Source organism: Prevotella illustrans, from assembly GCF_017426725.1.
Taxonomy (GTDB): domain Bacteria; phylum Bacteroidota; class Bacteroidia; order Bacteroidales; family Bacteroidaceae; genus Prevotella; species Prevotella illustrans.
Genome location: NZ_JAERMS010000021.1, coordinates 1 through 44,850, shown reverse-complemented (window position 1 = coordinate 44,850; position 44,850 = coordinate 1). Strand labels below are relative to the sequence as shown.

Here is a 44,850-nt window from a genome sequence, read left to right as displayed (position 1 = left end):
CAAAATACGTCAAATCAAATGATTTGATGAAACTTTGTATGCGTTTTCACAAAAAATATTCAGGACACTATTGACAAAAATGTTATCTTTGCAAATATCAACAAAATACAATCCATTCATATTATAAAAATGAGTAAGATATATCGTAACATCACCGAACTCATCGGTCATACACCGCTGGTAGAACTGGGCAAATATTCAGCCCGAAAGGGGCTGGACGATTCGATTATCGCAAAGGTAGAGTTTTTCAATCCGGGCGGCAGCGTGAAAGACCGCATAGCCCTGGCCATGCTTGAGGACGCCGAACGGCGCGGACTCATTAAGCCGGGGACCACCATCATCGAACCTACAAGTGGCAATACGGGCGTGGGACTGGCACTGGCAGCCGCCGTAAAGGGCTACAAGCTGATTCTGACCATGCCCGAAACCATGAGCGTGGAACGCCGAAACTTAGTGAAGGCCTACGGCGCGCAGGTGAAACTGACCGACGGACAGGCTGGCATGACAGGTGCTATCAGAGCGGCCGAGGCTCTCCATGAGGCCATTCCCGGCTCGTTCATCCCCGAACAGTTTGAGAACCCCGCCAACCCGCAGCGCCATTACGAGACCACGGGCGTGGAGATATGGGACGACACCGACGGGCGGGTAGACATCTTCGTGGCCGGCGTAGGCACGGGGGGTACCGTGTCGGGCATTGGACGCCGTCTGAAAGAGAAGAATCCGCAGGTAAAGATCGTGGCCGTCGAGCCGTCGGAGTCACCTGTATTGCAGGGTGGCACAGCCGGACCACACAAGATACAGGGCATTGGCGCGGGCTTCGTGCCCGCCATCTATGACAAGAACATCGTCGATGAGGTGATCGGGGTGGGCAATGACGACGCCATCCGCACCAGTCGTGAGCTGGCGCAGACCGAGGGATTGCTTGTCGGAATCTCATCGGGCGCGGCCGTATTCGCCGCCACCCAGCTGGCTCATCGGTCCGAGAACCGAGGCAAGAAGATCGTAACTCTCCTGCCCGACACGGGCGAACGGTATCTCAGCACCGTGCTCTACGCCTTTGATGAATATCCTTTGTAGAGACAGACGGCAGATGTTCCTTGCCCCACACGCAGACACTCGACCCCGGCTTACGCGCTTGTAAGTCGGGGTCGAGTGTCTATATTCGAAAATAGAGTGCTTATGTCGTCCAAAGGAAGGTGCGGATGAGCCAATAGCTCAGGATGCCGGCCACGTAACCGACGAAGGCGATCCAGCTGATACGCTTCATATACCACCCGAAAGTAATCTTCTCGAGGCCCATCACGACGACGCCGGCGGCACTGCCGATGATCAACATGCTGCCACCTACACCGGCACAGTAGGCCAAAAGCTGCCAGAAAATGCCATCGACGGCCATGTCGCCCGTCGGAGCCACAGGATACATTCCCATGCAACCGGCCACCAACGGCACGTTGTCGACAATGCTTGACAGCACGCCGATAATGCCCGTAACGGCATAATGGTTACCATCGAACGCTACATTGAGCGACTGTCCCAACTGCGTCAGTACGCCAATGGTTTCCAAACAAGCCACAGCCATCAGGATTCCAAGGAAGAACAAGATGGTACTCATGTCGATACGACGCAGCAAATTGGTAACACGCTTCATCGTTCCTTCGCTGTCTTTCCCGAGATGCAGGTCGCGATAGAACACTTCGGTAGCCGTCCAAAGAACACCAAGCACCAAAAGAATGCCTACAAACGGCGGCAAATGGGTAATACTTTTGAAAATAGGAACGAAGACGAGGCCACCTACACCTAATATAAAGATGACTTTGCGCTGACGATCATTGAAATCCAACGTCTCGGAATCGGCATTATGACTACTTTCTGAGGCCAATACCAATTCGCCTTTCAACATGTATTGCATAATAAAAGCCGGTATAACCATCGACACGATTGAAGGTATGAACACTTCCTCAATAACGCCCGCAGCCGTAATCACGCCCTTGTTCCACAGCATGATGGTGGTAACGTCGCCTATCGGTGAGAAAGCGCCGCCCGAATTGGCCGCAATGATAACAAGCGAAGCATAGATAATGCGGTCTTTATGGTCTTGAACGAGCTTTCGAAGAATCATAATCATTACGATACTGGTCGTCAGGTTATCCAGAATAGCGGACAAAATGAAGGTCATAAAGGCGATGCGCCACAGCAAAGTACGCTTGTTTTTCGTCTTCATCACTTTGCGAACAAAGTTGAAACCGCCGTTCTGGTCTACGATTTCCACAATAGTCATGGCACCCATAAGGAAGAACAGCGTGGTACTGGTGCTGCCTAAATGCTTCTCTATGACATCACTCACGGCCTGAGCCACTTGGTCTCCCAAAGCGGAAGAGATGTAACTGCCCGGATCCAGCATGAATAAAGTCCAGCAAAAAACAAACATCAGCAGGGCTACCGCAGCCTTGTTTACCTTTGTCACACTCTCTAAAGCAATGAAAAGATAACCAATTACAAACACTGTAATAATAGCAATTGTTAACGAACTCATTACTACTTTTTGATTAGATTATTATAAATATTTTATTTAAAACACAATGATTTGCAAAGATAAGCCATTTTTTAAAATAACAAAATAAATTCTTTGATAATTCATCGCTTTCCGTTATCTTTGCAACTATGAATTCTTTAGAAGCGAACGACATCGAACTCCAAGAGAACATCATCATTGCGGACGCTGAATATATCGATAATGTGGCCTTCGACCTCATCGTTAACTTTGAACGAATGTTGGGACGAAAGATTCCGAAGGCTGACATGGCGCAATGGGCAATCAACATTGGACTCGACGGAGGCATGAAACCGGGGCGGCAAACGACCGGTGTTATTCTTATTCACGACAAGAATACAGAGCAACTCAACAACTTTCTTCCTTCCGATTTACAAGCGGAACTCAACAACCAAGCGTTCTATGACGAATCGTTTGGTGAGTTTACGTTTACGGCTTATCCCACGGAAGCGATGGTAACCAAGCAAGATTTCTTGACCGACATGGCCCGAACGATTTACAACCACAAAGACGTGAAGCGCGTCATGCTGGTTCCCGACACAGAGAACGAGCAGTTTTTCAACAGCCTGAAGCGCGTGTTAAACGGCGCAGACGACGACAAACACATTACTTTATTTACCATGCAGCCCACTTTGGGCGGTCATTTCCGACAGGAAATATTGGGCTATTCGCTCACCAACGCCATGGGGGTAAAGGCCGATGAGTTCAGAGACTAATCCCCATCGGGCTGCTTTTACGAAATTTCCACGATTTTTAATCAACTTATCCCTACATACCAATTCATTTAAACCAAGAACAAAGCATGAGCAAAGTATTAATGATTGGCGCCGGTGGCGTAGCCACGGTCGCTGCTTTCAAGATTGTTCAGAATGCAGACGTATTCACCGAGTTTATGATTGCGTCACGCCGCAAGGCCAAATGTGACCAACTTGTAAAGTCAATTCATGACAAAGGATATAACTACGACATCAAAACAGCCCAGGTCGACGCCGATGACGTGGAGCAACTGAAGGCTCTTTTCAATGACTTCAAGCCCGAGTTGGTGATTAATTTGGCCCTTCCCTATCAGGACTTGACCATCATGGACGCCTGTCTGGCATGCGGATGCAACTATCTGGACACAGCAAACTATGAGCCTAAGGACGAAGCACACTTCGAATACAGCTGGCAGTGGGCTTACAAAGAGAAGTTTGAGCAGGCCGGTCTGACCGCGATTCTCGGCTGCGGCTTTGATCCGGGCGTGTCGCAGGCCTATACCGCATACGCTGCCAAGCATCACTTTGACGAGATTCATTATCTCGACATCGTCGACTGCAACGCGGGCAACCATCATAAGGCCTTTGCCACCAACTTCAATCCTGAGATAAACATTCGCGAAATCACGCAAAAGGGACTTTATTACGAAGACGGCAAATGGCTTGAAACGGAGCCGCTGGCCGTTCACAAGACCCTCAGCTACCCCAATATTGGCGGTCGTGAGAGCTATTTGATGCACCATGAGGAGTTGGAAAGCCTCGTTAAGAACTTCCCAACCATCAAACGGGCTCGCTTCTGGATGACTTTCGGACAGCAATACCTCACTTATCTGGACTGCATCGAGAACCTCGGCATGAGCCGTATCGACGAAATCGAGTACGAAGCGCCGCTGGCCGACAATCCGGAACAAAAGGTAAAGGTGAAGATCGTGCCCCTGCAATTCCTCAAAGCCGTGCTTCCCAACCCACAAGACCTGGGCCAGAACTACGACGGCGAGACCAGTATAGGCTGTCGCATCCGTGGTTTGAAAGACGGAAAGGAGCACACCTATTATATATATAACAACTGCAAGCATCAGGATGCCTACAATGAGACTGGCATGCAGGGCGTCAGTTACACCACCGGTGTTCCGGCAATGGCCGGCGCGATGATGTTCCTCAAGGGCCTCTGGCGCAAACCCGGAGTATGGAATGTCGAGGACTTCGATCCGGATCCATTCCTACAGGTATTGAACGAACAAGGTTTGCCTTGGCATGAAGTCTTCGATGGCGACCTCGAATTATAATTTTAACCCCGTATTTACTAACAAATACTGATGCGACTCCATGAAATCATCAGGCCCGCTTGCCCCAAACGAGCGGTTGGAGCATAACACATGGCAAAAGAAGAAAACAACGTTCAGAGCGAAAAGCTCAAGGCCCTGCAGATGGCCATGTCGAAAATAGAAAAGGATTTCGGCAAAGGTTCCATCATGCGCATGGGCGATGAACATATCGAAAATGTAGAAATCATCCCGACAGGCAGCATTGGTCTCGACGCGGCGTTAGGCGTTGGCGGCTATCCCAAAGGACGTATCATCGAAATCTATGGTCCGGAGAGCTCCGGTAAGACAACGCTCGCCATCCACGCCATAGCCGAAGCCCAGAAAGCGGGCGGCATTGCGGCTTTCATCGACGCCGAACACGCTTTCGACCGCTTCTATGCGGCCAAGCTGGGTGTCGACGTTGACAACCTCTGGATTAGCCAACCCGACAACGGCGAACAGGCTTTGCAAATCGCAGACCAGCTGATTAGCTCAAGCGCCATCGACATTCTGGTCATCGACTCCGTAGCAGCCCTGACCCCGAAAGCCGAAATCGAAGGCGACATGGGCGACAACCGTGTCGGCCTTCAGGCTCGTCTGATGAGCCAGGCACTGCGCAAACTCACTGCCACTATCGCCAAAACCAACACTACCTGCATCTTCATCAACCAGCTGCGTGAGAAGATTGGCGTCATGTTTGGCAACCCCGAGACCACGACGGGTGGCAACGCGCTGAAGTTTTACGCCAGCGTGCGACTTGACATCCGCCGTGTCACCAGTATTAAGGACGGCGATCAGGTCATAGGCAATCAGGTTCGTGTGAAGGTTGTCAAGAACAAAGTGGCGCCACCGTTCCGTAAAGCCGAGTTCGAAATCACCTTTGGCGAAGGCATTAGCAAGATTGGCGAGATCGTAGACTTAGGCGTTGAATACGGCATTGTGCAGAAGAGCGGAAGCTGGTTTAGCTACAACAGCAGCAAACTGGCACAGGGTCGCGACGCCACCAAGAACCTGCTGCGAGACAATCCCGAGCTTTGCGAAGAGCTGGAAGGCTTCATCAAAAAGGCCATTGCCGACAAGCTGGCCCAATAAACCGAGTTTTATATTTTACAGAAAAGCCTGACAATCTGCTTGATCGTCAGGCTTTTTTATGTCTAAACAGCATCATTCAATGGCAAAATCCTTACAAATAAGGATTGTTTGATTTCTTTTTTCTCTTTACTTTTGCATCATCCTATAAGAGAATAGGATTTTTCAAATTCACAATACCCAACCACATAAGATTGATATGAATAAAAAAAAGATGATGGCTACGGCTTTAGCGTTAGCCGTAGCCATTCCATCTTTGGCTGACGAGGCCATAGATGACACGTCGAAAGTACGCGAGATTGATGAGGTTATCGTTATCTCACAACCCAAAGAGCAATTCCTTCTTCGTCACCAACCGCTCAGCAGCAACATTTACGCGGCCGAACAGATGATGAATCTTGGCGTTCGCGACCTTCGTGAGCTGTCCTCTTTCGTCCCCAACTTTACCATGCCCAACTATGGTTCGCGCTACACCTCATCCATGTATATACGTGGCATAGGTTCACGCGTCAACTCACCGGCCGTCGGTATTTATGTAGATGGCGCGCCCTTGATGAGCAAGAGCGCTTTCAACTTCCACCATTTCGACGTGGCACGCGTCGATGTGCTGCGCGGTCCACAAGGTACGCTCTACGGAATGAACACCGAGGGCGGACTGATTCGTATCTACACCAAGGACCCGATGAACTACCAAGGAACGGATGTCAGGCTTGGAATAGGCTCACACGGCTACCAACTTTTTGAGGCTTCTACCTATCAGAAACTCAACAGCAAGTCAGGCCTTATGTTGGGAGGCTTCTACAGCGGACAACACGGCTTCTTCAGAAACGATTTCAGCGGCCGGCGGGCCGACAAATATAAAGAAGGCGGTGGCAAAGTACGCCTCGTATGGCGGCCCGACACACAGTGGAACATCAGCCTGAGCGGCAATTATGAATACATCGACCAGAACGGTTTTCCCTACGGACAAATGGATTGGGAGCACAACACCACGGCCAATCCCTCGACAAACGACCAAGCCAAGTATCGCCGAAACCTTGTCAATAGCGCGCTCAGCGTCAACTTCAAGGGCAACCGCTTCGATTTCAATTCCATCACGAGCTACCAATATTTAAAAGATTTCATGCGAATGGATATCGACTACATGCCCGCCGACTTCATGCGACTGGAAGAAAAGCAGTTGCAGAACGCCTTCACGCAAGAACTTGTCATGAAAAGTAATCGCAACCACTTCTGGCAGTGGACGCTGGGCGGCTTCTTCTCGGCCCAATGGCTTAAAACCGACGCGCCCATCTACTTCGGTTCGGACATGGACAAGTTTATGAGCGGCAACATCCGCAACGCCATGTATAACGCGATGGTGCGCTCGATGAGCGCACGATTCATGCGTCCCGGCGTCACCGTCGAGCAGGCACAGCAACAGGCCCGGGACCTGATCGAGCGCATGGGAGGCGTCAAGGTAGACGTAAAACTGGGCACGGTGCCCGGGCTTTTCCGCACGCCAACCTATAATTTAGCCCTCTTCCACGAGTCGAGCCTGAACCTTACCGACCGCCTCAAGGTCACCCTTGGCCTGCGCTATGACTACAGCCACCTGTCGATAGACTATCTGACGAGCGCCAAAATGACTTCCATGGCCAATGTCATGGGCCGACAGGCTACCGTCAATATCATGTCGACCCTGCAAAACAAGGCACATAACGACTTCAACCAGCTGCTTCCCAAATTAGGCGTGAGCTACGACATCGACCGCATGGGCAGTAATGTCTACGCCGTAGTGAGCAAGGGCTATCGGGCCGGCGGCTATAACATCCAGATGTTCTCGGACATTCTCTCCACCGAACTGCAGAAAAACAGCTCACAGCGCGGCGACTACACCGTAGAACACGACGCCAAGGCTTATAAAGACATTGAGAACACCATCGCCTACAACCCCGAAACCAGCTGGAACTATGAGGTGGGCGCCCATCTGAACCTCTTCGACCATAAGATACAGTTCGACCTGGCAGCCTTCTACATGCAGATGCGCAACCAGCAAATATCCGTCATGGCGGGCAACTATGGCTTCGGCCGCATGATGACCAACGCCGGCAAAAGCAGCAGTTGCGGCATTGAGGCCGGCCTGCGTGGCCAAGCCTTCAACAATCGTCTATCATGGACGGTCAACTACGGTTTCACCCGCGCCGTATTCAAAGAATATATCGACAGCGTAAGCGCTAACGGCAGCATGAAAGCGGTCGACTACAAGAACAAGAAGGTGCCCTTCATCCCGGCACACACGCTCTCTGCCTCGGCCGACTATCACATTCCGGTCAACGGCACGCTCAAAGCCATTGTCCTTGGCGCCAACGTCAGCGCGCAGGGTAAAATCTATTGGAACGAAGCCAACACCTACAGCCAGGCCTTCTACGCCTTGGCAGGCGCGCATGCCATGGCCGACTTCGGCCGGTTCACGATCGACTTGTGGGGCCGCAACCTCACCAATACGAAATACAACACCTTTGCCATGAGCAGCGCCGCTACGGGTAAGACATATTACTTCGGGCAATTGGGCAACCCATTCCAATGCGGAATTGACTTGCGGGTGCACTTTTAATTGGTCGTTGACAAGTTGACGGATGGCTATCCGCCCACCATCAACTTGTCAACTATCTTTACAAAAGCCTCAAAATGGTGACGTTATTCTGAAATAAAAATATCTTTGGACGAAATTCGCCAATTTTGAGCCACTTTGCGAAGTAGCTGATAATCAGCACGTTTCGCGACACAGCGATTAAAAAGACCGCAAATCCACCCTGAAAGCATAGCTTTTAGGTCGGGATTTGCGGTCTTTTTCGTCTCAAAAGCAATCCTTTAAACCGATAAAAGCTATCCTTTCAGCACTCAAAAGCATAGCTTTTACCTCATCAACGCTATGCTTTTACATCCCCAAAAGCCCCATACCCACTCCCAAAGACTTGTTTTCGCCCCTTCGTAACGCTAAATTGACGATTTTATCCGGTCGTTTTTTCGGGCAAAAAAAATTACAAACCGGCGAAAGAAGCCGGGCAATCACGCCAAAACAATTAAAAAAGTAAAAAACCGACGACGCACAATGATAAAAGGCAAAGGCTTTTGAATTATTTTATTACTTTTGCAGTCGAAAACAATTATTCATTAAATATATGGACGATTATCACGCGGAAACGTTTTATTTCTTACGTGAGGATTAGCACAGTATGAAGACTAATCCCCACCATTAACCCATCATGGAGATTAGCTATAATGAGAACATACTGGAACATTAATGAAAAATTGAGCCTGCTGAAGGAGTGGCAGTCCAACTGTTGGATTCAAGTGACCTGTCCGACGGACGAAGACCAAGAGTTTCTTGAGAAGAAATTTCAGATTCCCGACTATTTCATGAGCGACATCAGCGATACCGATGAGCGTGCCCGTTATGAGTACGACGACGGTTGGATGCTCATTATTCTCCGTATTCCCTATGTCAAGGAGATTCGCTCACGCACACCCTACACCACCGTGCCGCTGGGTATCATTCACAAACGCGACGTGACTATCACCGTTTGCTACTATGAAACCAACATGATGCTCGACTTCGTGAGCTACCAACAGAAGCGCGGCGTAGGCTTCACCGACTACGTGGACCTCATCTTCCGCCTCTTTCTGTCGTCGGCCGTGTGGTATCTGAAGCGTCTGAAGCAGATCAACACGCTCATAGAGAAAGCCAAACACAATCTGGATCAGGGCGTCAACAACGAGAGTCTCATCGGACTGAGCCGCTTACAGGACTCGCTCACCTATTTCATCACCTCTATTCGTGGTAATGAAAACCTATTGCAGAAGCTGAAATTCAAGCTACAGGTGGATGAGCTTGACGCCGATCTCATCGAAGACGTCAACATCGAGATGACGCAGGCACGAGAAACGACCAACATCTATTCCGATATTCTGGAGTCGACGATGGACACCTACTCCAGCATCATCAACAACAACATGAACACCGTGATGCGCACGCTCACCTCGGTGAGCATCATCATGATGTTTCCAACACTCATCGCCAGCCTCTTCGGCATGAATCTTATCAATGGCATGGAAGCCAGCAAATGGGGATTTGCCATCGCCATCATCATCTCCGTGGTGGTCAGCGGCCTAAGTTGGTTCATTTTGCGACACAAACGATTGCTCTGAAACGGTATGGCGTGAACACTTTCGGGCGCTTACGCTTTCCTTTCATGCCACATACTGCCCAAGCAACTCAACTCTCTACTTACCAACGACTTTCCAAAGCCTAATAAAAACAAAAAAAATAGATTTATATTAGGTTTTTACAATTATTTTATATAAGTTTGCAATCAATAAGTTAGCTGTTGATTCTTCTATGAATCATGGAATAACCGAATCATAAACTTAAATTGGTTAAATGATGGACTCTCAAGAAAATACCCTGAATCAGGGAACCCCGGAGGAGAATGTAGTATCTGAAAACACGGCGAAAGAAGTTGAAGAACCCCTTTCACACAAAGTCTACAAGTCAAAGTCTGAGATCATCGAGCGCTTGAAGGAAATCGTAAGCGGCGACGAAAATCCACAGAAAGACGAGATTGACTACCTGAAAACTTCATTCTACAAAATTCATATCGCAGAGCGCGAAGCCAAACAGAAAGAATATCTGGATGCCGGTGGCAATCCCGAGCAATACATAGTGACTCCCGACGAACAGGAAGAAGTGTTCAAGGCCGAAATGAGTCTTATCAAAGAAAAACGCCAAAAGCTGTTCCTCCAACAAGAAGAGGAAAAACAGGAGAATCTGAAGAAGAAACTTGAGATTATCGAGGCAATCAAATCAATGGCTACTTCGCCCGAAGAGGCCAATAAGTCGTACTCCAAATTCAAGGAGCTGCAGCAACAGTGGAAAGAGATCAAAGCTGTACCGGCCGACAAGGCCAATGAGCTTTGGCGCAACTATCAGCTCTACGTGGAACAATTCTACGACCTATTGAAGCTCAATAGCGAAGCCCGCGAATACGACTTCAAGAAAAACCTGGATCTTAAGACAGGCCTTTGCGAAGCGGCTGAAAAGCTCGATCAGGAAAAGGACGTCATCAGCGCTTTCCATCAGTTGCAGGAACTCCATCAGCAATATCGTGAAATCGGTCCTGTAGTCAAAGACTTGCGCGAACAGATCTGGGCTCGTTTCAAGGCCGCTTCTACCATTATCAACAAGAAACACCAGCAGCATTTCGAACAATTACGTGCCCAGGAAGAAGAAAACCTGACGCGTAAGACAGCCCTCTGTGAACAAGCGGAAGCCATTGCGGGCGAAGATAATAAAAACGCCGCCGACTGGGAAAAGCATACCAAGGCCATCATTGCCATTCAGGCAGAGTGGAAAACCATCGGTTTCGCGCCCCAAAAGATGAACGTAAAGATATTCGAACGCTTCCGTGCGGCCTGCGACAACTTCTTCGGCAAGAAAGCCCAATACTTCAAACAGCTCAAAGAGGCGTTTGCGGAGAATGCCCGTAAGAAAGAGGCGTTGGTGGAAAAAGCCCGTGCTTTGCAGGACAGCACCGAATGGAAGTCGACCAGTGATAAACTGATCGCGCTGCAAAAAGAGTGGAAAACCATCGGCATGGTACCTAAGAAACGAGGTGACCAGCTGTGGAACGATTTCCTTACGGCTTGCAATAAGTTCTTCGAAGCGCGCAATGCGGCCAATGCCGGCACACGCGGTGAGGAACACGCCAACCTCGATAAGAAGCGCGACATCATTTCACAGCTCAAGGCGCTGGCTGAAGAAAAAGCCGAAAATATTCAGGAAAAGGTACAAACGCTCGTCGACTCCTATAATCAGGTGGGACACGTGCCTTATAGAGAGAAAGACAAACTTTATAAGGAATATCACGACGTGCTCGATAAGCTCTATAAAGAGCTCAACATCACCATTGCCCAAAAGCGTCTTGACACTTTCAAGAGTAACCTGAAGAACGTTGTCAAGCGTGGTGAAGACGCCCTCGACAATGAGCGTGGCCGGCTGATGCGCCGCTATGAAGGATTGAAACAGGAAATCATCACCTATGAGAACAACTTGGGATTCCTCAATGCTTCCAGCAAAAAGGGCAACAGCCTGATTGACGAGATGAACCGAAAGGTGCAGAAACTCAAAGACGACATGGAGCTCGTGAAGCAGAAGATTAAGGCTATCGATGCCGAGAATCAGAACCAAGACTGATTATTTTCCACTCTCCGCCGCAGCCGACCGGCAATATCGGGGATTAACGGGCGAAGGGCCTTGTTCGCAACGAACAAGGCCCTTCGCTTATTTTTCAAAGTGTTGATAGTCCTTCACGCTCTTCCAACTACCTCCCCACTTGAATCCGTACTTGCGAAACAGCTTATAGGCCGGATCGTCTGTCGTAATCTTGTAGGGAAAATTCCGCGTGCGGTCACAATATTTACGTGCGTTTGCCGGCTGAACAATCTCCTTTCCATTTTTCAACCGGCGGTAGTAAGGATTGTAGAAAGGATTCAGATCAACGGCCATTCCCCGGGCATGGGCCGACAGTTTAGCATGCCCTTTCACCTTTCGATAACAAAAACAGCTGCTGTTATTGGCCCGCATCGCCCGCTCATCATCAGCTCCGTAATCGTCAATGAGCCGCATTCGTTCGATAGGATAACGCAGTTCATACAGCTGTTTGAAGATTGTTAACAGCTCGTTGGCGATCGTTGCATTGCAAACAAGCTCTCCTTCGTGTTTTTTCCCATCGAAACCATAATGCCAAAGACGCAGATAGCGCAATTCCGACCGTTTCACTAAGCATTCCGCGGGATAAGAACAGCCTCGCATCCGGGCAAACACCGTATCGGGAATAGGCATGGACAGAAAGCCGTTAGCTTCTTTCCGACTTTCTTTTTTCCGCTCTTGGGCACCGAGCGACAGCACAACAGCTATCGCCAAGACGCTGATTACAATGAGTTTCTTCATGTCTTTACAAAGTTAAGCATTAAATACCGATTCTTCTCAAAAACACGTAAAGAATCCATTTTTACACCTTTTTTCTATAGATGAAAGCAAGATTTCGACAAAATTTATATTTCTATCAGTAGGGGTATTGCCGCAAAGCGGCGTCTTTAAATTAAAATATATGCGAATATAATGGATACGATTAATCACACAAACTTCCCAGCGCTACTCCTTGATAGCCTACAACAACATCGACAGAACAACGCGTTCTGCATTGAAGATACATATTTCACGTATCAGCAATTAGCCGACAAAGTGGCTGCTATTCGCCAATCGCTTCAGCGAATCAACGATATATACATCGGATTGGTAGCCAACAATGACCTGGCCACATACGCGGCAATTCTCGCAATCTGGATGGAAGGCAAATGTTACGTGCCACTCCATCCGCTCCAACCGATAGCCCGATGCGTTAATATCATCGAGCAGGTGGGCATAAAAGTCGTTCTCGACTCCGGCACAGACACTCGCTACCATAATCAATATGTCATTCATACGGGAGAATCACTCCCTTCTGCTTCAAATCTTCATACAATACAAGAATTCAACAGTCGGACACCGGCTTATATTCTATTCACGTCGGGCAGCACCGGAATGCCGAAAGGCGTGCCCGTAAGCTACGGCAACGTGAGCGCGTTCATCCAATCGGTCGAAGCCTTGGGTATTCATCACCGGGCCGACGACCGCTGTCTTCAGATGTTCGACCTCACATTCGACCTGTCGGTAGGTTGCTATCTGCTACCCCTCTTGGCCGGTGCCTGCGTCTATACGATGCGCTTGGGCTGTATCAAATGGGAAGAGTCATTCCGCCTACTCGATGAATACGCGCTGACAATCACCTTCATGGTGCCTTCTGTCATCCATTATCTGAAGCCTTACCTACAGGAGATCGAGGCTCCTCAGCTACGCTATTCACTGTTTGCCGGCGAAGCCCTGACGACCGACGACACTCTTCCGTGGCAACAGGCCGTGCCCCAGGCTGAAATCTGGAATGTGTACGGCCCTACCGAAAACACGATTTACTGCACGGGCTACCGACTTCCCCAGCAACAGGTGAAACAGCACAATAACATCATCAGCATAGGCCAAACCATGAAATGGTCGGACACGATGATCGTAGATGAGGCCCGACAGCCCGTAAATGAAGGAACTATCGGCGAGCTCTGCTTGTCGGGCGAACAGCTGACACCCGGCTATTGGCAGGATAACGAGAAGAACCAAGCCGCTTTCTTCAACCACGAAGGACGCCGCTGGTATCTCACCGGTGACCTCTGCATGGCCGACCGGGACGGCGATATCATGTATCTCGGCCGCAAGGATTCACAAGTCAAGATTCAAGGCTACCGCATCGAGCTGAGTGAGATTGAAAGCGTGACCCGCCGTTTTTACAACCGGCAGACGGCTGTAGTGGCCGTAGTAACCGGTCAGCAGGGCCGGGAAACCATCAGCATGGCCATTGAGCGAGAAGACGATCACAGCTGTCTGGAGCTGGAAGCGTATCTGAAGACCTATCTGCCGTCCTATATGATACCATCCAAGATTGTCTTCATGCCGACATTTCCACAAAATATGAGTAATAAGATTGACCGTAAGAGAATTAAAGAACTTATAAAATAAAAATACAGCAATGGAAAGAAAAGAAATATTAACTGCCCTGAATGGCATTTTCTCCGTCGTTTTAAATAAGGAAAACCTGCAACTCGACGAATCGATGTCGACCGATGATATTGACAACTGGGACTCTCTGACCAACATGACGATTATCAGCGAAATCGAACGGCTGTGGGGAGTCCACTTCAAATTGCGCGACATTATCCGCATGAAGAATATCGGCGATATGATAGATACGATTCTGGCCAAAAGTCAGCAGTAATACATTCCGCTCAGTTCACACTTTCACATGGAATTTTTATCAATCCCGTTTGTGGTGATGATGTTCATCACATTCGTTCTTTACTACGCTACCGACAGGCGGCGTTACCAGCATGCGTTGTTGCTGATGGCCAGTTGCGTCTTCATTGGCTATTATCATTGGATTTATCTATTAGTAGCCGCAGCCATAACGGTCTTCACCTTTCTCATCGGAAAGCGCATTCACGCCACCGTCAACACGCCACGGGCCACCCGTTGGCTGTGGTTGGGCATTGGCGGACTTGTAGGCTTTTGGCTGATAGCCCGCTATTGGTCGCCCTTGTTTCCATTGGGCATTTCGTTCTACACGTTTCAGGCCATCTCTTATCTCATCGAAATCTACTGGGAAGAGGATCCGGAAGACGATTTCATCGATTTTTCGCTCTACATGCTGCTCTTCATGAAGTTTCTCTCGGGCCCCATTGAACGTGCCGAAAACCTGCTGCCACAACTCAAGAAAGCGCATGTTTTCGACTACGAGCAGATAGTCGGCGGGCTGAAAACGGTGGCTTGGGGCTGCTTTCTCAAGCTCGTCATCGCCGACCGCATAGGTCCGGCACTCGACATCGTGCTCGACAACGTGCATGGAGCCACCGGTATGCAACTGCTCGTGGCCACCCTGCTCTACCCCATCCAGCTTTACGCCGACTTCGCGGGCTACACCTGCATGGCACTGGGGCTGGGACGCATGCTCGGTTTCAAGCTGCAGCCCAACTTCGACCGGCCTTTTACCGCCACGTCGACCGGCGAACTATGGCGTCGGTGGCACATGAGCCTTTCGTTTTGGGTGCGCGACTACATCTTCATGCCGCTCAGCGCATCGCTGCGGTCGTGGAAACGCTGGGGCGTCTATGCCTCATTGCTCATCACCTTCGTAGCCATCGGCGTCTGGCACGGGGCCGGCTGGACCTTCGCCGTTTACGGACTGTTCCAAGGGCTGGTCATCATCGGCGAGACAGTGCTGGGCAATCGCCGCGAGAAACTATACGCCCACTTGGGCCGACACGCGGGGAAAACGCTGATGATAGTGCGCACCTACCTGCTCTTTGCCCTGTCACTGCTCTTCTTCAGGCTGACAAGTGTCGGCGACGTGTTCTATACCTACGCCCATCTGTTCGACGGCATGCAGACATCGGCCAAGGAGCTGCGTCTCGGACTATCCGATCAAGAGTGGATAGTTGTCGGCATCGCCGCCGTACTGATGTTCGTCCTGGAATGGCTCCACAGCCGTTACCGCCTCGGCGAGCGCAGCAGTCGCCTGTCCGCCCCTCTGCGCTGGACAATCTATGTTGTCATCGTGGGCGTCATCTTCTGGTACGGGGCGTTCGGTGTAGAAAACTTTATTTACATTCAGTTTTAAGATATGAAATCTCAAAAGCCACTTCACATATTCTATCTCAAGTGTCTGGCACTCAGCCTTCCCTTCCTTCTTCTTGTAGCTATCTACTGCTATGAAGATCCGTTCATGGTCATCCGCTCCTACGACGATTATGACCATTGCCACGTGGAACTAAGCGAAGGCGACATCGGATGGAAGAAAATCAAAATGTTTCGCAAGACGCGACACTACGACTCGTTCATCATGGGAGCCTCGTGCACCAAGGCTTACAACTGCGACGACTGGAACCGCTACATCAACGCCCGCCCGTTCCGCTTCTTCGGCAACAGCGAAGGTCTTGGCGACGTGTGCCTCAAGCTGCAGGCCCTCGACAAACTGCCGGGCCAGCAGGTGAAAAACTTGCTCCTCGTAACCGAACGTTCTTTCTACGAAAAGGCCCACCCGCAGCCCGGCGTAATGCACATTATGCCGCCCGACGTGACCGGTAAGAGCTTTTTCAGCTATCAGGCCGCCTACCTACAGGGCTTTCTTTTTCCCAAATTCCTGCTGCCCTACTTGAAATTCAAGTTCACGAATCACTACGACAAGTCCATGGCCAACGTGATAGAAGACGAAGGCCGAAGCCACACTCGCTACACCAACGACGCCACGCTGGAACAGGAAGACGACATCAGACGCATGGGCGAAGACTATTGGAAGCAACCCCACTGGCGCAAGGCCATCGCCAAACCGCAAACCGTACATCCACACGCCCCAGTCATCGGACCCGAACAACTCACCCGGCTGACTGAAATACGCGACTTCTGCCGACGACATAACACCCGCCTCAAGCTAATTGTTGGTCCGACTTTCGAACTTGAGCAGCTCAATAGTCGCGACCTGCAGGCACTGCGCACGCTCTTCGGCGACTCGGTGGTCTACGATTTTTCCGCCAACCTGCCGCTCCACGACTACCACGGCTTTTACGATCCCATACATTATCGTCGCTGCGTGGGGCAGAAAATACTGCAACAGGTTTACAAGTAGCTTGCCCGGCAGCCGGTTCACAGCCCGGACAACCTACATTTTATCAAGTTTTCCCATGAAGAAATAACCTCTCTCACTGTGCAATATAGGTAAAGACAGATTATTATTATTATTATTATTTTTATTTTTTATTTTCATTTTTTGCAAATATCGAAACAAAGAAGTATATTTGCATCGTCACCCCATGACGTAATTTATGAAACATCAGAAAACTTATGAAGCGGACGATCAAATGATCAGCATCATTCGCGACAATAGCAATATCCTTCAAAGTTTAGGAAGCTTCGGTATAAACCTGGGCTTTGGCAACAAAACTGTGGCCGAAGTATGCGAAAGTCAGAACGTTGATACCTATACTTTCCTTACCATTGTCAACTTCACCATCAACGGATATTACAACAGTCACGACTCCGACCGTATTTCGGTCAGCACGCTCCTGAAATATCTGAAGGCCTCGCACGCCTATTACATCGACTTCCAACTGCCTTTCATTCGCAAGGAACTCAAGGACGCGCTCGACGAACACGACAATCTGGCACAGCTCATCCTGCAACTATATGACGAATATTCACAGGATATCGTCAAGCACATGCGCTACGAAGAGAAGACGGTGTTCCCCTATGTTGAGCAACTGCTGCAGGGAAAGGTACCCGACAACTTCGACATCAGCACCTTCTCCAAGCATCACGATCAGGTGGAAGACAAACTGAGGGAACTCAAGAATATCATCATCAAGTATCTGCCTTCCGACGAACTGCGCAACAACCTGCTCACGGCCACGCTCTATGGTATATATAATAATGAGGAATGGCTGAGTCAGCATGCCATGGTGGAAGAGCAAATCTTCATCCCCACCATCCGACTACTGGAGAAACGACTCACCCAAAAGGACGTGACGCTGAACATTAAGAAAATGATTGGCACGAAGGGCGAAACCGAAGAACAGCTCAGCGACCGTGAAAAGGAAATTCTGGTGTGCCTGGTACAGGGCATGAGCAATAAGGAAATTGCGAACAATCTCTACATTTCGCTCAACACGGTGATTACTCACCGCCGCAACATCGCCCGAAAGTTGCAGATTCATTCCGTGGCGGGCCTCACTATCTACGCGATTGTCAATAAGTTGGTAGACATTTCGCTACTCCACTTATAAACAAAATGTGGCCACGCTTCCTGCCCTTTTGTCGCGCCGAGTAGATGGCATACATTTTGCGTTCTTAGGATTTAACATATCTAATAGGATAACGTTAATCAACAAAACGCAATGATATGAAGACAATTATCAACAACGATAACAAGCAAGGGCGTGTAGAGGCGTTCGAAGGCGACATAGCCTTGGGTAAATTGGAATATGAAATAGAAAACGGCAAACTGCGCATCCTGCACACCTATACTTTCAAGGGTAATGAAGGCAAAGGCGTAGGCAAGGCACTTGTAGAAGCAGCCATAGCCGAGGCTCGAAAGCAACAAATGCGGGTGGAGCCTGTCTGCTCGTTTGCGAAAGTCTATTTTGACAGACATCCCGACCTACAACACTTAGTTGCAAATTCATTAGAATAACAAAGACATTCGTTTACAAAATAATTTGATTATGAAAGATTTAAAAGGTACAAAGACAGAGAAGAATCTCCAAATTGCATTCGCCGGTGAGAGCCAGGCACGTAACAAATATTCTTTCTACGCTTCCAAGGCGAGGAAAGACGGTTATGAACAGATTGCGGCATTGTTTGAAGAAACGGCACAAAACGAGAAAGAACACGCGAAATTATGGTTCAAATACCTGCACGGTGGTGAAATTGCCGATACCATGACCAATCTGCAAGACGCCGCCGACGGCGAAAACTACGAATGGACCGATATGTATGCCAACATGGCCAAGGAGGCACGCGAGGAAGGCTTTACCGAGATCGCTGCCAGGTTTGAATTGGTAGCTGCCATCGAGAAGCACCATGAGGAGCGTTACCTGAAGCTGTTACAGAATATCAAGGACGGTATCGTGTTCAGCCGCGATGGTGACCGTATATGGAAGTGTCGCAACTGCGGTCATATCGTTATCGGCCCGAAGGCCCCTAAGGTTTGCCCAACCTGCAAACACCCACAAAGCTTCTTCGAAATTGACGCTCAGAACTATTAATAACCATTTATAGGTATTGCCACTTTGTTGGCTATTCCCTAACTTTGCATCATCAATATTCACATTAATAAATAAAAAACAACAAGATGAAGATTGAAAAAATCCACGCAAGAGAGATTCTTGATTCAAGAGGTAATCCCACAGTTGAAGTTGAAGTAACACTCGAAAACGGCGTCATGGGTCGTGCCAGTGTTCCATCCGGCGCTTCTACCGGCGAGAACGAGGCCCTCGAACTCCGTGACGGCGATAAGGGTCGTTTCCTCGGCAAGGGTGTTCTGAAGGCAGTCGAGAATGTAAACAGCGTCATTGCCCCCGCCTTGAAAGGCTTCTGCGTGCTGGAACAGCGCAAGATTGACTACAAGATGTTGGAACTCGATGGTACGCCGACCAAAAGCAAGCTCGGTGCCAACGCCATCTTGGGTGTGAGCTTGGCCGTTGCGCAGACAGCTGCCAAAGCACTCAACATTCCTCTCTATCGCTATATCGGCGGCACCAACACATACGTATTGCCCGTTCCGATGATGAACATCATCAACGGCGGTGCCCACAGCGACGCCCCCATCGCTTTTCAGGAATTCATGATTCGCCCCGTAGGAGCTCCCTCAGAGAAGGAAGCTATCCGCATGGGTGCCGAGGTGTTCCACGCATTGGCCAAGAACCTGAAGAAGCGCGGACTCTCTACGGCCGTAGGTGATGAAGGTGGTTTTGCTCCTAAGTTCGACGGTATCGAGGACGCTCTCGACTCTATTATTCAGGCTATTAAGGATGCAGGTTACGAGCCTGGCAAGGACGTCAAGATTGCTATGGACTGCGCGGCCTCTGAGTTTGCGGTTCAGGAGAACGGCGAATGGTTCTACGACTATCGTCAATTGAAGAACGGCATGCCGAAGGATCCTAACGGCAAGAAGCTGACGGCCGACGAGCAGATTGCTTACCTCGAAGAACTCATCACCAAATATCCTATTGACTCGATTGAGGATGGTCTCGACGAGAATGACTGGGACAACTGGGTGAAGCTGACCGCCAAGATCGGCGATCGCTGCCAGCTGGTAGGTGACGACCTTTTCGTTACCAACGTGAAGTTCTTGGAGAAGGGAATCAAGATGGGAGCAGCCAACAGTATTCTCATCAAGGTCAACCAAATTGGCTCTCTCACCGAGACATTGGAGGCCATCGAGATGGCTCACCGTCATGGTTACACCACCGTGACCAGCCACCGTTCAGGCGAAACCGAGGACACAACGATTGCCGATATCGCCGTGGCTACCAACTCCGGACAGATCAAGACAGGTTCTATGAGCCGTACCGACCGCATGGCCAAGTACAACCAGCTCATCCGCATTGAGGAAGAACTCTGCTGCTCTGCCCAATATGGCTACAAGAAATTGAAATAAGCCACTATTCATAACTATTTTATAATCCGAAAAAGCCGGGCTTACGAATGGGTAATCCCGGCTTTTCTTAATATCAGCATTCAATTATGACACACGGACACGACGTCCTTCACATGATGGAAGGACAAACATACGCAACCAAAGAGAGTCTGGTAGAAGCCATCATCAGGCAGTTTGGAGCCGAAGAGCGCTTCCGCACCTGCCACGCAGAAGGCATGACGGCCACCGAACTCGTGGATTTTCTTGAGGCACACGGCAAGTTCATGCCTGCCGGCGACGCTTTCACGGCCGACATGAGCAAGATGTGCAACCACTAAGCTGCAACAAAACTGACCAACACAGCTCCACAAAGACTGTCTGATACCTAAAAATGATGAAAAAAGTCATCTTGTCTTTTCATCGTTTTTAGGTATTGTTCGTTTATGAAAATGGTCATACCTTTGCAATCGTGACAGAAAATATATTCATTTAATAAACATTCGTAAGAAAAAAGAACATTATGAATAAGACTTGCATCATCTACGGTTCGTCAACGGGAACCTGTGAAGAACTCGCATCGCGTATCGCCGGTAAATTAGGCGTTGACTCTTCTGACATCTTGGAAGCCGCTTCCATCTCGTCCGAGCAACTCGACGGCTATCAGAATCTGATTTTAGGAACCTCTACTTGGGGTGCCGGCGAACTGCAGGACGACTGGTACGACGGTGTTGCCGTCATCAAGAAAACCAATCTCAACGGCAAAACGGTAGCCATCTTCGGCTGCGGAGACTCCGAAAGCTACAGCGACACATTCTGTGGCGGCATGGCAGAACTTTACAATGCGGCTAAGGAAGCGGGCGCAAATATCATTGGCGAGGTTTCTACCGAAGGCTATACATTCGATGATTCTGAAGCCATCGTTGATGGAAAGTTTGTCGGCCTGGCCCTCGATGAAGTGAATGAGGACAACAAAACCGACGAGAGAATCGCTGCCTGGGTAGGCGAGATAGCTCCGAAACTGTAATCCTCAGTGCCTATGATGACAGCAGAAGCTGTTCCGACAGACATGCGTGTCCTGTCAGAACAAATCTATCAATACAAAAAGGGAGTGCGCAATATGGTACTCTACACGTTCCCTGACCGATACCAGCAACAGGCCATCGACAAGTTGGAACGCCAAAAGATAGATTATCTGGTGCAACCCATAGGCAACAAACGTATCAATTTGTTCTTTGGTCGCCGTGAGTGTATGGATGTCGTACGCACATTCATCAATCAACCGCTCCATCAGTTAAGTCCTGAAGAGGATTTTATCTTGGGCGCGTTGCTCGGCTACGACATCTGCGGTCAGTGTAAACGATTTTGTAAACTCAAATATAACGATCTTGCTTAAGTAGCATAGATTTCAAAATGTCTTTGTATTATAGATGTGAAGGTTACCTGTGAAGGTAGCCTTCATGCTGTTAAGGGCTGCCAAGATAAGGCATGTCGTACTTTCATTGAAAAAATCTTATAATCCGAACACTGCCGTTAAAAAAACTTATCTACAAGAATCTTAATTTGTACATATCAGCTTTTCGCCGTAATTTTATCTCCGATAATTATTTAAAAGGCCTTTGGCGATTGCCAATCGGCCCTTTCTTTATCCAATGAAAGCGAAGAAGACGATAAGAACATTTTATGCTTGGACACTACTATTAGTGTTCTTATCGGCTTTTGTGCTTAAGAGCTCCCACTACCACTACGTATCTTGCCATTCTTCCCATCAGACCGAAGCATGCCATCACACCGTGGTTCAGCCGTCGTGTAGCATCTGTGAATTTACGATGCACAAGGCTACCGAGGCCCAATTCATCGAGTTTGTGCCGGTCATCAAGGTAACGCTCTTGCACAAATATATCGTTTCCATGCAAACCGTTTATCGGCCGGTCGGCTCGATAAACAGCCATTCGCCTCCTTGCCAGGCATAAAACCACTTCTTTTTTATAGTTTTCGATACCGGCAGCAGCCCTTGCCGTGTCATACAAGTTGACGAGTTGACAAATAGACGAGTTGACAAGTTAGCTGTCGCAGAAAATGGCAATATGGCCAACGGCTTTCCGCTACCGTATCTCATGGTTTTATGCGTGCCATTATACAGGCATGTCCACCTTTTTTATATTTTAAATAATGCTCAACTTCAAATTAAGCATACGCAAGTCGTTGCCGGTTTTATGCCTGCTCACGACTTGCGGTGCCCACTCGCAAGCGCAAGACAGGCTCAGCGGGGAAAACAGTATTCACGACTCACTCACCATCCAGGAAGTCATTGTCACGGGCAGGCATTCCACCCTTGGCGCCAACCACGTGCAACAGCAACTCGGAAGCACGGCTATCACTCGCTCCATGGGTAAATCGCTGGCCTCGCTGCTCGAAAACATCAGCGGCATGAGCTCCATCCAGACCGGCACCATCGTAGCCAAGCCCGTCATCCACGGCATGTATGGCAATCGGATATTGCTGATGAGCAACGACGCCAGACTCACCGGACAACAGTGGGGCTCCGACCACGCGCCCGAAGTAGACAAGAACGGCTACTCCACCATCGAAGTGGTAAAGGGCGCCGAATCCGTAAAATACGGCTCCGAGGCCCTTGGCGGTATCATCCTGATGAACCAAAGCCCACTGCCCTACGGACAACAACAGGTGCGGGGCAAGGTCTCAAGTCTCTACGGAAGCAACGGGCGCCGCTTCTCTCTGTCGGGTTACGCCGAAGGCACCATGTCCTGGGACCGGCATCTGGCCTGGCGCGTTCATGCCAACTGGGAAAACGGCGGCGACAGGAGCACTGCCCACTATCTGCTGAACAACACCGGACTACGCGAAAACGACGTGGCCGTCAATCTGGGGTACGACCGGGGACGGTGGCGCACGGAGATCGGGTATAGCTATTTCAGCCAGAAGCTGGGCGTGATGCAAAGTGCCCAGATGGGCAACGAACAGCTGCTGCAGGAGCGCGTGCAGCTCGGACGCCCCGTGATCTTCACGCCGTTCAGCCGCAAAATCGGATATCCACACCAAAAGATTGACCACCATACCGCATTCGCCAAAATTTCGCTGCACAACGAGGCACTGGGCGACTTCGTCTGGCAAACGACCTTTCAGAAAGACGACCGACGCGAAAACCGCATCCGGCGTATGAACCACTCCGATATTCCCACCGTCAGCCTGCATCTGCAATCGCTTCAGAACACGCTCACGTGGAAAAAGTCATACAACAACTGGCAAAGCGAGGGCGGACTACAGCTCATCAACACCGAAAACCACAGCGAACGAGGCACGGGCGTGGTACCCATCATCCCGAATTACACGGAGTTGGCGGGTGGTGCCTACTTTCTTCAAAAGCTGACACGCGATACTTGGGGCATGGAAGGTGGCCTGCGAGGCGATCTGCAACACACCGAGGCCGACGGCTACGACTGGACAGGGCAACGCTATGGTGGCAAACGCGACTTCTACAACCTGACCTACAGTCTGGGCGCTCACTATCGCCCCTGCCGTCATTGGACAATGACCACCAACTTCGGCGTAGCTTGGCGTGCGCCCCACGTATATGAACTCTACAGCAACGGCAATGAACTGAGCTCGGGCATGTTCGTCAAGGGCGATTCTACGTTGCGGTCGGAGCAAAGCTACAAATGGATCGCCTCGCTACAATACAGCCATCCCGTGCTGAGCGTCCGGCTCGACGCCTATCTCCAGTGGATCAACAACTACATCTACGACCAGCCCACACGCCGCAATATCATCGTCGTGTCGGGCGCCTATCCCGTCTTCCAGTACCGGCAGACCAAGGCCTACTTCCGTGGCGTAGACCTCGACCTGCACCTGCGCCCTGTGCCGCAGCTCGACTACCATGTCGTGACGGCTCTTATTTGGGGCAACGAGCGCACCACCCACAACTATCTGCCCTACATTCCCAGTACCCGGCTAACCCATTCTCTCTCCTGGAAACCGCAGACGAAGGCTGTCATCACGCCCCACGCCGGCCTTACCCACCGCTACGTGGCCAAACAGACGCGTTTCGATCCGGCCACAGACCTTGTGGCTTTCACCCCACCGGCCTACCATCTGCTGGGCTTCGAAGCCGGTATCGACTGGCGACTGCCCCACCAACAGGCCCTTCGGCTGACGCTGGCAGGCGACAACCTCCTCAACAAAGAGTATAAAGAATATACCAACCGCAGCCGATACTATGCCCACGACATGGGCCGCGACATCCGCTGCATCGTCACATGGACTTTCTAACGCGCCAATCCCAACCCGAATTTATAATCATTTAATATTTGACAATTATGAGAATGAAAACATTCAACTCCATCCTCCTGCTTGCCGCAGGATTCTTGGTATCGGCCGGCATGGTTTCATGCAGCCCCGAAAAACCGGAAAACGAGAAGAAAAACAAGTTACACGAGGACCCCGTCAGGGCCGTCTTTACCCTGCAGGAGGGCACTCTCAGCAGCAGCGACAAGTTCGACAACAGTCCCCGCATGGCCGACTTCAAAGCCGACGGCACAGCCGCCCAGGTGATAGAATGGCAGACCACGCCCAATGAAGGCTGGCACGTGACGAGCACGAACGATAAGTTCAAGGTGAAAAACAGCAAAGACCACCCCAACGTGGTGTATCTGCTGAAGATGGAATATTACAACGACGCCGGCAAACTGATGAACGACCAGTTCTTCGCAGCGGGCCAGGACAAGATTCACCAACACTTCTTCTCCACGTACAAGCAGGTGACGGTGGGTGGCTCCACGGGGTCGGTGCGCGTCAGCGACAAGGCTGAATTGCCCTACGACTACCGCTATGCCGACGAGCTGAACGGCAGTTTTATCGGCGAAACCAACCCGATGGGCTTCCAAGGCTTCATCCGCTTCGTCAAACCGGGCCGAAAATTCCCCCTCTCGGTCGATCTGCTTCATGCCGCCGGCAGCAAGTTTGACGAAAACAACAAGCCTTCTCCGTTCTATCTGCCGGCCAAATCGCTGCTCAGCACGGGCGTGTGGGATATCAACGTGAAACTACCCATCGAGATAGACGGTGCGCCGGAAGAGACGCCCGCCGACATGATTCAGCCCGCCAAGGTCGAAATCGACATCTACGAAGGCCATCTGCACGGTCCGTTAGCCTTCCACCAGAACCCCGTTCCCAAGGAAAATAAGTACATGGGCCGCAACTACAAACTCATCTATCGGCTGGAGAAAGGTCGTTGGGTGGCCGAGGGCAATAACGACCGCGTATCTCTGGTTGGCTGTGAAAATGACGAATGGAATCGCGTTTCGGCCTTTGCCATCCACTACTTCGACAAGAACGACAACGAAATCACCGGCCGGATCGTCGACAACGGCGAAGATCAACACTATCAACACTTCTTCCAGGTAAGCGACATCAAGCCCGCCTATGGCGGAAAGGAGGAGACTACCGACAAAAACGGCACCGATTTTTTCAACTATCTCTATTGCGATACCGACCCATGGAACAAGACCAACAAGTTTGACAAGGCCTCCTTCATTGGTGAAAAGAATCCCATCGGTCTCAAAGGCTACTTCTACTTCAAACGCACACACAAGAAATTCAACATGGAAATCAAACTGATGCGCGCCCGCCAGTCGAAACAGGCCGACGGCCAAGCCTCTCCTTTCTACGCGCCGACAAGCCGACAGACAACCGAAGAGAGCTGGCTGCCGACCATCAGCATTCCGATCAACATTTATATGGATGCGAGCGAAAAGGAACTGAAGACCGATCTGGACGATTTCGACAATTTAAGCAAAGACGAGAACACCTATCCCGAAAGCGACCGCCGCGCGATTCGTTCGCTCATGGAGGCCTTCGGTATCAAGGATTTCACTACGGCTTTGGCCGAATTCTACTGGAATCTGAAAGGCGAAAGCAAAGAAGACTCAAGCGGCTTCTGGTTCTAAAGACTCACCCGATAAAGAGACAGAGGCCGTTTTGACATACTGATACGGGAACGCGAATCCACGGCGCGGATTTGGAAGTGCCGGTGAAAATGATATATTTGCCACAACAACCAAAACTATTGAAAGATATGGCGAAACAAAATGAAATCAAGGTTAAAACGGCAATCATTAAAACGATGCGGAAAAACGGTATAGATTTTCTTTGCATCACCGACATTGCCAGACAAAAGAACAGTATAGACCCCAATGGTGTGATTGCCAACTGGATGCGCAACCGTAATACTATCGAGTTTCTTGGCATTTGGGAAACGCTTTACAATCCAAATTTTAATCCCCTCAAATTCGAGGGGGTTTAGAATGGCAGCCGGACTAAACGCTTTCACCCTCTCACCCACTCGCTGGATTGAGGCTACCCGAGCCATCGGCATCGTTTCGCAACCGGGACGCTACGGTAGTACCTATGCCTGTTCGGACATTGCTTTCGAGTTCGCTTCTTGGATTTCGGTCGAGTTTCGCCTTTATCTGGTTAAAGAGTTCCAACGCCTCAAAGCCGAGGAACAAAAACAGATAGGCTGGTCGGCGAAGCGCGAATTGGCAAAAATCAACTACCACATTCATACCGACGCCATCAAGCAACATCTGATACCCACCGAGGTGACACCTGCACAGGCAAGTATCATCTATGCTGAGGAGGCTGACGTGCTGAACGTTGCCATGTTCGGCGTCACCGCGAGGCAATGGCGCGAGGCAAACCCGACGTTGAAAGGCAACATCCGCGACTACGCCACCATCAACGAGCTGATTTGTCTGTCGAACATGGAGAATATCAACGCCGTACTCATTGACGAGGGCATGGCGCAGGGCGAACGACTGATAAAACTCAACCAAGTAGCCATCCAGCAGATGCGCGTATTGGAAGGCGGCAGAACCGGAACATTGCTCACAGACGATAATCCCTGACCTGTGATTTTGTTAGAAAAAGTTACCTGATTTTAACACTTTTGCAACACACCATCCGGCTCCCGGTAGGCCGAAAAACCCCTTCAATTTGCCGTTTTTTATACCCTTTTATACCCAAAGCTACCCTTTTATCGGCTCAAAGCATAACGATTACCTTGTCAAATCATAGCTTTTAGCCGATGAAAGGGCCGCGATTACAGCCTAAAAACATAGCTATTAAGGGTAAAAAAGTGAAGAGGAAATGCCCTAAAAAGTGCAATATACTGATAACCAGCGTTTTATAAACTTGCTCTAAAATCGCTTATTTGCGCCCGGCTCTTTTCTTTTTCAGAATAATGCCACTTTTTTGATGGTATATGTAAAGATTATTCATGCCTTTTGCAAAGCAAATTCAGAATCACGTGCGGACAGCAGTTTATCCATCACATCGTCCAGACGCTCCGTAAAGCCGGTGAAATTACGCACGTGTTCCAATATCGGCTGTGGTTCGTCACGATTAAAGCGAACGAGCGTTGTCTGCGGGCAACTTGCTGCCATACGTTCAAAAGGGAATCGTATAATCGTAGGCGTATTGAAGCCCACGCCAAACTCCAGCAAGAGCAGCCTGCTGTCCTGTGCCCGTTCTACAAAGTCTTGGTAGGCCCTTGCCTGCCGGTGCCAGTTCTCGTCTTCCACAAACGTTTCGTCGCAACGTAAATTCGGACTCATCAGTTCGCCCGTCTGCGGATGACGCGGCACGAGCGTCGCAGGAATTTCGCAGTCGTGCGTGGCGGCCATCGCCTCTCTCACCCACGGCTCATCATACACGAGCGTCTGAGGGCGGCCGCTCCTGGCTTGCAGATAAGCATAGTCGCCCTGTGGGGCAAAGACCTTGTCAGACATGAATCCGGATTTCACAAACTGCGCGTCAACATTGGTGGTGATTACGAAATGCGGCTTTCCTTCTACAAGGCGCAACAGCTTGCGATAGAGTTCCGTTCCTTCGGGGCGAAATCGTGCAAACCAGATGTGCCAGGCCCAATATGCCCACCGCTCCTCTTCGGTTTCGAAAGGATAGAACGACGAAGTGTACAAGTCGCTGATACCGTAACGGTTTATCCAAGGACGGAACACTCGTTCAAATTCTGCGCCCGAATATGCCAGTCCGGCCGCGGCCGACAGTCCGGCTCCCGCGCCAATCAAGATGTAATCAACCTCGGCTATGCGGCTACGCACAAACTCAATCCGCTCAGAGAAGTTGTCGGTATATTTCATAATCGTCATTGGTAAAAACATTGAAAACAACAGTCTTGACATATTGTCGCCGATAAGCCTTTACCGTCTGTATAGCTATCTCGGCAGCCATTCGCTTAGGAAAGCGGAATACGCCCGTGGAGACGCAACAGAAGGCTATGCTCTGCAGGTGGTTGCGTTCCGCCAACTCAAGGCATGAACGATAGCACGAGACGAGTTGTTCTCGCTGCGCTTTTGTAGGAACGCCGTCGGAGACGATCGGTCCAACCGTATGTATGACGTAACGTGCGGGCAGATTATACCCTCGTGTCATTTTAGCGCGGCCGATGGGTTCCTCATGCCCTTGCGCCTTCATGATGCTGTCGCACTCACACCTCAGTTGTATGCCGGCCGCAGAATGAATGGCGTTGTCGATACACGAATGTAGAGGAATGAAGCAGCCCAGTAACCGGCTGTTGGCCGCATTGACAATGGCATCCACTTTCAAACGAGTAATATCACCTTGCCATAAGTGTATACCGGCCCCGCCGATTTCCACAACCCCTTTTTCCTCACGTTGCCTTTTCAGCTCTTCATTCTGAGCGGCAAGTAGCTCTTCGGAAGGCTTGACGGGCTGTCGCACGTTCATCAACGCTCGCATGAGCCGCTGTTTGAGAGGAAGCGTATCGGGAAGCGGAAAACGCTCTCCACTCTCTTTTTCCAGCAAGTTCAACACTTGATCTATATTCCGTATTCGTTCCATTTCCTTATTTATTTGAGAAGCGTTCACCGACAAACCCACTCTTTTCGGTGCCTTCAATCAGATTGAAATGCCGGAAAACGGGCGGTGTCGGGCGGAGGTCGTAATAATCCATTTCGTCTATGGAGAGCGAGAAGTAAGCCAGTTTGTCGTAGCTGCTATAAAGCCGTGACAATACGGGGTTGTGGTCGTAGATCCATCGCTTGCATTCATCGTCCACATGGAAATCTACCGCCCCCGAACAGCGCACGGAAACACGGTCTGCCGTCGCAAGGATTTCCACGTTCGGATTTTCCTGCAGCTGCCGATAGACGGCTTTCTGCGGCGAGGTGGCAAAATAGAGCGTAGAGCCCTGCCGACGCATAGTCTGAAAACTTCGTATTTTAGGACGGTCACCCTCGCTCGTGGCAAAGGCGACGTCAACACCGGTATCTATGATTTCAAGTAGCGCTACCACTTTCTCCATGTTTGAGCGTACGGCATCGGTCATGACCTTGTCCGCGTTCTTGGGTTGAGATATCTTCTTTTCCATTGCGTTTTTATTTGTTGATGTTCAATTTCTTTTTGACAATGCAAAGATAATCCATTCGTTTGCCTTCCACAAGAAGGCACAAAACCGTTTATTACTTACGAAAAAGTAGGAAATGGGCAAAAATCGCCTTTACCGCCAAAGGAGTTTAACATACATTAATCGAACTATATTCTGAAACCGACTTACTTTTTGTTACTTTTGCCATATCATAACTTATAAACAATGGTAAAAAAGGATATAGATCCCGCGTATTTGGCTTGCCCCATCCGCCAGGTCATCAGCCGCTTCGGAGACAAATGGTCAATGCTCGTTCTCTATACACTCCACTCCAGCGAGACGGGCGTGCTACGATTCAATGAGTTACACCACCACATGACGGACTGCTCACAGAAAATGCTTTCGGCTACGCTGAAGAGTTTAGAACAGAACAACCTTATTGATCGCAAGGTATATCCTGTTGTCCCGCCGCGTGTAGAATACTCGCTGACCGACATGGGGAAATCCCTCATGCCTTCCATCGTCTCGCTCATCGAGTGGGCCAACTTGCACTTCGACGATATTGTTAGCAAGCAAATCCTTTAGCCTCATTTACAAAAATATCACAGCCATGCCTGCTCTCAGAAGGAATATCGTCCTTGGAATATTGTCGGTTCTGTACGCGGTCTCGTCTCATGCGGGCTTGAACGACAGCATTCCATTCAAGTATGCGGGGCACCTTTATTTTCCTGCGGTCGTCAACGACTCCATCCGTTGCAATCTTATCTTCGATACGGGCGGTGCTGATATTTTTGGTGTCGACAGCGTTTTCCTTGCCCAGTCGAAATGGAAGCCAAGCAGTTTTGCCGAGGCGAAGGCCGGAGGAGCGGCCGGCGCGATACGCGTGCGGATTATCACGGACTCGACAAAAGTCACGATTGGCGACAATGAAAGCGCTTATACCATAGTGCCCATTTTCTCCCTCAGAGACATCTTAGGCTGCCATGCCGACGGTATTATCGGGAACAGGGACGTGAATACGACACTCTTCGAGATTAATTTCGAACACGGATACATGCGTCGACACCATTCGATGCCTGCCAAAATAGCCGAATATACGCGCATTCCCATCGTTTACAAAAACCATAAGATATTATTCGACGCCACCGTCAGGATAGGGAATACGGTGATACGCGGACCGTTTTTGATGGATACGGGCAGCGGCGGCACAATCGACTTCACGAGCGAAGCCACAAGGAAATATAAACTGGATTCCATCCGAAGGAAAAAACAGATTACGGATATCAGCAATTTCGGTATCGGAAGCAAGGAGAAGGAATATTATACCGACATGCAATCCGACCTCATCGTCATAGGCGAAGACACGATAAAAAAGCGTGTCGTCAGCTATCTGCCGCAAGGCGTGGGCGCCCTGAGCAAGAGGAAATATCTCGGAATCGTGGGCAACGCTATCTGGTCGAAATACAATCTTTTGCTCGACATCGTCCACCAATGCGTTTACGTCAAACGCTTCAAGAAAGACAAGGCTGCGTCGGCGGAATACGACTACGGTTTCAGAAACCGCACCGACATCTGCGACGGCTGGATTGTATCCTCTTTGGTACGAGATGGAGACGCGGCAAAAGCCGGCATGGAATTGGGAGATACGATCGTGGCCGTAAACGGAAAGCCTGCCAAGGCCTTCACGTGGGACGAAGAGGAGAACGTGGATGACGTTCCCGTACAGATTTTGGATATAAAAGGCGTGGATGGCAAGGCGAAACGCGTGAAGCTGGAAGCAAGAGAACGCTGGTAGGCACTTGTAAGTATCGATGATACGCAGCCGCGCGTCATAAAACTGTTACGGCAGGAAGAGCGCTTTTCTGACCTACCCTACTCTTCCTATGCCACATTAACCTTCATTTGTTTTGTAAAGCGACATATTCGACGTATCTTTGCAAACAAACATATTTTTATATAAACCGACAAAACTATAGATGAATCAGACAAAAGATTTAGTAGACGCTATCGTATCGAGCATTCAGGAGAAAAAAGGCGAAGACATCACCATCGTAGATCTCAGCCGGATTGACGGGGCCATTGCCAACAGCTTCGTTATCTGCCAAGGCAATTCGCCTACTCAAGTGGAAGCCATTGCCGGAAGCGTGAGCGACATGGTAAGAGAACAGCTGCACGAGAAGCCTTGCAACGTCATCGGACTGGGCAACGACCAATGGGTGGCCATCGACTATACCGACGTAATCGTACACATCTTCCAGCCCGAGATACGCTGTTTCTACGACTTGGAAAACCTGTGGGAAGACGCCAATTTGACCCATGTGCCCAATCAGGACTGACATTGGCACGCTATTTGTCGATGACTACCGATATATAACCAAGTATTAACTGATTATGGACAATAAGAACAACCCCTTCAATCCTGGAAATAATAACGAGCCTAAAATGCCGAAATTCAACATGAATTGGCTCTACATCCTCGTTATTATCGCAACCGCCATGTTGCTCTTCACCAACACAGGCAACAGCCTGCTCAGTAACAACGGCGCAAGCCAGGAAGCGACATACACCAAGTTTAAGGAATATGTACAGAAAGGCTACGCCAAGAACGTCGTGGTCAATTCCGATGAAAAGAATCTGAAGATGTATGTCAAGCCGCAGAATATTCAGGACGTGTTCCACATGAACGCCAAGCAAGTGGGACCCAATCCTTACGTAAGCGTCGACTTCGGTTCGGTAGAGAATGTAGATACCTACCTGTCTGCCGAGCAGAAAGCCGGAAAGATAACGGAGTTCAGCTATGAGAACGCCAAATCGAATCCGCTGCTCAACATGTTCCTCTCAAGTATTTTACCTCTGGCATTGCTCGTCGTCTTCTGGGTATGGATGATGCGCCGCATGAGCGGTGGCGGCGGCAGTGGTGGCGGCGGTGGCATTTTCAGCGTGGGCAAGAGCAAGGCCAGGCTGTACGAAAAGGCCAACGAGGTGGGCGTCACCTTTAAGGACGTGGCCGGTCAGGAAGGCGCCAAGCAGGAAGTACAGGAGATTGTGGAATTCCTGAAGAATCCCAAGAAATATACCGAACTGGGAGGAAAGATTCCCAAGGGAGCGTTGCTCGTTGGTCCTCCGGGAACGGGTAAGACGCTCTTAGCCAAAGCCGTGGCCGGAGAGGCCGGCGTACCGTTCTTCTCGATGAGCGGTTCCGATTTTGTTGAAATGTTCGTAGGCGTGGGTGCCAGCCGCGTGCGCGACGCGTTCCGCCTGGCCAAGGAGAAAGCGCCCTGCATCATCTTCATCGACGAGATCGACGCCGTGGGCCGTGCCCGTAGCAAGAATCCGGCCATGGGGGGCAACGACGAGCGCGAGAACACACTCAACGCCTTACTCACGGAGATGGATGGCTTCGGTACCAACAGCGGCGTTATCGTGCTGGCTGCCACCAACCGTGCCGATATGCTCGACAAGGCCTTGCTCCGTGCGGGCCGCTTCGACCGTCAGATCAATGTAGATCTGCCCGACCTGGCTGAGCGCAAGGCCATTTTCAACGTGCATCTGCGCCCATTGAAGACCGACAAAAGTCTCAACATCGACTTCCTGGCTCGCCAGACGCCGGGCTTCTCAGGGGCCGATATCGCCAATGTCTGCAACGAGGCAGCCCTCATTGCGGCCCGTGGCAATAAGAAAGTGGTGGACAAGCAGGACTTCCTCGACGCCGTAGACCGCATCGTAGGCGGATTGGAGAAGAAAACCAAAGTGATGACGGCAGGCGAAAAACGATCTATCGCGCTACATGAGGCCGGGCACGCCACGGTCAGCTGGTTCTGCGAACATGCCAATCCGCTGGTCAAGGTGAGCATTGTGCCCCGCGGCCAAGCCCTGGGTGCCGCATGGTATCTGCCCGAAGAGCGACAGATTACGACTAAGGAGCAGATGCTCGACGAGATGTGTGCCCTGCTGGGCGGACGGGCAGCCGAAGAACTCTTTACGGGGCATATCTCCACCGGTGCCATGAACGATCTGGAGCGGGCCACGAAGAGTGCCTACGGCATGGTGGCTTATGCGGGCATGAGCGACAAGCTACCCAACATTTGCTATTATAACAACCAGGAATACCAGTTCACCCGTCCCTATTCCGAAACCACGGCCAAGATTATGGACGACGAGGTATTGAAGATGATTAACGAGGAATACGACCGTGCCAAGGCATTGCTACAAGAGCACAAGGAAGGTCATAACCGGTTGGCCGAACTGCTCTTGAGCCGCGAGGTCATCTATGCCGAGGATGTGGAGGCCATATTCGGCAAGCGCCCCTGGGTGAGCCGAGCCGAGGAAATCATCGAGGAGAACGCCAAGAACGCGCCCAAGCTTGAAGACATGCCTGAAGAAGTGAGACTGGCACAGGCCGAGCATGAGGCCGAAGTGGCACGGCAGCAGGCTGCTGCGCCAGAAGACAACAGATAATAGTACCTTTCAAAAAAAGAAACGCTTATGAAGAACTTGATAATTCGTGCCATCACCGGTATCGCTTTTGTAGCCATCATGATCGTTGGCATTTGTTATCGAGGCGACGTCATGGTGGGCCTGTTCGCTTTCATCACGGGCATGACCATCTGGGAGTTTGGAGGACTGGTTAACGCTACGGAGGATGTTGACATCAACCGCTTCATCACAACGGCGGCCGGCGTGTATTTCTTCCTGGCTATGGCCGGTTTTTGCAGTGGACTGACACCGTCGGCGGTGTTCATTCCCTACCTGATCACGATCGTCTACCTCTTCATCAGCGAATTATATCTGAAAAAGAAGAACCCGCTGCACAACTGGGCCTACACCATGTTCAGCCAAATGTACATCGCGCTGCCCCTGTCGATGATCAATCTGCTGGGCTTTCATGGCGACGGAACGATGACGCCTTCCTATGATTGGCTATTGCCCATGAGCGTATTTGCCTTCTTATGGATCAACGACACGGGCGCCTATTGCAGTGGTTCGCTCTTGGGCCGTCACAAGCTCTTCCTCCGGGTGAGTCCGGGCAAAAGCTGGGAGGGCAGCATTGGCGGTGGTCTGCTTGTACTCGCGGCAGCCGCCGCCGTGGGCTACTTCAACTTCCATTATCCCATGGAGCACGCGGCCTCGCTTACCATCCCACAGTGGATGGGCCTGGGGCTCATCGTCGTCGTCTTCGGCACGTGGGGCGACTTGGTGGAGAGCCTTTTCAAGCGCACCATCGGCGTGAAAGACAGCGGCAACATCCTGCCCGGCCACGGCGGCATGCTCGACCGTTTCGACTCCAGTCTCATGGCCATGCCCGCCGCCGTCATCTATCTTTATACAATCAGTTTGGTGTAAATAGAGATTTTGCCAGCTTCCTACAACAATTTCCTTTACCTTTTATTCAGCAAACGAATGATTAATGCTGCCGCATTATCCGGAGCGATATCGCTTCCAAGGCGTTGACGGACGTCTTGATAGGCAGCCAACATGGATTCACGGGCAGCTCCACCAGGAAGAATGGCAGCCAGTTCACGACGTATATGGGCTACGGAGAAACGGTCGGCAAAGAGTTCCTGTACGATTTCACGGTCGGCAATCAGATTGACCAAAGAAATATACTTGCACCGAATGACATGATTGAAAGCGAAACGGATGAGACGGGGCACGGGCGTTTCGTAGCAAACGACCTGCGGGATATTGAACAAGGCTGTTTCCAACGTAGCCGTACCACTCGTTACCAGGGCGGCCGTGACATGAGAAAGCAACGCGTAAGTTTCATTTGTCACTCGACGCAAAGGGACATCGGTCGTACAACGACCCATAACCTGAAAATAATAATTGTCGGAAATAGACGGCGCACCAGCCAAAACTAACTGATAGCGGTCGATGAAAGGACGGCAAGCCTCGACCATGGCAGGCAGATTGTCCTTGATTTCCTGCTTTCGGCTACCGGCCAGCAAAGCGATGATGGGTTTGTCAACCGACAAACCATTGCGCAGACAGAAATCAACAGTACTTTCATGATAACCTTTCTCGAAATGCAGAACCTCTTCTACCGTAGGATTACCTACATAATGGATAGGATACCGATGTTTCTGCTCATAGAAAGGAACCTCAAAAGGCAGAATGGAAAACATTTCGTCAACATCCCGCTTGATACTCTTGATACGCCATTCCTTCCAAGCCCATATCTTTGGAGAGATGTAATAATAAACCGGAATAGCTGTGTGGGTATGGACATATTTGGCAATATCAAGATTGAATCCCGGATAATCTACCAATATAACGACATCCGGTCGCCAAGCAACGATATCTTTCTTGCATGACGACATATTGCGCAGGATAGCGGGCAGATGGAGCAATACGGGGATAAACCCCATGTAAGCCAGTTCACGATAATGCTTCACACGTGTGCCTCCCACAGCCGACATCAGGTCGCCACCGAAGAAACGAAACTCCGCGGCCGGATCTTTCGACTGCAAAGCCCGCATCAAACGCGAGGCGTGAAGGTCGCCACTGGCCTCGCCCACAATCAGATAGTAACGCATAGGCTATAGCTTCCAACCTTTTAATTGCTCCATAAACTCATAGGCCGTGACATCCATCTTCGTAGGCGTGATGGCTATGTAGCCATGATTGAGCGCCCACTGGTCGGAGTCGGCTGCTTCTGGCTCGTCATTATGGAAATGGCCTACCATCCAAAAATAGTCATAACCGCGCGGATGGCTCGCTTTTACGACTTCATTCACCCAACGCCCAAACGTCATTCGACAAATCTTGACACCCTTGAATGGTGGTCGCGCCGGGAAATTCACGTTCAGACAGATTCCTTTAGGCAACCCTTCGGTCAAAACTCTGTCTACAATCTTGCAGACATCATCACGAAGATAGGAGTAATCAGCCTCGGTATCATAGTCGCAACTGGAAAAAGCAACGGAAGGAATATACTTCATGCAGCCCTCCATGGCTACCCCCATCGTACCCGAATAATGGTTGTTGACGGTAGAGTTATCCCCATGATTGATACCGCCAAGAATTAAATCAGGCTTCCGATCAACGCAAAGTTGGTTCAACGCCAGTTTTACGCAGTCTACGGGAGTACCATTGCACGACCACACTTCGACATCACCCATGTTGTGGCGACGCTTCAAACGCAAAGGTGTCGTGACCGAAAAAGCGCAAGAAAAACCGGAACGTGCCGATTCGGGCGCACACACCAGCAAATCGGCTTTTTCTTTTAAGAAAGAGACAAGAAATTTGATACCGTTGGCATGGTATCCATCGTCATTTGAAATAAGTATTAATGGCCTATTAATATTCATTATTTTTCTGTTGAATTCGTTACAAAAGTACTAAAAAAAGGTATAAAGTCACCGTTTATCGCGTAAAATATGTAACTTTGCAATCTAACAGAAATACAAAAGCCTACTGTAATGGGAAAAATAATAGCTCTTGCCAACCAAAAAGGCGGCGTAGGAAAAACAACGACAACCATTAATCTGGCAGCCTCACTGGCCACATTGGAAAAGACCGTACTTGTTGTTGACGCAGATCCTCAAGCCAATGCTTCCAGCGGATTGGGAGTAGACATTAAGGAAGTGGACTGTTCGCTATACGAGTGCATCATCAATCATGCCGATGTGCGCGATGCTATTTATACCACAGATATAGACGGCCTGGATATCATACCAAGCCACATTGATTTGGTGGGTGCTGAAATAGAAATGCTGAACCTGAAGAATCGGGAGAAAGTCATCAAGACGTTATTGGATCCCATTCGTTCGGAATATGATTATATCTTAATAGACTGTAGTCCGTCGCTCGGGTTGATAACTGTCAACTCGCTGACAGCGGCCAATTCAGTCATTATCCCTGTACAATGTGAATACTTCGCGTTGGAAGGTATTAGCAAATTGCTGAATACCATCAAGATCATCAAGAGTAAACTAAATCCGAAATTGGAAATAGAAGGTTTTCTGCTTACAATGTACGACAGCCGTCTCCGTCTGGCCAACCAAATCTACGATGAGGTAAAACGTCATTTTCAAGAACTGGTTTTCAAAACTGTCATACAGCGCAATGTCAAACTCAGCGAGAGTCCGAGCCATGGCTTGCCCGTTATATTGTATGACGCAGACTCTACCGGAGCGAAAAATCATTTGGCCTTGGCTAAGGAAATCATTAACAAGAACGCATAATTTCTCACTTATACCGTTTCAGGAATCATAATGGCCGTACACAAAAAATACAATAGTTCACAGAAAAGTAATGCGCTGGGCAGAGGACTTGACGCGCTAATCTCTACCGAAACCATACGCACGCAAGGCAGCAGCACCATCAACGAGATTGCCATCGAAGAGATTGAGGCCAATCCTAATCAGCCACGTCGAGAATTTGACGAAGAGGCCTTGCAGGAATTGGCAACCAGCATTCGTGAGATTGGTATTATCCAGCCTATTACGCTGCGGCAGGTTGCAAATAATCGCTTTCAGATAATAGCCGGCGAACGCCGGTGGCGCGCTTCGCAGATAGCCGGCCTCAAAGCCATCCCCGCCTACATCCGCACCATCAGCGACGAAAGCGTCATGGAGATGGCTCTCGTAGAGAATATCCAGCGCGAGGACCTTAACGCCATCGAAATTGCCTTGGCTTATGAGCACCTGCTCGAAACCAGTGGTATGACACAGGAGAAAGTGTCGGAGCGTGTAGGAAAGAGCCGCACGGCCATCACAAACTACCTGCGTCTACTTAAATTACCGGCTCAAGTGCAGATGGCACTACAAAAAAAAGAGATTGACATGGGGCACGCCCGTGCGCTGTTGGCCATCGACAGTCCATCGCTACAAATCAAACTGTTCAAGGAAATCCAGAAGGACAACTGGTCGGTGCGCAAGGTCGAGGAAATGGTTCAGCAGCTCAAAAGCGGCGAGAATATTGAAAGTGGTAAGAAAAAGATTGCCAGCCGCAATGTCCTTCCCGAAGAATTTACGCTGTTAAAAAGCCGCCTGTCCAAATTCCTGAACGCTAAAGTTCAGATGACTTGTTCGCCTAAAGGTAAAGGTAAGATCAGTATTCCGTTTGCCAATGAGGAAGAACTCGAGCGCATCATGAATGTTTTCGATAAACTGAAGGAATAATAAGCACGTGAAAATTTCATCTTTTATTTTCTCTATAGCGCTCATATTCCTGTGGCCGGCCAAAGTCTTTTCACAGGCTCACACATCAGATAATTCCGAAAGGATTATTCTGGCAGACAGCTCTCGTATCATGAAAGAGAATGTGCTGACCCGAGAAGACAGTTTGAAACTGAAACTCATTGGCAATAACACGGCACACCCACAAAAGAAAAAAGACTGGTCTTCGTGGCGTCCTAATCCTAAAAGGGCACTTTGGCTGGCATTAGTACTTCCCGGTGCCGGGCAGATCTACAATCGAAAATACTGGAAACTGCCCATCGTTTACGGAGGTTTTGTCGGCTGTGCGTATGCCATGAATTGGAACAACCAAATGTTCCATGATTATTCTCAAGCATACATGGACATTATGGACGATGACCCCAATACACAAAGCTACAATCAATTCCTGCATTTAGGGGCAAAAATCGACGCCAGCAATATACAACAATATCAATCTCTCTTCAAAAAAAGGAAAGACCGTTACCGTCGATGGCGCGACATGAGCTTTTTCGTACTAATTGGCGTTTATGCTCTTTCCGTTATTGACGCGTATGTTGACGCATCTCTTTCTGAATTTGACATATCAAATGACCTCAGCTTGCGTGTGCAACCTACTGTTCTTAACAACCGGTTTTCATCCAACCCCATCAAATCCAGTTCATTTGGACTTAATTGTAGCCTAACTTTTTAAGTAAGATAATACAAAGAATATCAATAAAAGAATGAAGAAAATTTATTTTATATTAGCCGCAATCATCTTAAATGGCAGTAGTATGCTCTATGCCCAAAGTAATAATAAAGGGCAAGAAGTCATTACTGTAACGAATGAAAAAGGGCAAAAGGAAGATATAGATTTGCCGGAAGCAATGACCGATGAACTCGATAGCTTGCTCCATCTGTATAACGCGAAGACTTATCTAAAAACCGACACGGGCTGCAATATGCCCGACATTAACCCTCTGTATGAGAAAGAGGTTTATATAGACCGTCTGAAAAGACTTCCGACCATCATCGAAATGCCTTATAACGATGTCGTTCAGAAATTTATTGAACGCTACAGCGGAAAGTTGCGCCGCTCTGTCAGCTACATGCTGGGCGCACAAAACTTCTATATGCCCATCTTTGAGGAGGCTCTCGAAGCTTATGGCCTCCCACTCGAGCTTAGATACCTGCCCGTAATTGAATCGGCATTGAATCCTACGGCCGTATCACATGTTGGCGCAACGGGATTGTGGCAATTCATGCTCACCACAGGTAAGCGTTACGGACTTACGGTAAACTCACTTGTAGATGAGCGCCGCGACCCCGTCAAGGCCTCCTATGCGGCTGCCCACTACTTGAGTGATCTCTACAAGATTTTCGGCGACTGGAATTTAGTAATAGCAGCATATAACTGTGGTCCTGATAAAATCAACAAGGCTATCCATCGTTCCAAGAAAGTAGATTATTGGCAGATTTATCCCTATTTGCCGAAAGAAACAAGAGGTTACGTTCCAGCTTTTATCGCAGCCAACTACATCATGAATTACTACTGCGACCACAACATCTGTCCTATGGTAACGGATCTGCCGGGCAAGACTGACACGATACTTGTCGACCGCGACGTTCATTTCGAGCAGATTGCCTCCGTTCTCGGTATCAGTATTGACCAGCTGAAAGAACTGAACCCACAATATCGCCGCAATATTGTCAATGGCAATAATCAACCATCGGCACTTCGTCTCCCGGCTATGATGGTATCAAGTTTCATTGATCAGCAGAATGACATTTATGCTTACAACGTAGATGACATTCTCACGAAAAGAGAAGAGGTAGAAGTCAATGACAGACAGGAAATAAACTATTCACACACTACTTATACAGCTTCCAAAAGCAAACGCAGCCGAAGAGAAAGCCGTCGCGAAAAGCGGAAGTCGCGTAAAAAGAGTTCTGCAGGCAAAAGCATTACCATTCGTGAAGGTGATACACTTTCAGAGATTGCAAAGCGCAACCACACGACTGTCAGCAAGTTGAAACGACTCAACGGCATATCTGGCAGCAATATCAGAGCCGGCAAGAAAATTAAAGTGAAATAAAAGTGAGTAACCTTATGGATCATTCTGACATTAATAATACCAAAGAGCAGTCCGAGGACAAACTCATCAACGATGCCTTTGAACATTTACTCGACACCTATCTGGCTTCGCGACATAGAAAGAAAGTCGATATCATCACCAAGGCTTTCAACTTCGCGCGCCAGGCTCACAAGGGCGTAAGACGCCTCTCGGGGGAGCCTTATATCATGCACCCCATTGCGGTGGCGCAAATTGCGTGCGAAGAGATGGGGCTCGGATCGACAAGCATTTGTTCGGCTTTACTCCATGACGTTGTTGAAGATACCGACTACACCGTCGAAGATATAGAGAATATCTTCGGTCAGAAGATTGCCAAAATTGTTGACGGACTGACCAAGATCAGTGGTGGTATCTTCGGTGAGCGCGCTTCGGCACAAGCTGAAAACTTCAAGAAACTGCTCCTCACGATGAGCGATGATATCCGGGTTATTCTCATCAAGATATGCGACCGCCTGCACAACATGCGCACACTGGCCTCACAACCGGCTAACAAACAGTACAAGATAGCCGGCGAAACGCTCTACATCTACGCGCCTCTGGCTAATCGCCTGGGGCTAAATAAAATAAAAACAGAGCTTGAAGATCTGAGTTTCAGCTACGAACATCCCGAGGAATACACCAGTATCAAAAATAAGTTGTCGTTTACAAAAGAGGAACGCGACAAACTTTTCGACGATTTTACTCAACCCATTCGCGACTCTTTGGATAGAATGGGCATTCAATACGAAATCAAAGCCCGTGTTAAAAGTCCTTATTCTATTTGGAATAAGATGCAGAATAAACACGTCACCTTTGATGAAATCTACGATATTCTTGCTGTCAGAATCATTTTTACGCCCAAGGTGCGTGAAGATGAAATCAATGAATGCTTCAATATTTACGTGGCCATCAGCAAGATCTACAAAAGCCATCCCGATCGCCTGCGCGATTGGTTGAATCACCCCAAGGCCAATGGCTACCAGGCATTGCATGTTACCTTGATGAGCAAACAAGGCCAATGGATAGAGGTACAGATTCGTTCCGACCGTATGGACGAAGTGGCTGAACAAGGCTTTGCGGCCCATTGGAAATATAAAGAAGGTGGAGAATATACTGAGGACGAGAATGAATTAAACGACTGTCTCGGCACTATCAAAGAGATTCTCGACGATCCACAGCCCGACGCCATGGATTTTCTCGACGCCATCAAACTCAACCTCTTCGCTTCCGAAATCTTTGTCTTCACGCCTAAAGGCGAAATCAAGACTTTGCCGGCTGGCTGTACGGCTCTCGACTTTGCTTTCCAGATCCATACGTTCATCGGCAGTCACTGTATCGGTGCCAAGGTAAATCACAAACTGGTGCCCCTTAGCCATAAGTTACAAAGCGGAGATCAGGTTGAGATTCTTACCAGTAAGTCACAACATGTGCAGGAGTCGTGGATCAACTTTGTTTACACTGCCAAAGCCAAGGCGAAGATACAAGCGATTCTGCGCAGAGACAACCGCGAGGTGCAAAAGCAAGGTGAACAGGTTCTCAACGATTGGTTAGCCAAGAACGACATTGAGATGACAACAGTCGTGCTTGACAAGCTATGCGAACTGCACGAGCTACAAAAGCACGAGAGTTTCTTCTTCGCCTTGGGGAAAAAGTCAATAATTCTGGGCGAGAAAGATCTCGACGAACTGCAGGGCAAGAATGGCAACTCTTCGCTGACAACAATAGGCTGGCGCAAATATGTTCCTTTCTTAGGAAAAGATAAAAAGAAGGAAAAAGAAGCCGAACTGCAAAAAATTGAATATTATGTTGTTGACAAGAATTTCAATAAAAAGAAGCCTGTCATCATCACCGAAGACAATATCAACTCGTTTATCTTCCCCGACTGCTGCCACCCCATTCCGGGCGATGATATCTTAGGATATATCGACAACAAAAACCGCATAGAGATCCACAAGCGTGTCTGCCCCATTGCCAGTAAACTGAAATCAAGTTTCGGCAACCGTATTCTCGACGCCAAATGGGACATGCACAAGCAACTGTTCTTCAATGCGACCATCGAAATCAGAGGCATCGACCGCAAGGGATTGCTGTCTGACGTGGCTAAAATCATATCCGACAAGATGGACCTCAACATCCATAAAGTCACGATCAGTGGTGGCGATGGAATCTTCGACGGTGCCATTGAAATCAGAGTCCACGACCGTGATGAAGTCAAAATCATCATGGAGAACCTGAAACAAGTCAAAGATTTACAGGAAGTGCAGCAGATCATGTAAGTGACTCGTTCGCTAATTTTTTAGCTATCATGACTTTTTTCCTATCCGTTATTATTAGTATTCTTAGTTTTGGCGCCGTCAGCGACGACAAAACCGATAACGCTACGGCCATCAACGAGGCCATCACAGCCTGCGCACGTCGTGGAGGAGGCGTCGTCAGCGTTCCACGAGGCGTTTTCCAGACAGGCACCATCCGCCTGCAAAGTAATGTCACACTCCGGCTGGAGCAAGGCGCCGTACTGCGGGGAGCTGCCAATCTCGACGCCTACGCATCACTACAGACCACACGCGACCTGTCGAAATACGAAAGCGGGCGGGGATCGGTCAACTTCAACAGCGCTTCCGATCCCGAGTGGTCGAAAGCCATGATACAATGTATCGACATCAGAAACGCCGGCATAGAAGGTCCGGGAATGATCGACGGACAGCATGTAGTGAATAAACGGGGCGAGGAACACATGCGAGGCCCCCATACCATCCTTGTCGTAAACGGCGAGAAACTATGCTTTAAGAACTTTCAGGTCAACCGCTCGGCCAACTATGCCATCCTGGCCTATGATATCAGAAACAGCAAGTTCAACCGGCTGAGAATCAATGAAGGCTGGGACGGCATTCACATTCGGGGCTGCCGGCGGGTCGAAATCAGTCACTGCGAGATGCACACGGGCGACGACGCCATTGCGGGCGGCTATTGGAATAACATCAAGATACACCATAATATCCTCAATTCGTCATGCAACGGCATAAGGATGATTATGCCGTCCACCAACATGGAAGTGGCCTATTGCGACATCTACGGCCCCGGACAAAACAAGCACCGCACGTCGGGCAAGACAGCTTCAGACGCGGCCATCAGCTTGGAACCGGGTGGTTGGGGCTCCGCTCCGGGGCTTCTCGACAATATCCATATCCACCACATCCGGGCCACCCGTGTGCTCACGCCCCTATCCGTTACGTTGAGCGACGATAATACGGCCGGAACTATCGAGATAGACCATATCACGGCACGCGACGTCACCCGCATGGCCCTGTCGGTAAAAAGCTGGGGCAAAGGCCATACACGACGCGTTATAATCAAAAATGTAAACTTGGTATTTGAAGGTATAGACGACCCTAAACTGCCGGAATGGTTCGAGAACCGCCCCACCGACCAATGGCCGGTATTCCCGTGCTGGGGCATGTATTTTCGGAATATAGGCGAAGTCTACCTGAAGAACGTCCTTCTGTCGTTCAAGGGCAAAGATTACCGACAACCCATCATGCTTGACAACGTAAGAAAAATGAAACAAACAAGAGTACGTTATAAAAGGCTCAATGGATAAACAAGGCTCAGTAGAAAATTCGTGGGGATAATATCTTCTAATTGAAATTAAATGCTTTT

Annotated in this window: 39 protein-coding genes and 1 pseudogene; 33 read left to right on the top strand and 7 right to left on the bottom strand. The window is 49.5% G+C overall.

The genetic code is table 11. From position 1 onward, the window contains the following. Positions 1 to 129 precede the first annotated feature (129 nt). Positions 130 to 1,077, top strand: a complete 948-nt coding sequence (gene cysK / locus JHU38_RS07650; protein ID WP_107582256.1) for a cysteine synthase A — start codon at positions 130 to 132, stop codon at positions 1,075 to 1,077. Between the two features lie 100 nt (positions 1,078 to 1,177). On the opposite strand, the gene nhaD is transcribed toward cysK, so the two are convergent. Further along, a complete protein-coding gene (nhaD, locus tag JHU38_RS07645; RefSeq protein ID WP_107582255.1) occupies positions 1,178 to 2,533 on the bottom strand; it encodes a sodium:proton antiporter NhaD in 1,356 nt (451 codons plus the stop codon). Positions 2,534 to 2,661: 128 nt separating this feature from the next. On the opposite strand from nhaD, the gene JHU38_RS07640 reads away from it, so the two are divergent. The 6 genes from JHU38_RS07640 (at position 2,662) to JHU38_RS07615 (ending at position 11,934) form a co-directional block, all read left to right on the top strand. Then, positions 2,662 to 3,267, top strand: a complete 606-nt coding sequence (locus tag JHU38_RS07640) for a DUF6621 family protein (RefSeq protein ID WP_107582254.1) — start codon at positions 2,662 to 2,664, stop codon at positions 3,265 to 3,267. Positions 3,268 to 3,353: 86 nt separating this feature from the next. Further along, positions 3,354 to 4,592: a saccharopine dehydrogenase family protein gene (locus tag JHU38_RS07635; RefSeq protein ID WP_107582253.1), complete on the top strand. Its 1,239-nt coding sequence runs from the start codon at positions 3,354 to 3,356 to the stop codon at positions 4,590 to 4,592. Positions 4,593 to 4,682: 90 nt separating this feature from the next. After that, complete coding sequence (recA, locus tag JHU38_RS07630) at positions 4,683 to 5,702, top strand: recombinase RecA (protein ID WP_107582252.1); 1,020 nt, start codon at positions 4,683 to 4,685, stop codon at positions 5,700 to 5,702. Positions 5,703 to 5,898: 196 nt separating this feature from the next. Beyond that, on the top strand, positions 5,899 to 8,295 hold the full coding sequence (locus JHU38_RS07625; RefSeq protein ID WP_107582251.1) for a TonB-dependent receptor: 2,397 nt from the start codon (positions 5,899 to 5,901) through the stop codon (positions 8,293 to 8,295). A 668-nt stretch (positions 8,296 to 8,963) separates the two neighbouring features. After that, on the top strand, positions 8,964 to 9,890 hold the full coding sequence (locus tag JHU38_RS07620; protein WP_107582250.1) for a magnesium transporter CorA family protein: 927 nt from the start codon (positions 8,964 to 8,966) through the stop codon (positions 9,888 to 9,890). Between the two features lie 232 nt (positions 9,891 to 10,122). Continuing rightward, entirely contained in the window at positions 10,123 to 11,934 is a 1,812-nt protein-coding gene (locus tag JHU38_RS07615) for a DUF349 domain-containing protein (RefSeq protein WP_199222657.1), read from the top strand. Between the two features lie 87 nt (positions 11,935 to 12,021). Here JHU38_RS07615 and JHU38_RS07610 read toward each other — a convergent pair whose 3' ends face one another. Next, entirely contained in the window at positions 12,022 to 12,690 is a 669-nt protein-coding gene (locus tag JHU38_RS07610) for a M15 family metallopeptidase (RefSeq protein ID WP_107582249.1), read from the bottom strand. A 171-nt stretch (positions 12,691 to 12,861) separates the two neighbouring features. Here JHU38_RS07610 and JHU38_RS07605 point away from each other — a divergent pair, with 171 nt between their 5' ends. The 15 genes and pseudogenes from JHU38_RS07605 to JHU38_RS07535 all read left to right on the top strand — a co-directional run bounded on the left by JHU38_RS07605 (position 12,862) and on the right by JHU38_RS07535 (position 27,435). Beyond that, entirely contained in the window at positions 12,862 to 14,346 is a 1,485-nt protein-coding gene (locus JHU38_RS07605) for an amino acid adenylation domain-containing protein (protein ID WP_107582248.1), read from the top strand. Positions 14,347 to 14,356: 10 nt separating this feature from the next. After that, positions 14,357 to 14,602, top strand: a complete 246-nt coding sequence (locus JHU38_RS07600) for an acyl carrier protein (RefSeq protein WP_107582247.1) — start codon at positions 14,357 to 14,359, stop codon at positions 14,600 to 14,602. 27 nt (positions 14,603 to 14,629) lie between these two features. Then, a complete protein-coding gene (locus tag JHU38_RS07595) occupies positions 14,630 to 16,000 on the top strand; it encodes an MBOAT family O-acyltransferase (RefSeq protein ID WP_107582246.1) in 1,371 nt (456 codons plus the stop codon). A gap of 3 nt (positions 16,001 to 16,003) precedes the next feature. Then, positions 16,004 to 17,005: a hypothetical protein gene (locus JHU38_RS07590; RefSeq protein WP_107582245.1), complete on the top strand. Its 1,002-nt coding sequence runs from the start codon at positions 16,004 to 16,006 to the stop codon at positions 17,003 to 17,005. A 196-nt stretch (positions 17,006 to 17,201) separates the two neighbouring features. Next, positions 17,202 to 18,158 carry a LuxR C-terminal-related transcriptional regulator gene (locus JHU38_RS07585; protein WP_107582244.1) on the top strand — a complete coding sequence of 319 codons (957 nt, stop codon included), beginning with the start codon at positions 17,202 to 17,204 and terminating at the stop codon, positions 18,156 to 18,158. Positions 18,159 to 18,274: 116 nt separating this feature from the next. After that, positions 18,275 to 18,565: a GNAT family N-acetyltransferase gene (locus tag JHU38_RS07580; RefSeq protein WP_107582243.1), complete on the top strand. Its 291-nt coding sequence runs from the start codon at positions 18,275 to 18,277 to the stop codon at positions 18,563 to 18,565. Positions 18,566 to 18,596: 31 nt separating this feature from the next. Next, positions 18,597 to 19,139 (top strand): rubrerythrin, encoded by a 543-nt coding sequence (gene rbr / locus JHU38_RS07575; protein ID WP_107582242.1) that lies wholly within the window; start codon positions 18,597 to 18,599, stop codon positions 19,137 to 19,139. A gap of 86 nt (positions 19,140 to 19,225) precedes the next feature. Further along, positions 19,226 to 20,533: a phosphopyruvate hydratase gene (gene eno, locus JHU38_RS07570; protein WP_107582241.1), complete on the top strand. Its 1,308-nt coding sequence runs from the start codon at positions 19,226 to 19,228 to the stop codon at positions 20,531 to 20,533. An 86-nt stretch (positions 20,534 to 20,619) separates the two neighbouring features. Continuing rightward, positions 20,620 to 20,850 carry a YecH family metal-binding protein gene (locus tag JHU38_RS07565; RefSeq protein ID WP_107582240.1) on the top strand — a complete coding sequence of 77 codons (231 nt, stop codon included), beginning with the start codon at positions 20,620 to 20,622 and terminating at the stop codon, positions 20,848 to 20,850. 182 nt (positions 20,851 to 21,032) lie between these two features. Next, complete coding sequence (gene fldA / locus JHU38_RS07560) at positions 21,033 to 21,536, top strand: flavodoxin FldA (protein ID WP_107582239.1); 504 nt, start codon at positions 21,033 to 21,035, stop codon at positions 21,534 to 21,536. A gap of 12 nt (positions 21,537 to 21,548) precedes the next feature. Beyond that, complete coding sequence (locus JHU38_RS07555; protein WP_107582238.1) at positions 21,549 to 21,905, top strand: DUF2023 family protein; 357 nt, start codon at positions 21,549 to 21,551, stop codon at positions 21,903 to 21,905. 256 nt (positions 21,906 to 22,161) lie between these two features. Beyond that, positions 22,162 to 22,482 (top strand): hypothetical protein, encoded by a 321-nt coding sequence (locus JHU38_RS07550; protein WP_107582237.1) that lies wholly within the window; start codon positions 22,162 to 22,164, stop codon positions 22,480 to 22,482. A gap of 199 nt (positions 22,483 to 22,681) precedes the next feature. Continuing rightward, positions 22,682 to 24,799 (top strand): TonB-dependent receptor, encoded by a 2,118-nt coding sequence (locus JHU38_RS07545; RefSeq protein WP_107582236.1) that lies wholly within the window; start codon positions 22,682 to 22,684, stop codon positions 24,797 to 24,799. A gap of 47 nt (positions 24,800 to 24,846) precedes the next feature. Continuing rightward, complete coding sequence (locus JHU38_RS07540; protein ID WP_107582235.1) at positions 24,847 to 26,475, top strand: hypothetical protein; 1,629 nt, start codon at positions 24,847 to 24,849, stop codon at positions 26,473 to 26,475. Between the two features lie 176 nt (positions 26,476 to 26,651). Continuing rightward, a pseudogene (locus JHU38_RS07535) lies at positions 26,652 to 27,435 on the top strand (KilA-N domain-containing protein). A gap of 369 nt (positions 27,436 to 27,804) precedes the next feature. Here JHU38_RS07535 and JHU38_RS07530 read toward each other — a convergent pair. From JHU38_RS07530 to JHU38_RS07520, 3 genes are read right to left on the bottom strand one after another with little or no spacing between them, the layout of a single operon-like run. Beyond that, on the bottom strand, positions 27,805 to 28,689 hold the full coding sequence (locus JHU38_RS07530; protein WP_107582234.1) for an SIR2 family NAD-dependent protein deacylase: 885 nt from the start codon (positions 28,687 to 28,689) through the stop codon (positions 27,805 to 27,807). After that, positions 28,664 to 29,410: a protein-ADP-ribose hydrolase gene (locus JHU38_RS07525; protein WP_107582233.1), complete on the bottom strand. Its 747-nt coding sequence runs from the start codon at positions 29,408 to 29,410 to the stop codon at positions 28,664 to 28,666. The genes JHU38_RS07530 and JHU38_RS07525 overlap by 26 nt, the downstream gene beginning before the upstream one ends. A gap of 4 nt (positions 29,411 to 29,414) precedes the next feature. After that, on the bottom strand, positions 29,415 to 29,939 hold the full coding sequence (locus JHU38_RS07520; RefSeq protein ID WP_232369881.1) for a pyridoxamine 5'-phosphate oxidase family protein: 525 nt from the start codon (positions 29,937 to 29,939) through the stop codon (positions 29,415 to 29,417). A gap of 222 nt (positions 29,940 to 30,161) precedes the next feature. Between JHU38_RS07520 and JHU38_RS07515 the strand changes: the two genes are divergently transcribed. The 5 genes from JHU38_RS07515 (at position 30,162) to JHU38_RS07495 (ending at position 35,279) form a co-directional block, all read left to right on the top strand. Further along, entirely contained in the window at positions 30,162 to 30,521 is a 360-nt protein-coding gene (locus JHU38_RS07515; RefSeq protein ID WP_107582232.1) for a winged helix-turn-helix transcriptional regulator, read from the top strand. Between the two features lie 25 nt (positions 30,522 to 30,546). After that, positions 30,547 to 31,731: a PDZ domain-containing protein gene (locus JHU38_RS07510; protein ID WP_146157019.1), complete on the top strand. Its 1,185-nt coding sequence runs from the start codon at positions 30,547 to 30,549 to the stop codon at positions 31,729 to 31,731. 181 nt (positions 31,732 to 31,912) lie between these two features. Further along, entirely contained in the window at positions 31,913 to 32,272 is a 360-nt protein-coding gene (gene rsfS / locus JHU38_RS07505; RefSeq protein ID WP_107582230.1) for a ribosome silencing factor, read from the top strand. Between the two features lie 55 nt (positions 32,273 to 32,327). Beyond that, complete coding sequence (gene ftsH, locus JHU38_RS07500; protein WP_107582229.1) at positions 32,328 to 34,394, top strand: ATP-dependent zinc metalloprotease FtsH; 2,067 nt, start codon at positions 32,328 to 32,330, stop codon at positions 34,392 to 34,394. A gap of 27 nt (positions 34,395 to 34,421) precedes the next feature. After that, a complete protein-coding gene (locus tag JHU38_RS07495) occupies positions 34,422 to 35,279 on the top strand; it encodes a phosphatidate cytidylyltransferase (RefSeq protein ID WP_107582228.1) in 858 nt (285 codons plus the stop codon). Between the two features lie 35 nt (positions 35,280 to 35,314). Here JHU38_RS07495 and lpxB read toward each other — a convergent pair whose 3' ends face one another. Continuing rightward, the gene (lpxB, locus tag JHU38_RS07490) at positions 35,315 to 36,472 is read right to left on the bottom strand and encodes a lipid-A-disaccharide synthase (RefSeq protein WP_107582227.1); all 1,158 of its coding nucleotides are present in this window, start codon (positions 36,470 to 36,472) and stop codon (positions 35,315 to 35,317) included. A gap of 3 nt (positions 36,473 to 36,475) precedes the next feature. Further along, complete coding sequence (gene surE, locus JHU38_RS07485) at positions 36,476 to 37,246, bottom strand: 5'/3'-nucleotidase SurE (protein WP_199222656.1); 771 nt, start codon at positions 37,244 to 37,246, stop codon at positions 36,476 to 36,478. 111 nt (positions 37,247 to 37,357) lie between these two features. On the opposite strand from surE, the gene JHU38_RS07480 reads away from it, so the two are divergent. Genes JHU38_RS07480 through JHU38_RS07455 form a run of 6 tightly spaced genes read left to right on the top strand, consistent with a single transcriptional unit; the run spans position 37,358 to position 44,791 of the window. Continuing rightward, positions 37,358 to 38,122: a ParA family protein gene (locus JHU38_RS07480; RefSeq protein WP_107582225.1), complete on the top strand. Its 765-nt coding sequence runs from the start codon at positions 37,358 to 37,360 to the stop codon at positions 38,120 to 38,122. Between the two features lie 30 nt (positions 38,123 to 38,152). Continuing rightward, positions 38,153 to 39,061, top strand: coding sequence for a ParB/RepB/Spo0J family partition protein (locus tag JHU38_RS07475; protein ID WP_107582224.1), 909 nt, complete (start codon positions 38,153 to 38,155; stop codon positions 39,059 to 39,061). Between the two features lie 49 nt (positions 39,062 to 39,110). Then, positions 39,111 to 39,791: a DUF5683 domain-containing protein gene (locus JHU38_RS07470; RefSeq protein WP_232369882.1), complete on the top strand. Its 681-nt coding sequence runs from the start codon at positions 39,111 to 39,113 to the stop codon at positions 39,789 to 39,791. A gap of 31 nt (positions 39,792 to 39,822) precedes the next feature. After that, positions 39,823 to 41,175: a lytic transglycosylase domain-containing protein gene (locus JHU38_RS07465; RefSeq protein ID WP_107582222.1), complete on the top strand. Its 1,353-nt coding sequence runs from the start codon at positions 39,823 to 39,825 to the stop codon at positions 41,173 to 41,175. 14 nt (positions 41,176 to 41,189) lie between these two features. Continuing rightward, complete coding sequence (locus JHU38_RS07460; protein WP_207859335.1) at positions 41,190 to 43,469, top strand: RelA/SpoT family protein; 2,280 nt, start codon at positions 41,190 to 41,192, stop codon at positions 43,467 to 43,469. 29 nt (positions 43,470 to 43,498) lie between these two features. Continuing rightward, on the top strand, positions 43,499 to 44,791 hold the full coding sequence (locus JHU38_RS07455) for a glycoside hydrolase family 28 protein (RefSeq protein WP_107582220.1): 1,293 nt from the start codon (positions 43,499 to 43,501) through the stop codon (positions 44,789 to 44,791). Positions 44,792 to 44,850 lie beyond the last annotated feature (59 nt).

Excerpts from the sequence above, each read along its gene's own strand:
- cysK (WP_107582256.1), top strand. The coding sequence starts at position 130 with ATGAGTAAGATATATCGTAACATCACCGAACTCATCGGTCATACACCG.
- nhaD (WP_107582255.1), bottom strand. The coding sequence starts at position 2,533 with ATGAGTTCGTTAACAATTGCTATTATTACAGTGTTTGTAATTGGTTAT.
- JHU38_RS07640 (WP_107582254.1), top strand. The coding sequence starts at position 2,662 with ATGAATTCTTTAGAAGCGAACGACATCGAACTCCAAGAGAACATCATC.
- JHU38_RS07635 (WP_107582253.1), top strand. The coding sequence starts at position 3,354 with ATGAGCAAAGTATTAATGATTGGCGCCGGTGGCGTAGCCACGGTCGCT.
- recA (WP_107582252.1), top strand. The coding sequence starts at position 4,683 with ATGGCAAAAGAAGAAAACAACGTTCAGAGCGAAAAGCTCAAGGCCCTG.
- JHU38_RS07625 (WP_107582251.1), top strand. The coding sequence starts at position 5,899 with ATGAATAAAAAAAAGATGATGGCTACGGCTTTAGCGTTAGCCGTAGCC.
- JHU38_RS07620 (WP_107582250.1), top strand. The coding sequence starts at position 8,964 with ATGAGAACATACTGGAACATTAATGAAAAATTGAGCCTGCTGAAGGAG.
- JHU38_RS07615 (WP_199222657.1), top strand. The coding sequence starts at position 10,123 with ATGATGGACTCTCAAGAAAATACCCTGAATCAGGGAACCCCGGAGGAG.
- JHU38_RS07610 (WP_107582249.1), bottom strand. The coding sequence starts at position 12,690 with ATGAAGAAACTCATTGTAATCAGCGTCTTGGCGATAGCTGTTGTGCTG.
- JHU38_RS07605 (WP_107582248.1), top strand. The coding sequence starts at position 12,862 with ATGGATACGATTAATCACACAAACTTCCCAGCGCTACTCCTTGATAGC.
- JHU38_RS07600 (WP_107582247.1), top strand. The coding sequence starts at position 14,357 with ATGGAAAGAAAAGAAATATTAACTGCCCTGAATGGCATTTTCTCCGTC.
- JHU38_RS07595 (WP_107582246.1), top strand. The coding sequence starts at position 14,630 with ATGGAATTTTTATCAATCCCGTTTGTGGTGATGATGTTCATCACATTC.
- JHU38_RS07590 (WP_107582245.1), top strand. The coding sequence starts at position 16,004 with ATGAAATCTCAAAAGCCACTTCACATATTCTATCTCAAGTGTCTGGCA.
- JHU38_RS07585 (WP_107582244.1), top strand. The coding sequence starts at position 17,202 with ATGAAACATCAGAAAACTTATGAAGCGGACGATCAAATGATCAGCATC.
- JHU38_RS07580 (WP_107582243.1), top strand. The coding sequence starts at position 18,275 with ATGAAGACAATTATCAACAACGATAACAAGCAAGGGCGTGTAGAGGCG.
- rbr (WP_107582242.1), top strand. The coding sequence starts at position 18,597 with ATGAAAGATTTAAAAGGTACAAAGACAGAGAAGAATCTCCAAATTGCA.
- eno (WP_107582241.1), top strand. The coding sequence starts at position 19,226 with ATGAAGATTGAAAAAATCCACGCAAGAGAGATTCTTGATTCAAGAGGT.
- JHU38_RS07565 (WP_107582240.1), top strand. The coding sequence starts at position 20,620 with ATGACACACGGACACGACGTCCTTCACATGATGGAAGGACAAACATAC.
- fldA (WP_107582239.1), top strand. The coding sequence starts at position 21,033 with ATGAATAAGACTTGCATCATCTACGGTTCGTCAACGGGAACCTGTGAA.
- JHU38_RS07555 (WP_107582238.1), top strand. The coding sequence starts at position 21,549 with ATGATGACAGCAGAAGCTGTTCCGACAGACATGCGTGTCCTGTCAGAA.
- JHU38_RS07550 (WP_107582237.1), top strand. The coding sequence starts at position 22,162 with ATGAAAGCGAAGAAGACGATAAGAACATTTTATGCTTGGACACTACTA.
- JHU38_RS07545 (WP_107582236.1), top strand. The coding sequence starts at position 22,682 with ATGCTCAACTTCAAATTAAGCATACGCAAGTCGTTGCCGGTTTTATGC.
- JHU38_RS07540 (WP_107582235.1), top strand. The coding sequence starts at position 24,847 with ATGAGAATGAAAACATTCAACTCCATCCTCCTGCTTGCCGCAGGATTC.
- JHU38_RS07530 (WP_107582234.1), bottom strand. The coding sequence starts at position 28,689 with ATGAAATATACCGACAACTTCTCTGAGCGGATTGAGTTTGTGCGTAGC.
- JHU38_RS07525 (WP_107582233.1), bottom strand. The coding sequence starts at position 29,410 with ATGGAACGAATACGGAATATAGATCAAGTGTTGAACTTGCTGGAAAAA.
- JHU38_RS07520 (WP_232369881.1), bottom strand. The coding sequence starts at position 29,939 with ATGGAAAAGAAGATATCTCAACCCAAGAACGCGGACAAGGTCATGACC.
- JHU38_RS07515 (WP_107582232.1), top strand. The coding sequence starts at position 30,162 with ATGGTAAAAAAGGATATAGATCCCGCGTATTTGGCTTGCCCCATCCGC.
- JHU38_RS07510 (WP_146157019.1), top strand. The coding sequence starts at position 30,547 with ATGCCTGCTCTCAGAAGGAATATCGTCCTTGGAATATTGTCGGTTCTG.
- rsfS (WP_107582230.1), top strand. The coding sequence starts at position 31,913 with ATGAATCAGACAAAAGATTTAGTAGACGCTATCGTATCGAGCATTCAG.
- ftsH (WP_107582229.1), top strand. The coding sequence starts at position 32,328 with ATGGACAATAAGAACAACCCCTTCAATCCTGGAAATAATAACGAGCCT.
- JHU38_RS07495 (WP_107582228.1), top strand. The coding sequence starts at position 34,422 with ATGAAGAACTTGATAATTCGTGCCATCACCGGTATCGCTTTTGTAGCC.
- lpxB (WP_107582227.1), bottom strand. The coding sequence starts at position 36,472 with ATGCGTTACTATCTGATTGTGGGCGAGGCCAGTGGCGACCTTCACGCC.
- surE (WP_199222656.1), bottom strand. The coding sequence starts at position 37,246 with ATGAATATTAATAGGCCATTAATACTTATTTCAAATGACGATGGATAC.
- JHU38_RS07480 (WP_107582225.1), top strand. The coding sequence starts at position 37,358 with ATGGGAAAAATAATAGCTCTTGCCAACCAAAAAGGCGGCGTAGGAAAA.
- JHU38_RS07475 (WP_107582224.1), top strand. The coding sequence starts at position 38,153 with ATGGCCGTACACAAAAAATACAATAGTTCACAGAAAAGTAATGCGCTG.
- JHU38_RS07465 (WP_107582222.1), top strand. The coding sequence starts at position 39,823 with ATGAAGAAAATTTATTTTATATTAGCCGCAATCATCTTAAATGGCAGT.
- JHU38_RS07460 (WP_207859335.1), top strand. The coding sequence starts at position 41,190 with ATGGATCATTCTGACATTAATAATACCAAAGAGCAGTCCGAGGACAAA.
- JHU38_RS07455 (WP_107582220.1), top strand. The coding sequence starts at position 43,499 with ATGACTTTTTTCCTATCCGTTATTATTAGTATTCTTAGTTTTGGCGCC.